General features: G+C 69.1%; 58 protein-coding genes and 2 pseudogenes (1 of these 60 cut by a window edge). 26 read left to right on the top strand and 34 right to left on the bottom strand.

Going from position 1 to position 55,831, the window contains the following annotated elements; genetic code table 11:
- The 8 genes from ACIG0D_RS22345 to ACIG0D_RS22310 form a co-directional block, all read right to left on the bottom strand.
- A protein-coding gene (locus tag ACIG0D_RS22345) for a hypothetical protein (RefSeq protein WP_399803533.1) crosses the window boundary here: on the bottom strand, positions 1-493 show its 5' portion. The gene continues 239 nt to the left of window position 1, outside the view; 493 of the gene's 732 nt are visible here — the first part of the coding sequence; it begins with the start codon at positions 491-493; its stop codon lies off the left edge, out of view.
- A gap of 77 nt (positions 494-570) precedes the next feature.
- Complete coding sequence (locus ACIG0D_RS22340; protein WP_399803530.1) at positions 571-1,404, bottom strand: hypothetical protein; 834 nt, start codon at positions 1,402-1,404, stop codon at positions 571-573.
- A gap of 235 nt (positions 1,405-1,639) precedes the next feature.
- Positions 1,640-1,981 (bottom strand): SDR family NAD(P)-dependent oxidoreductase, encoded by a 342-nt coding sequence (locus ACIG0D_RS22335; protein ID WP_399803527.1) that lies wholly within the window; start codon positions 1,979-1,981, stop codon positions 1,640-1,642.
- A gap of 45 nt (positions 1,982-2,026) precedes the next feature.
- Positions 2,027-3,280 (bottom strand): MFS transporter, encoded by a 1,254-nt coding sequence (locus ACIG0D_RS22330; RefSeq protein ID WP_399803524.1) that lies wholly within the window; start codon positions 3,278-3,280, stop codon positions 2,027-2,029.
- A 35-nt stretch (positions 3,281-3,315) separates the two neighbouring features.
- Positions 3,316-3,663, bottom strand: a complete 348-nt coding sequence (locus ACIG0D_RS22325; RefSeq protein WP_399803520.1) for a cyclophilin-like fold protein — start codon at positions 3,661-3,663, stop codon at positions 3,316-3,318.
- Between the two features lie 220 nt (positions 3,664-3,883).
- Positions 3,884-4,549, bottom strand: a complete 666-nt coding sequence (locus tag ACIG0D_RS22320; RefSeq protein WP_399803518.1) for an SDR family NAD(P)-dependent oxidoreductase — start codon at positions 4,547-4,549, stop codon at positions 3,884-3,886.
- 15 nt (positions 4,550-4,564) lie between these two features.
- Positions 4,565-4,975: a cupin domain-containing protein gene (locus ACIG0D_RS22315; RefSeq protein WP_399803515.1), complete on the bottom strand. Its 411-nt coding sequence runs from the start codon at positions 4,973-4,975 to the stop codon at positions 4,565-4,567.
- 26 nt (positions 4,976-5,001) lie between these two features.
- A complete protein-coding gene (locus ACIG0D_RS22310; RefSeq protein ID WP_399803513.1) occupies positions 5,002-6,018 on the bottom strand; it encodes a zinc-dependent alcohol dehydrogenase family protein in 1,017 nt (338 codons plus the stop codon).
- Positions 6,019-6,250: 232 nt separating this feature from the next.
- Between ACIG0D_RS22310 and ACIG0D_RS22305 the strand changes: the two genes are divergently transcribed.
- Positions 6,251-7,141 (top strand): helix-turn-helix transcriptional regulator, encoded by an 891-nt coding sequence (locus ACIG0D_RS22305; protein ID WP_399803509.1) that lies wholly within the window; start codon positions 6,251-6,253, stop codon positions 7,139-7,141.
- Between the two features lie 130 nt (positions 7,142-7,271).
- On the opposite strand, the gene ACIG0D_RS22300 is transcribed toward ACIG0D_RS22305, so the two are convergent.
- From ACIG0D_RS22300 to ACIG0D_RS22275, 6 genes are all read right to left on the bottom strand, one after another.
- Positions 7,272-8,471, bottom strand: a complete 1,200-nt coding sequence (locus ACIG0D_RS22300) for an XdhC family protein (protein ID WP_399803506.1) — start codon at positions 8,469-8,471, stop codon at positions 7,272-7,274.
- A gap of 150 nt (positions 8,472-8,621) precedes the next feature.
- Positions 8,622-10,817, bottom strand: coding sequence for a xanthine dehydrogenase family protein molybdopterin-binding subunit (locus ACIG0D_RS22295; RefSeq protein ID WP_399803503.1), 2,196 nt, complete (start codon positions 10,815-10,817; stop codon positions 8,622-8,624).
- Entirely contained in the window at positions 10,814-11,794 is a 981-nt protein-coding gene (locus tag ACIG0D_RS22290; protein ID WP_399803500.1) for an FAD binding domain-containing protein, read from the bottom strand. Before ACIG0D_RS22290 ends, ACIG0D_RS22295 begins: the two co-directional genes overlap by 4 nt.
- 12 nt (positions 11,795-11,806) lie before the next feature.
- Positions 11,807-12,457 carry a 2Fe-2S iron-sulfur cluster-binding protein gene (locus tag ACIG0D_RS22285; protein WP_399803496.1) on the bottom strand — a complete coding sequence of 217 codons (651 nt, stop codon included), beginning with the start codon at positions 12,455-12,457 and terminating at the stop codon, positions 11,807-11,809.
- A gap of 631 nt (positions 12,458-13,088) precedes the next feature.
- Complete coding sequence (locus tag ACIG0D_RS22280) at positions 13,089-13,760, bottom strand: lysostaphin resistance A-like protein (protein WP_399803493.1); 672 nt, start codon at positions 13,758-13,760, stop codon at positions 13,089-13,091.
- 1,391 nt (positions 13,761-15,151) lie between these two features.
- Positions 15,152-15,529 (bottom strand): hypothetical protein, encoded by a 378-nt coding sequence (locus ACIG0D_RS22275; RefSeq protein WP_399803490.1) that lies wholly within the window; start codon positions 15,527-15,529, stop codon positions 15,152-15,154.
- A 441-nt stretch (positions 15,530-15,970) separates the two neighbouring features.
- Here ACIG0D_RS22275 and ACIG0D_RS22270 point away from each other — a divergent pair, with 441 nt between their 5' ends.
- Positions 15,971-17,239 carry a SpoIIE family protein phosphatase gene (locus ACIG0D_RS22270; protein WP_399803487.1) on the top strand — a complete coding sequence of 423 codons (1,269 nt, stop codon included), beginning with the start codon at positions 15,971-15,973 and terminating at the stop codon, positions 17,237-17,239.
- A 17-nt stretch (positions 17,240-17,256) separates the two neighbouring features.
- Here the strand turns inward: ACIG0D_RS22270 and ACIG0D_RS22265 are convergent, their stop codons facing one another.
- The gene (locus tag ACIG0D_RS22265; RefSeq protein WP_399803484.1) at positions 17,257-17,466 is read right to left on the bottom strand and encodes a hypothetical protein; all 210 of its coding nucleotides are present in this window, start codon (positions 17,464-17,466) and stop codon (positions 17,257-17,259) included.
- A gap of 202 nt (positions 17,467-17,668) precedes the next feature.
- Here ACIG0D_RS22265 and ACIG0D_RS22260 point away from each other — a divergent pair, with 202 nt between their 5' ends.
- From ACIG0D_RS22260 to ACIG0D_RS22245, 4 genes are all read left to right on the top strand, one after another.
- Positions 17,669-18,370 (top strand): type 1 glutamine amidotransferase domain-containing protein, encoded by a 702-nt coding sequence (locus tag ACIG0D_RS22260; RefSeq protein ID WP_399803481.1) that lies wholly within the window; start codon positions 17,669-17,671, stop codon positions 18,368-18,370.
- A 385-nt stretch (positions 18,371-18,755) separates the two neighbouring features.
- Positions 18,756-18,971, top strand: a complete 216-nt coding sequence (locus ACIG0D_RS22255) for a hypothetical protein (RefSeq protein WP_399803479.1) — start codon at positions 18,756-18,758, stop codon at positions 18,969-18,971.
- 321 nt (positions 18,972-19,292) lie between these two features.
- On the top strand, positions 19,293-19,898 hold the full coding sequence (locus ACIG0D_RS22250) for a hypothetical protein (protein ID WP_399803476.1): 606 nt from the start codon (positions 19,293-19,295) through the stop codon (positions 19,896-19,898).
- A gap of 120 nt (positions 19,899-20,018) precedes the next feature.
- Positions 20,019-20,924, top strand: a complete 906-nt coding sequence (locus ACIG0D_RS22245) for a LysR family transcriptional regulator (protein ID WP_399803474.1) — start codon at positions 20,019-20,021, stop codon at positions 20,922-20,924.
- A gap of 24 nt (positions 20,925-20,948) precedes the next feature.
- Here the strand turns inward: ACIG0D_RS22245 and ACIG0D_RS22240 are convergent, their stop codons facing one another.
- The gene (locus ACIG0D_RS22240) at positions 20,949-21,743 is read right to left on the bottom strand and encodes an SDR family NAD(P)-dependent oxidoreductase (RefSeq protein WP_399803471.1); all 795 of its coding nucleotides are present in this window, start codon (positions 21,741-21,743) and stop codon (positions 20,949-20,951) included.
- 180 nt (positions 21,744-21,923) lie between these two features.
- Between ACIG0D_RS22240 and ACIG0D_RS22235 the strand changes: the two genes are divergently transcribed.
- Positions 21,924-22,508 (top strand): TetR/AcrR family transcriptional regulator, encoded by a 585-nt coding sequence (locus ACIG0D_RS22235; protein ID WP_399803468.1) that lies wholly within the window; start codon positions 21,924-21,926, stop codon positions 22,506-22,508.
- A gap of 205 nt (positions 22,509-22,713) precedes the next feature.
- Here ACIG0D_RS22235 and ACIG0D_RS22230 read toward each other — a convergent pair whose 3' ends face one another.
- The 3 genes from ACIG0D_RS22230 to ACIG0D_RS22220 all read right to left on the bottom strand — a co-directional run bounded on the left by ACIG0D_RS22230 (position 22,714) and on the right by ACIG0D_RS22220 (position 24,424).
- The gene (locus ACIG0D_RS22230) at positions 22,714-22,989 is read right to left on the bottom strand and encodes a helicase associated domain-containing protein (RefSeq protein WP_399803465.1); all 276 of its coding nucleotides are present in this window, start codon (positions 22,987-22,989) and stop codon (positions 22,714-22,716) included.
- A gap of 169 nt (positions 22,990-23,158) precedes the next feature.
- On the bottom strand, positions 23,159-23,335 hold the full coding sequence (locus ACIG0D_RS22225; protein WP_399803462.1) for a hypothetical protein: 177 nt from the start codon (positions 23,333-23,335) through the stop codon (positions 23,159-23,161).
- Between the two features lie 732 nt (positions 23,336-24,067).
- Entirely contained in the window at positions 24,068-24,424 is a 357-nt protein-coding gene (locus tag ACIG0D_RS22220; protein ID WP_399803460.1) for an STAS domain-containing protein, read from the bottom strand.
- A 199-nt stretch (positions 24,425-24,623) separates the two neighbouring features.
- On the opposite strand from ACIG0D_RS22220, the gene ACIG0D_RS22215 reads away from it, so the two are divergent.
- Positions 24,624-25,097 carry an ATP-binding protein gene (locus ACIG0D_RS22215; protein ID WP_399803457.1) on the top strand — a complete coding sequence of 158 codons (474 nt, stop codon included), beginning with the start codon at positions 24,624-24,626 and terminating at the stop codon, positions 25,095-25,097.
- 130 nt (positions 25,098-25,227) lie between these two features.
- Here ACIG0D_RS22215 and ACIG0D_RS22210 read toward each other — a convergent pair whose 3' ends face one another.
- Together ACIG0D_RS22210 and ACIG0D_RS22205 are read right to left on the bottom strand one after the other, a co-directional pair.
- On the bottom strand, positions 25,228-25,392 hold the full coding sequence (locus ACIG0D_RS22210) for a hypothetical protein (protein WP_399803454.1): 165 nt from the start codon (positions 25,390-25,392) through the stop codon (positions 25,228-25,230).
- A 432-nt stretch (positions 25,393-25,824) separates the two neighbouring features.
- Positions 25,825-26,103, bottom strand: a complete 279-nt coding sequence (locus ACIG0D_RS22205; protein ID WP_399803451.1) for a GlsB/YeaQ/YmgE family stress response membrane protein — start codon at positions 26,101-26,103, stop codon at positions 25,825-25,827.
- Positions 26,104-26,531: 428 nt separating this feature from the next.
- Between ACIG0D_RS22205 and ACIG0D_RS22200 the strand changes: the two genes are divergently transcribed.
- Together ACIG0D_RS22200 and ACIG0D_RS22195 are read left to right on the top strand one after the other, a co-directional pair.
- Positions 26,532-26,747, top strand: a complete 216-nt coding sequence (locus tag ACIG0D_RS22200) for a hypothetical protein (protein WP_399803448.1) — start codon at positions 26,532-26,534, stop codon at positions 26,745-26,747.
- A 110-nt stretch (positions 26,748-26,857) separates the two neighbouring features.
- Positions 26,858-27,019 carry a hypothetical protein gene (locus ACIG0D_RS22195; RefSeq protein WP_399803445.1) on the top strand — a complete coding sequence of 54 codons (162 nt, stop codon included), beginning with the start codon at positions 26,858-26,860 and terminating at the stop codon, positions 27,017-27,019.
- A 69-nt stretch (positions 27,020-27,088) separates the two neighbouring features.
- On the opposite strand, the gene ACIG0D_RS22190 is transcribed toward ACIG0D_RS22195, so the two are convergent.
- The 4 genes from ACIG0D_RS22190 to ACIG0D_RS22175 form a co-directional block, all read right to left on the bottom strand.
- A complete protein-coding gene (locus ACIG0D_RS22190; RefSeq protein WP_399803442.1) occupies positions 27,089-27,760 on the bottom strand; it encodes a LysE family translocator in 672 nt (223 codons plus the stop codon).
- Between the two features lie 334 nt (positions 27,761-28,094).
- Positions 28,095-28,778 (bottom strand): DUF6461 domain-containing protein, encoded by a 684-nt coding sequence (locus ACIG0D_RS22185; protein WP_399803440.1) that lies wholly within the window; start codon positions 28,776-28,778, stop codon positions 28,095-28,097.
- Between the two features lie 69 nt (positions 28,779-28,847).
- Complete coding sequence (locus ACIG0D_RS22180) at positions 28,848-30,206, bottom strand: hypothetical protein (protein WP_399803437.1); 1,359 nt, start codon at positions 30,204-30,206, stop codon at positions 28,848-28,850.
- A gap of 88 nt (positions 30,207-30,294) precedes the next feature.
- On the bottom strand, positions 30,295-30,501 hold the full coding sequence (locus ACIG0D_RS22175) for a hypothetical protein (RefSeq protein ID WP_399803434.1): 207 nt from the start codon (positions 30,499-30,501) through the stop codon (positions 30,295-30,297).
- A gap of 770 nt (positions 30,502-31,271) precedes the next feature.
- On the opposite strand from ACIG0D_RS22175, the gene ACIG0D_RS22170 reads away from it, so the two are divergent.
- The 10 genes and pseudogenes from ACIG0D_RS22170 to ACIG0D_RS22125 form a co-directional block, all read left to right on the top strand.
- Positions 31,272-32,336, top strand: coding sequence for a YihY/virulence factor BrkB family protein (locus ACIG0D_RS22170; RefSeq protein ID WP_399803431.1), 1,065 nt, complete (start codon positions 31,272-31,274; stop codon positions 32,334-32,336).
- A gap of 60 nt (positions 32,337-32,396) precedes the next feature.
- On the top strand, positions 32,397-32,945 hold the full coding sequence (locus tag ACIG0D_RS22165) for a phosphatase PAP2 family protein (protein ID WP_399803428.1): 549 nt from the start codon (positions 32,397-32,399) through the stop codon (positions 32,943-32,945).
- 379 nt (positions 32,946-33,324) lie between these two features.
- Positions 33,325-33,711, top strand: coding sequence for a phage holin family protein (locus tag ACIG0D_RS22160; RefSeq protein WP_399804126.1), 387 nt, complete (start codon positions 33,325-33,327; stop codon positions 33,709-33,711).
- Complete coding sequence (locus tag ACIG0D_RS22155) at positions 33,708-34,151, top strand: DUF3618 domain-containing protein (protein WP_399803425.1); 444 nt, start codon at positions 33,708-33,710, stop codon at positions 34,149-34,151. Before ACIG0D_RS22160 ends, ACIG0D_RS22155 begins: the two co-directional genes overlap by 4 nt.
- A gap of 4 nt (positions 34,152-34,155) precedes the next feature.
- On the top strand, positions 34,156-34,422 hold the full coding sequence (locus ACIG0D_RS22150) for a DUF4235 domain-containing protein (protein ID WP_399803422.1): 267 nt from the start codon (positions 34,156-34,158) through the stop codon (positions 34,420-34,422).
- A 78-nt stretch (positions 34,423-34,500) separates the two neighbouring features.
- Positions 34,501-34,752, top strand: a complete 252-nt coding sequence (locus tag ACIG0D_RS22145) for a hypothetical protein (RefSeq protein ID WP_399803419.1) — start codon at positions 34,501-34,503, stop codon at positions 34,750-34,752.
- Positions 34,753-34,945: 193 nt separating this feature from the next.
- Entirely contained in the window at positions 34,946-35,470 is a 525-nt protein-coding gene (locus ACIG0D_RS22140; protein WP_399803416.1) for a hypothetical protein, read from the top strand.
- Entirely contained in the window at positions 35,467-36,243 is a 777-nt protein-coding gene (locus ACIG0D_RS22135) for an RHS repeat-associated core domain-containing protein (RefSeq protein WP_399804123.1), read from the top strand. Before ACIG0D_RS22140 ends, ACIG0D_RS22135 begins: the two co-directional genes overlap by 4 nt.
- Before the next feature lie 56 nt (positions 36,244-36,299).
- Complete coding sequence (locus ACIG0D_RS22130; protein WP_399803413.1) at positions 36,300-36,581, top strand: hypothetical protein; 282 nt, start codon at positions 36,300-36,302, stop codon at positions 36,579-36,581.
- A 41-nt stretch (positions 36,582-36,622) separates the two neighbouring features.
- Positions 36,623-36,778 (top strand): annotated as a pseudogene (locus ACIG0D_RS22125) (ATP-binding protein); the annotation flags it as partial.
- On the opposite strand, the gene ACIG0D_RS22120 reads toward ACIG0D_RS22125, so the two are convergent.
- From ACIG0D_RS22120 to ACIG0D_RS22110, 3 genes are all read right to left on the bottom strand, one after another.
- The gene (locus ACIG0D_RS22120) at positions 36,705-37,376 is read right to left on the bottom strand and encodes a 2'-5' RNA ligase family protein (RefSeq protein WP_399803410.1); all 672 of its coding nucleotides are present in this window, start codon (positions 37,374-37,376) and stop codon (positions 36,705-36,707) included. The pseudogene ACIG0D_RS22125 and the gene ACIG0D_RS22120 overlap by 74 nt on opposite strands.
- A 646-nt stretch (positions 37,377-38,022) precedes the next feature.
- Positions 38,023-38,778, bottom strand: coding sequence for a class I SAM-dependent methyltransferase (locus tag ACIG0D_RS22115; RefSeq protein ID WP_399804120.1), 756 nt, complete (start codon positions 38,776-38,778; stop codon positions 38,023-38,025).
- A gap of 48 nt (positions 38,779-38,826) precedes the next feature.
- Positions 38,827-39,159, bottom strand: a complete 333-nt coding sequence (locus tag ACIG0D_RS22110) for a hypothetical protein (protein ID WP_399803407.1) — start codon at positions 39,157-39,159, stop codon at positions 38,827-38,829.
- A 192-nt stretch (positions 39,160-39,351) separates the two neighbouring features.
- On the opposite strand from ACIG0D_RS22110, the pseudogene ACIG0D_RS22105 reads away from it, so the two are divergent.
- The 3 genes and pseudogenes from ACIG0D_RS22105 to ACIG0D_RS22095 all read left to right on the top strand — a co-directional run.
- Positions 39,352-39,803: pseudogene (locus tag ACIG0D_RS22105) on the top strand (IS5 family transposase); the annotation flags it as partial.
- Between the two features lie 1,250 nt (positions 39,804-41,053).
- The gene (locus ACIG0D_RS22100) at positions 41,054-41,761 is read left to right on the top strand and encodes a hypothetical protein (RefSeq protein ID WP_399803404.1); all 708 of its coding nucleotides are present in this window, start codon (positions 41,054-41,056) and stop codon (positions 41,759-41,761) included.
- An 890-nt stretch (positions 41,762-42,651) separates the two neighbouring features.
- Complete coding sequence (locus tag ACIG0D_RS22095; RefSeq protein WP_399803401.1) at positions 42,652-42,816, top strand: hypothetical protein; 165 nt, start codon at positions 42,652-42,654, stop codon at positions 42,814-42,816.
- On the opposite strand, the gene ACIG0D_RS22090 is transcribed toward ACIG0D_RS22095, so the two are convergent.
- From ACIG0D_RS22090 to ACIG0D_RS22075, 4 genes are all read right to left on the bottom strand, one after another.
- Entirely contained in the window at positions 42,803-43,816 is a 1,014-nt protein-coding gene (locus ACIG0D_RS22090; protein WP_399804117.1) for a PQQ-binding-like beta-propeller repeat protein, read from the bottom strand. The genes ACIG0D_RS22095 and ACIG0D_RS22090 overlap by 14 nt on opposite strands.
- Positions 43,817-45,093: 1,277 nt before the next feature.
- Entirely contained in the window at positions 45,094-46,467 is a 1,374-nt protein-coding gene (locus ACIG0D_RS22085; RefSeq protein ID WP_399803398.1) for a cytochrome P450, read from the bottom strand.
- Between the two features lie 120 nt (positions 46,468-46,587).
- The gene (locus ACIG0D_RS22080) at positions 46,588-47,778 is read right to left on the bottom strand and encodes a DUF6545 domain-containing protein (protein ID WP_399803395.1); all 1,191 of its coding nucleotides are present in this window, start codon (positions 47,776-47,778) and stop codon (positions 46,588-46,590) included.
- A gap of 6 nt (positions 47,779-47,784) precedes the next feature.
- A complete protein-coding gene (locus tag ACIG0D_RS22075; RefSeq protein WP_399803393.1) occupies positions 47,785-48,384 on the bottom strand; it encodes a hypothetical protein in 600 nt (199 codons plus the stop codon).
- A 721-nt stretch (positions 48,385-49,105) separates the two neighbouring features.
- Here ACIG0D_RS22075 and ACIG0D_RS22070 point away from each other — a divergent pair.
- A complete protein-coding gene (locus ACIG0D_RS22070) occupies positions 49,106-50,425 on the top strand; it encodes a hypothetical protein (protein WP_399803390.1) in 1,320 nt (439 codons plus the stop codon).
- Positions 50,426-50,490: 65 nt separating this feature from the next.
- Here ACIG0D_RS22070 and ACIG0D_RS22065 read toward each other — a convergent pair whose 3' ends face one another.
- Complete coding sequence (locus ACIG0D_RS22065; protein ID WP_399803388.1) at positions 50,491-51,771, bottom strand: cytochrome P450; 1,281 nt, start codon at positions 51,769-51,771, stop codon at positions 50,491-50,493.
- 364 nt (positions 51,772-52,135) lie between these two features.
- Between ACIG0D_RS22065 and ACIG0D_RS22060 the strand changes: the two genes are divergently transcribed.
- Positions 52,136-52,953 (top strand): IS5 family transposase gene (locus ACIG0D_RS22060; protein WP_399803386.1). Its coding sequence is split into 2 segments (ribosomal slippage): positions 52,136-52,484 and positions 52,484-52,953, totalling 819 coding nucleotides; the frame shifts between segments, so codons are not numbered across the junction.
- A gap of 375 nt (positions 52,954-53,328) precedes the next feature.
- Here ACIG0D_RS22060 and ACIG0D_RS22055 read toward each other — a convergent pair.
- Positions 53,329-54,069, bottom strand: a complete 741-nt coding sequence (locus ACIG0D_RS22055) for an AraC family transcriptional regulator (RefSeq protein ID WP_399803383.1) — start codon at positions 54,067-54,069, stop codon at positions 53,329-53,331.
- Positions 54,070-54,123: 54 nt separating this feature from the next.
- On the opposite strand from ACIG0D_RS22055, the gene ACIG0D_RS22050 reads away from it, so the two are divergent.
- On the top strand, positions 54,124-55,332 hold the full coding sequence (locus ACIG0D_RS22050; RefSeq protein ID WP_399804114.1) for an MFS transporter: 1,209 nt from the start codon (positions 54,124-54,126) through the stop codon (positions 55,330-55,332).
- Positions 55,333-55,831 lie beyond the last annotated feature (499 nt).

The raw sequence follows: 55,831 nt of genomic DNA, 5'->3' as shown, positions 1-55,831 counted from the left end.
CGCGTGTCCATGGCTGTGCACCGGTGCGGCGTGACGGTGGGCCGAGCCCGTCTGCCGGGCTGGTTGGGCGGGCCGGGAGTTGGCGGGCGGAGGGAGGTGTCGCCGGGGCGCGGTGGTCCTTGCGCTGGTACGGGGCGACGCCGCCCGGTGGCATGAAGCGGGCCACCTCCTCCGGCGACAGGCCGAGCAGCCGGGCGGCGTCGCTCCGGCTCACGCGCAGGTTCTCCGCCAGCTCGCGGACGGCCTCGCTGATGGCGCGCTGTTCAGCGGCGACCGCGGCCGCCCGGCGCTGGCGTGCCTTTCTCACCGAGCCGAGCAGGGCCGCGAAGTCGGTGACGACTATGTCCAGGATGATCGCCTCCAGGGCGGCGCCGATGGCCTCGGCGATGAGGTTTCGGGCCAGCCCCTCCCCTTCGTCCAGCGTGCGGCACTGGCTGTGGAGGTCGAGGCCCGGGACATCGACGGCCCACCATCGGCCGATCTGGTGCAGCACCACTCCATGGCGGCGAGTCACGAACTACGACTCCTCTCCGCTGCGCGAGCGATGTAGCGGCCGCATGCCGAGCCCGGTCAGCCCAGGCACAGCACGAGCAGGCAGACCTCCGACGGCGAGGCTGGCCGGGGAGCCGTACCGGGCTGCGACGTGTCCGCGTCCGTGCCGTCGGCGGTCGGCGGGGCGGCGGACGGCTGTGTCGCGGTACCGCTGCTGTCGTGGGCGGGATCGGTGGGGGAATAGGTGGTGGTTTGCGGTGCCGGTGGCGGCACCTCGACGGGACGAGGAGGAACCGCGGCGGCCGGCCGGTCGTCCGGCGCTGCCGCGAGGGCCGGCCGGGCGAGCGGGGGTTCGGCGGAGGCGGAGGCTGCTTGCGACTGCTGCGGCACCGCGGACGCGTCACGTGTCTCCGCCTCGGCACCGGCACGACGCGACGTCCGGTCGACGGCGGGCGAAGCGGGGGCCGACTGAGCAGGCTCAGGCACCTGCTCTTCCACCACGCCCATGCTTTGCTCGTCCGGCGCGCTGGCTGCCTGGGCCCGGTCGGTGGACTGCCGGTCCAGCATGGTGACGGACAGTCCGCCACCGACGATGGCCACAGCGGTCGCCACGGCCGCCCGGCGCTTGCTCTTCTTCCACCGAGCCAGTTGGCGGCGCCGCGCCGCCCGCCCGGTCCCTGTGGGCTGAACAGCCTTGACCTCGGCGGACGTACGCGCGCTCGTGTCGAGGCCGGGTCCAACGCTGCCGGACAGTTGGCTGTCGGTCTCAGGGACCGTCGCCGAGGTCATGTCCCAGGTCGGCGCGCTGTCGCTGACGGTGGTGGGCGGAGCGATGTCGGGGGCGTAGGCGCCGCACCCTGGACATACCAGGGCTCCGTTGAGATGCCGACGACAAGCGGAGCAGTAGTCCATCTGGGGTCTTCCTGAGTTGCTTGTGCCGTCGGCCCTCCGGGCCACGGCCTGGTCACGTTTGCACACGGGATCGAGCAGCCAACAACGCTAACGACGCTTTCGAAAGGCTGTGTGCAGCCTGTGTGACACTCCTGCGGAGATTCCCTGCGCTCCCCGCTTGCGCCATTTGCGGCTGAGTAGGCCCTCACAGGGCTGTCAAGGCCGGACAACTCGCGAACCGGACCGCTGCCCAGCCCTAGGGGGTGTCTTGGCGATCACGGGTCGAGCCAGATGAGTGTGCTGGCCAGGGTACGCCCGCGTTGTTGAACGCGGCGTCCAGGCGTCCGAATTGCTCGACGGTCCGGTCGACGGCGGTTCGGACGTCTCCTTCGCTGGTGACGTCGCAGGTCAGGGTGAGGGCCTGTCCGCCGTCGGCCTCGATGAGGCGGGCGGTCTCGCGCAGCCCGTCGGCGGACCTGTCGACGAGGGCGACCTGTGCGCCGGCGCGGGCGAAGGCGAGGGCGGTGGTGCGGCCGATGCCGGAGGAGGCGCCGGTGACGAACGCGGCCTTGCCGTGGAAGTCGTAGGTGACGTTCATGTGCGTCCTCCTTCGATAGCCGAGGCGTTCGTGTGCGGGCGGGTGTCAGTGGCGTGTTCGTGCCCGTGAGGGGGTGTTGTCGCGTACACGGGTCGGTGGGGTGCGCTGGGCGACGATCCGCGCCGGGCGTGTGCCGTTGAGTGCGAGCGCGATGAGCGGGAGCAGGGTGAGGGTGGCGGAGACGGCTCCGATGAGGGCGGGTCCGGTCAGGCCGAGGGAGGAGTCCAGGGCTCGGCCTGCGAGGGCGGAGCCGGCGGCGATGCCGGTGTTGTAGGCGGAGGTGGTCAGGGCCGAGGTGAGGGTGGGCGCGTTGCCGGCGAAGCGGACGGCGAGGGAGGTGACGACAGGGTTGACGGTGAACCCGGCCAGCGCCATGACGAAGAGCAGGGTGACGGCCGAGACCGGGCCGGTTGACAGAGGGAGCAGCAGGAGCAGGGCCAGAGCGGTCACGGTGGCGGCGGTCAGGGGGGTGGCCATGGGGTGGCGGTCACCCAGCCGGCCGCCGATGGCCGTACCGCCGAGTGCGCCGAGCCCGAAGACGACCAGGACCAGCGGGACGGCCCCGGCCGGGATGCCGGCGCGGTCGGTCAGCAGCGGGGTGATGTACGTGTAGGTAGCCAGGACACCGCCCATGATCAGGACGGCGGCTGCCAGCGCCAGCCACAGCCGGCCCTGCCGCAGAGCGCGGATCTCGGCCCGTACCGAGATCTCGGCCCGCTGCTCCGTGGCGGGGATGAAGCGGCCGACGAACACGGCGGCGAGTCCTGCGAGGACGGCCAGGGCCCAGAAGGGGCCGCGCCAGCCGGTGTACTGGCCGACGAAGGAGCCGATCGGCACGCCGACGACGTTGGCCAGGGTCAGGCCGCCCATCATGACCCCGACGGCCCGGGTGGCCCGGGCCGGGCCCGCTGCGGCAGTGGCGATGACGAATCCGACGGCCCAGAACGCGCCGGTGGCCAGCGCCGTCATCACCCGGGCGGCCAGGACGACCGTGAAGGAGGAGCTGAGCGCGGCCACGACGTGCCCGAGGGCGAAGACGGCCAGGGCCAGGACGAGGGTGAGGCGCTGGGGCAGGCGCAGGGTGGCCAGGGCCATGGTCGGCCCGCCGACGATCATGCCGAGGGCGAAGGCGGTGATCAGCAGGCCGGCGTGGGAGGCGCCGACGCCGAGGTCGGCGGCGATCTCCGGGAGCAGTCCGGCGATGATGAACTCGGTGGTGCCCATCAGGAACGTGCCGGCGGCGAGCACCCAGACGGCGAAGGGCAGCTTGCCGGGTGCGGGCCTGCTGGTGGAGGGCATGCGGAGACTTCTTCCCGTACGAAGGGTGGGCGAGGTCAGGGGGCGGCCTCGATGGTGATGCGCTCGGCCCCGCCGAGCTGCTCGGCGCTGACGTCGAGGTGGCCGAGGATGAGCAGGTCGGCGGAGGCGGGAGGCCCGTTCTGGTAGAAGAGGGCCAGGTTGCCCCAGGGGGCGTAGTAGGCGATGTCGCCGACCTTGGCCGCGACCGGTTCGGGAGCGCCGGAGGCGTCCAGTTTGCGTGGCAGGTCGGCGACTCGCTCCGTGCCGTGGAAGTCCTTCAGGTCCAGGGTGAGCGGGAGCAGGTCGGCGAAGTCTCGGGCTGGTGGGCTGTCGTTCAGGGTGGCGTCGACGGGACGGCCGTCGAGGGTGACCCGGATGTCCATGGGAGTGCTCCTCTCGGGGACTGACGGAGAGGTGGCTGGCGGGGTGGGGATCGTCGTTTCCTGCTGCCGTGGAGAGGCGGGGGCGGGGGGAGTGGAGGCCGGGGTGGCTTCCTGCGAGGTGCTGGAGCAGGCGGTCACGGCCAGCAGCAGGGCAGTGGCCGGAGCGACGTGGACCAGGGCGCGACGGATTGCGGGGTTCATGAGGGAGATCCCGGGGTCGTCATGCGGGCATGGGCTCGGCGTAGTGCCGGAAGCCGTCGCGCTCGGTGTGGAGGGCGTAGAGGCGCTCGGCCAGCGCTGCCGGGCTGGAGTGCTCGGCGTCCGGGCGGATCGCGCCGGGAATGATCAGCTGGGCGGCGTGGATGTTCTCGGGCGCGAGGGTGTCGTGGAGCATCGCGGCGTAGGCGCTCTCGGCGGCGAACGCGATCGAGGTGCCGGCCACGGCGGGGTTGGGGCGTACGGCGCTGGCGCCGTTGACGAACAGCAGCGTGCCCCGGCCCAGCTCCCGCATTCCGGTCAGGACGGCGTTTACGCAGCTGACCGGGGCCGTGACGGAGAAGGTCAGCGGGTCGTTCAGGTCGGCGGCGTCGGTGTCCAGGACCGGCTTCATGAAGTCGCCGCGGGGCACGGGGCTGAACTGGAGGATCTCGATAGTCCCCAGTGTGTCGGCGGCTTCACGCAGGGCCGTGGTCAGGGAGGCCGGGTCGAGGACATCGGCGGTGAACCCGCGGGCGTCGACGTTGTCCCGCGCGAGCTCGGCCACCAGGTTGTCCTGGTGCTGGATGCTGCGCGAGAGGAGGGCGACACGGTGGCCGGCGGCGCCGAAGCGGCGGGCGGCGGCCAGACCCAGACCCGGGCCGGCGCCGATGAGGGCGAACGTGGTCACGATGGTTCTCCTCGTTCAGGCGGTGGCCGGGGTGACGTGGTACTCCTCGTCGGTGACGGGGTTCAGCCAGTGCACGACGTCGTGGTCGGCGTCGCCCTCGTTGTTGGCCAGGTGGACCATGAGCCGGTTCGGTGCGGCGCCGTGCCAGTGCTCTTCGTCTGCTTCGAACAGGACGCGGTCGCCAGGGCGGATGACCTCTACGGGGCCGCCGCGGCGTTGGCACAGGCCGATGCCTTCGGTGACGAAGACGGTCTGCCCCAGCGGGTGGCGGTGCCAGTGGGTGCGGGCGCCGGGCATGAAGTGCACCAGGGAGGCGGTGACCCGGGAAGGCGCGGGGGCTGCGGCGACGGGATCGATGTAGACGTCGCCGGTGAACCAGTCGGCCGGGCCCTTGACGGTGTCGATGGAACTGCGGGTGATCTGCACGGTTACTCCGTGTCCGGTGGAGCGGGTCAGGGGGTGAGGAGGGTCTTGATGGCGCGGCGCTCGTCCATTGCCTCGTAGCCCTCGGCGACCTGCTCCAGGGGCAGGGTGAGGTCGAAGACCTTGCCCGGGTCGATCCGGCCCGAAAGGACGCGGTCGATGAGGTCCGGGAGGTAGCGGCGCACGGGGGCGGGGCCGCCGCGCAGGCCGACGTGGGAGTAGAACAGCTCCTCGCCGTCGACGGCGACCTCGTGGGGGACACCGACGAAGCCGACGTTGCCGCCGGGCCGGGCGGAGTGCAGTGCCTGCTGCATGGCTTCGGCGGTGCCGACGCATTCCAGCACGCTGTCGGCGCCGATCCCGTTCGTCATCTCCTTGATCCGGGCGACACCCTCCTCGCCACGCTCGGTGACGATGTCGGTGGCGCCGAACTCGAGCGCGAGCTTCTGCCGGGAGTCGTGGCGGGACATGGCGATGATCCGCTCGGCGCCCAGCTCCTTGGCCGCGATCACTCCGGACAGGCCGACGGCGCCGTCGCCGACGACCACAGCCGTTGAGCCGGGCCGTACCTCGGCCGCGTCGGCGGCCCACCAGCCGGTGCCCATGACGTCGGACAGCGCCAGCAGGCCCGGCCAGAGCTGCTCGTCCGGGGTCTCGTCGAGGGCCACGAGGGTGCCCTGGGCGTTGGGGATGCGGACGTACTCGGCCTGGCAGGTGGACATGAACTCGCGGTGCAGGCAGTTCGACTGGAAGCCGTTCTTGCAGTTCGCGCAGGTGTTGTCGGAGGTGGCGAAGGAGCCGACGACGAACTGTCCCGGCCGCAGGCCGGTGACCGCGCTGCCGACCTCTTCCACGAACCCGACGTACTCGTGCCCCATCGGGTGCGGGTCACCGATCGGCTCCGCACCGCGGTAGGGCCACAGGTCCGAGCCGCAGACACAGGTGACGGCCGTCCGGATGACGGCGTCGGTCGGCTTGAGGATCTTCGCGTCGTCCACGGTCTCGAAGCGCACATCACCGGGGGCGTAGATCATTGCTCCGCGCATCAGGAGTTCCTTCGCGTAACGAGGGGCCGGACCGCCTGGGACGGCCCGCGTGCCGGCGTTCCCGGAAGCAGGGACACCATGGGACCGTGACGCTCCCGCCTGGCCGCACGAACGGCTCGGGAAAACGCCACGTCATCCAGGTAACCGGCCTTTCGCGGGCACTGCGAGTCACTGACAAGGGGTGTACCGGCAGTACATCCCTCCGCCGCCGACCAGGCCGTACCGTCGAGGTGTGGACAACCATGAAGAGGTCCGCGAGTTCCTCACCTCGCGGCGATCCAAGATCACCCCCGAGCGGGCCGGACTGCCCGCGGGCACCCGCCGACGCGTCCCGGGTCTGCGCAGGAGCGAGGTGGCGGCCCTCGCCGACGTCAGCGTCGAGTACTACGCCAAGCTGGAGCGCGGCAACCTCGCCGGCGTCTCCCCGGCTGTCCTGGAAGCCGTCGCCCGCGCCCTGCAACTCGACGACGCCGAGCGTGCCCACCTGCTCCATCTGGCCCAGGCCGCTGACGGCTCCGACGCCCTCGCCCGGCCCCGCCGACGGCGCCCCAGAGACCAGTGGAAGCCGCACCGCAGCCTGCAGTGGACCCTGGACGCCGTCACCACCGGCCCCGCCTTCGTCCGCAATGGCCGCATGGACCTTCTCGCCGCCAACCAGCTCGCCCGGGCCTTCTACGCGGACGTCTACGCCAACCCGCACAACCAGGAAAACCTCGCCCGCTTCCAGTTCCTCGACCCCGCCTCGCGCCGCTTCTACCCGGACTGGGACCTGGCCGCGGACATCTCCGTGGCCATCCTGCGCACCGAGGCCGGCCGCAACCCTCACGACAAGGACCTGCACGACCTCGTCGGCGAGGTGTCCACCCGCAGCGATGCCTTCCGCACCCGCTGGGGCGCCCACGACGTCCGCCACCACGGCACGGGCACGAAGCGCTTCCACCACCAGGCCGTCGGCGAGCTCACCCTCGCCTACGAGGGCCTGGAGATGGCCGCCGAACCCGGCCTCAACCTCACCATCTACACCGCGGAACCCGGCTCCCCGTCCGAGGAGGGCCTGCGCCTGCTCGCTTCCTGGGCGGCCACGCGCGAGGCCGCCACCGCCACGGAGGAAACGGCACGCTGACCGGACGCCGCGGCGGCCCGGGGGATTGCCCCCCCAGGCTTTCGGCGCACATCGGGGGGATCACACCGTAGGCATCACCGAGTGCGCCCCCAGCACTTCCCTCGTGCACAGGCCGTATCGGGGCGGGAGGTCAGGGCTGGAGGGTCCTGGTGTACGCGGCACCGCGGCGGCTGCGCGTCTCGGCAGGGAAACGAGGCCCTGGGTGTGGGAACCCGGCGGGCTGAGCGGGCCGGTGGATCGGGCCGGTGGTGCGGGACAGAGGCCGGCCGGTGGCGGAGTTCGTGCAGGCGATGATCTCCGCCGCGATGGACACGGCGGTCTCCTCGGGGGTGCGGGCGCCCAGGTCGAGACCGATGGGAGAGCGCAACCGGGTCAACTGCTCCTCGGTCAGCCCTGCTTCTCTGAGGAGGCGCAGGCGTTCGGTGTGGGTGCGCCGGGATCCCATGGCGCCGATGTAGCCGACGGGGAGGTCGAGTGCCAGGCGCAGGAGGGGGATGTCGAACTTGGCGTCGTGGGTGAGGACGCAGATCGCCGTGCGTTCGTCCACCGCCGTGCGTCGCAGGTAGCGGTGGGGCCAGTCGGCCACGATCTCGTGCGCGTGGGGGAAGCGTGCGGGGGTGGCGAAGACGGGGCGGGCGTCGCAGACGGTGACGTGGTAGCCGAGGAAGCGGCCCGCTTCGCTGAGGGCGGCGGCGAAGTCGATGGCGCCGAAGACGAGCAGGCGGGGCCGGGTGGCCGCGACGTGCACGAGGAAGGTCAGTCGCTCGGGGCAGGTGGCGGCGTCGCCGCCGAGGGTGCTGCGGGCGGTGCGTCCGGCCCGCAGGAGCGCGGCTGCCTGCTCCGCCACGGCACGGCTCGTGTCCGCGTCCAGGTCCGTGCCCGACATGCGGCCGTCACCGTGGAGGGTGACCAGGCCGCCCAGGAGGTTCGCGGGGCCGTCCACGACCTGCGCCACGGCGGCGGTCCGGCCGCCGGCCGCTTCGGAGAGGGCTCTGGTGAGGTGCGGCTGTGCCGTGGGATCGATGCGCTGGACCAAAACGTCGAGTTCCCCGCCGCAGGTCAGTCCGACAGCGAAGGCGTCCTCGTCGGAATAGCCGAACCAGGCCCGCCGTGGAGCCTCCTGGTCGTGGAGGATCTGGCGGCACAGCTCGTACACCTGCCCCTCGACACAGCCGCCGGAGATGCTGCCGACGACCGTGCCGTCCTCGTCCACCGCGACCGACGTTCCGGCCGGCAGGGGTGCGCTGCCGGAGACGCCGATGATCGTGGCCAGGGCGAAGGGGCGTTGCTCGCGGCACCAGCGGTGCAGTGTGTCCGCGATGTTCAGCATGGGCTCTCCCGGGCGCGGGCGGAACGGAGTTGGTCGGGCGGGCCGCCGCCGCTCCCGACGGGGGCGGGTGCGGCGGCGGCCCGGGGTCCGGCGGACAGCGCGGGGTCTGCCGCTGCCGGACGCCGTGCGGTGCACCGGAAGGTGCACGGGTCAGAGCAGTGCTTCGGCGGTGATGGGCAGATCGCGGACGCGGCGGCCGGTGGCGTTGAAGACCGCATTGGCGATCGCCGGCGCCACGCCGACCATGACGACCTCGCCGAGCCCCTTGACGCCGAGCGGGTCGGCCTCCTTGTCCTCGCCCTCCAGGTAGATCCCCCTGAGGTCGGGGACGTCCGCGTTGACGGGGACGAGGTAGTCGGCGAGGCCGGCGTTCGCAATCCGCCCGTCGCGGTGGTCGGTGACCGTGTGCTCCATCAGTGCCTGGCCGATGCCGCCCACCATGCCGCCGATCGCCTGGCTGTCGGCGAGCTTGGGGCTGATGATGCGTCCGGCGTCGTACACGCCCAGGATCCGCCGCACCCGCACCAGGCCCAGTGTGGCGTCGACAGCCACTTCGGCGAAGGTCGCGTTGTAGGCGTGAACGGAGTGACGCTCGGGACTTGCCGGGCCGGCATAGGATCCGTCCGCTTCGAGGCGGGAGCGGTTGTTGCGGGTCAGCAGCCGCTGGTACGTCTCGCCCCGAGCCGGGTTGTTCCTCACGTGCAGCCGGCCGCCGCGGACCACGACCTCGTCGGCGGCCACCCCGTACAGCGGCGAATCCTCGTCCCTCACGGCCAGTTCGATCGCCTGCCTGCGCACCCGGTCGCAGCCGTCGAGGACGGCGGAGCCCACGCTCGCCATCGTCATCGAGCCGCCGTGCGGCCCGGTCTGCGGGTAGAGCGAGTCGCCGAGCCGGAAGGTCACCGCGCGCATGGTCAGCCCGAGCGCGTCGGCGGCGACCTGAGTGTGGGACGTGTAGGTGCCCGGCCCCATGTCGCTGGAGGCGGTCTCCACCACGGCCGTGCCGTCGGCGTCCAGCCGGACCCGGGCCCGGGCAGGCATACGCGCGGTGTGGTAGACCCCCGCGGCCATGCCCATGCCGATCAGCCAGTCACCCTCCCGCCGCGAGCGCGGCCGCGTGGGCCGACGGTCCCAGCCGAACTCGCGGGCGCCCACGGTGTAACGCTCGCTCAGCCGGCGCGTGGACCACGGCAGTCCGGACGACTCGTCCTCGGCCGGCTCGTTGCGCCGGCGCAGCTCGATCGGATCGACACCGAGCTCGTGGGCGAGTTCGTCCAGCGCCGACTCGATCACGTACGACGCCGTCGCCGGGCCAGGGCCGCGCATCCAGATGGGGGTGTTCACGTCCAGCGGTACCGTCCGGTACGCCTGGCGGACGTGGGGCGTGCTGTAGAGCATCCGGCCCGGGTCCATGACGCCCTCGGTGAACGTCTCGTAGGAGGACGTCTCGTGATCCATGGCGTGGTCCATGGCGACCAGTCGGCCGCGCCGGTCGGCGCCGAGGCGCAGACGATACGTATAGGAGGGCCGGAAGCCGACACCGTAGAACATCTGCTTGCGGGTCAGCACCAGCTTGACCGGGCGGCGCGTCTCGCGCGCCGCCAGTGCGGCGACGACCGTGTGCGGCCAGCAGCGCAGCCCGCTGCCGAAGGCACCGCCGACGAACGGCGAGATGACCCGCACAGCGTCCTGGGGCAGGCCGAACACGGTCGCGAGTTCGTCCCGCGTGCCCATTACCCACTGCGTCTTGTCCCACACGGTCAGCCGGTTGCCGTTCCAGCGGGCGATGGTGGCGTGCGGCTCCATCGGGTTGTGATGGTTGCGCGCCAGGTGGTAGCTCAGGTCCAGCCGCACGGCCGCCGACCGCAGCCCGGCCTCGACATCGCCGCGCGCGTAAGCCGTCGGCTCGCCCGGCTCGGCCTCGGCCAGGTCCGTCGAGGGCTGCTCGGCGTCGTAGGCGACCCTGACCAGGCTCGCGCCGTGCTGCGCGGCCTCCAGGGTGGTGCCCACCACGACGGCGACCGGCTGGCCGTGGAAGAGGACCTTCTCGTCCTGGAAGACCCGCAGTCTGCGGCCGGGCGGGTTGTTCGACCCGGCGTTGTCGCGGTACGGCAGCCTCGGCGCGTTGCGGTGGCTGATCACCCGCAGCACGCCGGGGTGGGCTTCGGCGTCGCGGGTGTCGATCGAGGTGATGCGGCCGCGGCCGATGCTCGCGTCGACGATGACGGCGTGCACCGCCCCGTCGACGTCGTGCTCGGCGGCATACAGTGCCTGACCGGTGACCTTCGCCCGGCCGTCCACCCGGGACAGCGGCGCACCCACGGCTGCCTGAGGCTGGGGGCTCATGCGTTCTCTCCTACGATGCGCAGCTGGCGTTCGACGGTCCGGTTCAGCAGCTGGAGCTTGAAGCGGTTGTGCCGCAGCGGGCGGGCTCCGTCCGCCGCCTTCGCGGCGGCGGCTGCCCACAAAGCCTCGGAGGGTCGTTCACCGATGAGGTGCTGCTCGACCGCGGGCAGCTTCCACGGCACGGTGCCCACGCCGCCGGCGGCGACCTTCGCCTCGCGGATCACCCCGCCGCGCACATGCAGTGCGACGGCCGCCGAGGTCAGGGCGAACTCGTAGGACTGCCGGTCGCGCACCTTCAGGTAGCCCGACCTGAGCGGACGCGGATGGGCCGGGATCTCCACCGCGGTGATCAGATCGCCCGGCTGGACGGCGTGCTCACGGTGGGGTGTGGTGCCCGGCCGCCGCAGGAAATCCGCGAAGGGGACGGTGCCCTTCCCGTCCGGGCCCAGCAGGTGCACCCGTGCCTCCAGCGCCGCGAATGCCACGGCGACGTCGGAGGGGTGGGTGGCCACACAGGAGTCGGAGGTGCCGAGGATGGCGTGCGTGCGGTTGAAGCCCTCGCGGGCAGCGCACCCCGAGCCCGGCTCGCGCTTGTTGCACGCGGCCGTCACGTCACGGAAGTAGGTGCACCGGGTGCGCTGCATGATGTTGCCGCCGATGGTGGCCATGTTCCGTAGCTGGGCCGAAGCGCTCAGCTCCAGCGCTTCGGCGATGACCGGATACAGGGTCCGCACCTTGCGGTCGGCGGCGGCCTCGGCCATGGTCACCAGCGCGCCGATGCGCAGGCCCCCGCGCTCGGTGACGCTGACGTCACCGAGCGGCAGGCCGCTGATGTCGACAAGCGCCTCGGGGCGCTCGACGGTCTCCCGCATCAGATCGACCAGCGTGGTCCCCCCGGCGATGTAGCGCCCGCCGCGGCTGCCCGCGGCGAGGGCCTGCCGGGTGTCGGAGACGCGGGTGTAGGAAAAGGGATGCATGGTGGCCGTTCCTTACTTCCGGCCCGCGGTCTGCTCGACCGCGCGCACGATTTTCGTGTAGCAGCCGCAGCGGCAGATGTTGCCGCTCATCCACTCCCGGATCTCCTCCGGCGAGCCGGTGTGGCCCTCCTGGATGCAGCCGACGCCGGACATGATCTGGCCGGGGGTGAAGTAGCCGCACTGGAAGGCGTCCTGGTCGATGAACGCCTGCTGCAGCGCGTGCAGATCCTCACCGTCGGCCAGGCCCTCGATCGTGGTGACCTCGGCCCCTTCCAGACGCACCGCGAGGATGAGGCAGGCGTTCTGCCGGCGCCCGTCGACCAGCACGGTGCATGCCCCGCAGGCGCCGGCGTTGCAGCCCTTCTTCGAGCCTGTCAGACCGAAGTGCTCGCGCAGCAGGTCAAGCAGCGAGGTGCGGTTGTCGATCGTCACGGTGCGACGGGCACCGTTGACCGTCAGGGAGACCCGTGTCGAAGGCGCCGCGTCAGACGCGTCAGCGGCGGACGCTCCGGCAAGCGGTGATCCCCCGAGCACACCGGCCGCGATCACGGCGCCGCCGACCGCCGTACTGGCGGCGATAAACGTGCGCCGGGTGGGCGGCTCGGAGTGCTCGCTGGTGTCGGAGGGAAGCGGAACTACGGAGTCGGGCGATTCAAAGGACATACGTGGACTCTCGTGTCGCGGACGGACCGGCCGCACACGACAGCGCGGCAGGAGCGAATCGTCATCGGCAGAGGAAGCAGGGTCGATCAGGCAGGCTGGGTGCCACGCCGCTCAGCAAACCGGCGCCACGCACGGGCAACCAGTCACTGATGAGGGGTGTACGGCCAGTACACCCTTAAGACCGATGGCCAGGAGTCTCTCCATGGCGGCACAAGTGCCTCTGAGGTGCCATCACGGCTGAAGGACGGCCCCGGGCAGCTTGCCCACCTCCTCCAGCGGCAGCCATGGCGCTTGGCCACGCGATGACGCCAACCCCTCGAGCGCGTCCTCGCCGTCACCCGTTCCCGGTACCCGGCGGGCATTCTGTCGGCGGGCAGCACCTCCCTCGCTCCCGATGATCGGCCCGCACGCCAGCCCGGCCCCGAGGAACGAGTGAGGGCAGTGGCCCGGTCGGGCAGTATGCCGGCGCGGTCCTCCTCGACGATGGCCGACCGATGACGGGCCAGTCTGCCCAGCCGGGCTCCAGCCGGGCTCCAGTTCGGGCGAGCCGTAGCGGCTGACGCCGCCGACGCTCTCTGGGCAGTCGTGGTGCCGAACCTGATCCAGCACTGCGGCTTCAGTCCTCGCCCCTTCATCGTGGTACTGCCCAGGCCATCACATAGCCGAAGCCGTTGACGGCCCAGTGCAGTGCCGCGGGCGCCAGGAGGCTTCCGGACCGGCGCCGCAACTCGCACAGGACGACCCCGGCTGCGGTCGTGGCGACAACGCCGACCGCGACCGACAGCGCCCTGCCTGCCGGTCCCGTGCCGAGGACCGCTGCGGCCGTGTTGACCTGGCTCAGCCCGCGCGAGGGAAGCACATGCCAGAGCCCGAACAACAACGACGACACAGTCGTGGCCCATGCAGTACCACGCCGACGCCGCACCATGGCCCACAGGACACCGCGGAAGGCGACCTCCTCCAGCAGCACGGTGCCGACCGGCACCCGGACCAGCACCCGCCACAGCAGCTGCCCAAGGGTCAGGCCGGCGGCGCGTTCGTCCTCGAACGCCTCCCTGGTGGCCGGCAGAGCAAGCCCGACCAAGAGGACGGCAAGAACTGCGCCCACCAGGACCGATGCCCACCGAAGCCCCCGGTACAGCGCAGCCGTGTCGAGCCCGAGATCGGCGCGGGTGAGACCGTCCCACCGGGCGATCAGCAGCAGCGCGGCAGCCGCGACCACGCAGGTGGGTACATAGGCGCCGGGCGCGAACCAATTGTTGAGCAGATTCGCGCCCACCAGGACGGCGATGACACAGAACATTCGCATGGTGTCACCAGCATCCTTCGATCGAGCCGGGATGACGGGACAACGCGCTGCTTGTGAGGAGTCCTCCGGTCCAGGCGCTCGCGTCGAAGATGCGCCCCGCCCGAGCTGGGTCGCACTGTTCCCCGGCCTGGCCTGACGACCGGGGAACAGCGGGCGGCGGCGCCGTCCGCACCAGAAAGCGCTGGGTAGCGTCTTGTCAATCGGGCTGCGAGCCAGATGAGTGTGCTGGCCAGGGTGATGGCAGCGAGGTAGCGGTCGGGCTGTTTGTCGTAGCGGGTGGCGATGCCGCGCCACTGCTTGAGGCGGTGGAGCGGCGTTCGACGACGTTGCGGCGGTGATGGACGACCCTGTGGAAGCCGCAGGGACGCTCGCGGCGACGACGGTGGCCGTGGGTTGTCGCCCTCGTTGAAGAACGGTCATGGCGGGCAGCCGTGTGCCCCGCACCACACGGTGGATCATCGTGGTCAGCTCAGGCGCTGGGAAGTACAAACGCTGTTCATCGCGCGGCCTCATACCCTTGGGCGTCGGCCGCTTGTCGGGCGGGGCCATGAGTGCACTGGCTTGGGGGCACGGCGGATCATCGCTCGAGGACCTCGCTGCCCTGCAAAGCGGTGACCAACACGGTGGTCGCTTCCAAGAGCGCCGCCCGTTCGCGACCACCGCCGGGGACGGGATCACGGCCCGCCGCCCGCACGAGGCCGACGGTGGGGCATCGCCCATCCCAGAGGGTGGGCCGGTGCCGGCGTTTACTCGATGCGCGGGCCGCTGAAGCCGCCGTCGGGAGGGCCGTCAGGCAAGGTCGTTCCACGTCCACGCCGCGGTCGGCGCGCCGTCCGGTTCTCGGCCAGGGCGGAACCGTTCGGCAGCCTGCGGCGTTTCGGAAGCCAGGAAGAGGCTGAACATCCCGGCGTTGGCGGCCCGCCGGGCGAGCACGTTCGCCGCCTTGCCGTGGCCCGTGTCCAGTAGGCACTGATGGAGGCGGCTGGTCTCCCGCAGATCCGGCAGGGGGGATCTGGTGGGCGGCCCTGTCGGCCAATGACGGGGCCGCTTTCGGGAAGCCTTTCACCTCCAGATCACGCGACAGATCGGTGACTCTCGACGGATGCCGGAGCGAGACATGGTCGGCGATCCGTGAGCAACGCCTCCGCGCCCCCGGCACCTCGGTGTCGTGGAGTTCTCTCAGCAGTTCTGATACGCCTCAGATCTTCACCTGTGCATTGAGGTCGGTCTGGGTGGAGATCCGGCGGGCAAGGGTGGCGGCGGCAGCGGTCTGATGGAGGGATTCTGAGAGTACGCAGCAGAGATCTCGAGGGCCACGGGTCGTTCAGGGGGAGGTGGTGGGCCACCCTCTCGCCGTTCTCCGGCCCCCTTTCCGTGACGCGATGTCAGCGGCCGGAGTTGTCCACGGTGACGCAGGTGGTGCGGCTCAGCACCGCGACCGTCTCGTTGCCGCAGTTGTTGCTGTGGCCCGAGGCGTTACGGGCGAACAGGAGGTTGGACAGGACGCCGCCGCTGGGACCCGCCTGGTCGCCGCCGCCCTTGCCGTTGTCCTCGGCCACACAGGTGCGCTCCTTCAGGAGCGCCAGCTTGCCCGTGCCGCAGAGATTGGCGTGGCCGGACGAGTTCCGGCCCGACAGGTTGGACAGCACACCGCCGGCCCCTGCGTCACCGTCACCGGCATGGGCCGTGGCCAGCCCGGCGGGGACCGCCATCAGCATGCCCACCATCGAAGCAACCACCGCGATACGCCGTGCGCCGTACATCTCTACTGGTTTCCTTCCGCTGGATCTCTTCCGGCCGTGCGGTCCGGTCACCTGACGTAACGACGCAGTGGATCATCGGAACGGGCTTCGTCGAGGTGAATCATCTGTAAGACGGTTGATCGGGTCCTCCGATGGCATTCCGGGCCCGCTGCCGTTGACGGCGGGTGGGCAGCGACGACACGCGAGGGGCCCGACCGGTGGCAGTGCGTGAGGGACAGGAACGACCGCCCAGCCAGAGAACAGCGCGCCGACCACGGCGCCCGGACGGCCGCTCGCCCGCACCCGTACCACCCGGCGGCGGACGGCGAAGAGGCGACATCCGAGGAGCGCCGCCCCGGCCCGGACGGTTACCGTGGAGGGCGTGCTGGACCTTTGCCATGAGCCGGGCTCGGGAAGGGCCACGTCTTCCCAGGCGGTCACCGCCCCGTCCGGAGCCCCGCGATGGTGAGCGGAACCGGCGGCGACGGCGTCGGGCCCGCCCCCGCTCAGCCCCCCGACGACGACTCGCCCTCCGCCGCGCTGCTGGAGGACAGCACCGAGGACCTGTACGAGAACGCGCCCTGCGGTTTCCTGTCCACTGCCCTGGACGGAACGATCGTCAAGGTCAACGCCACCCTGCTGGCCTGGCTCGGTCACCGCCGTGCGGACCTGGTCGGCCGCCGGACCTTCTCCGACCTGCTGACCGTCGGCGGGCGGCTCTATCACGAGACACACTTCGCGCCGCTGCTGCGTATGCAAGGGGAGATCAGCGGCATCGCGCTGGAACTGAAACGGGCCGACGGCAGCCGACTGCCGGTCCTCGTGACGTCGACCGTCAAGACGGACGAGGACGGACAGCCCCGACTGATCCGCACCACCGTCTTCGAAGCCCGCGAGCGCCGCTCCTACGAGGAGGAGCTGCTGCGCGCCCGCCAGGAATCCGAACGCGAACGCGAACGGCTGAAGCAGCTCGCCGCCACCCTGCAGGCGTCCCTGCTGCCGCCGGCCTTGGAGAACGTACCGGGGCTGGACGTGGCCGCCTACTACCACATCGCCTCGGCCGACGAGGTCGGCGGCGACTTCTACGACCTTTTCCCCCTCGCCTCGGGCACCTGGGGCCTCTTCCTCGGCGACGTCTGCGGCAAGGGCGCCGCCGCGGCCGCCGTCACCTCCCTGGCGCGCTACACCCTGCGCGCCGCGGCCGTATACGACCCCGACCCGGCCGCCGTGCTGCGCAACCTCAACACCGTCCTCGTCCACGAATACTCCGGCGCCGACGACCCCCGGTTCTGCACCGTCCTCTTCGGCCTTCTCACCCCCGACGACGAGGAGGGCGGCTTCCGCATCACCCTGGCCGGTGGCGGTCACCCGCCCGCTCTGCTGCTCCGCGCCGACGGAACCGCCGACCACCTGCCCACTCCCGGCGGCCAGCTCATCGGCATCCTCCCCGACGCCACCATCGCCACCACCACCTTCCGCCTGGCACCCGGCGACACCCTGCTCCTCTACACCGACGGCCTCACCGAAGCGCACACCGCCGCGAGCGGCAGCGACCGCTACGGCGACGACGCCCTCCTCGACTTCGTCCGGGGGCTGGCCCCCACCACCGCGCGACGCACTGTCGCGGCCATGCGCGACCTCCTCGCCGCCCTCGGCGCCGGCGTCGACGACGACGCGGCCGTCCTCGCCGTCCACGCGCCTTGGCCCGGCCAGGGGGAACACCGCCCGTAGAAGGCGCCCCGCGCCCCTCAACAGGCGGATTCTTCATGCGTGCCGTCCACCGCCGTGCGGCGCCACTGCGGCCCGGCGCCGTTCAACGACCAAGAGGCGCTGTCCGGGACTGCTGCCGTCCCGGCCACGGCGGACAACAGCCCGCCGGCAAGCGCGGGCAGCGCGCCGTCCGCGTTGTGATGATGGGCGGGCATGCCCACCACCAGGCGTTGCGCCTGGGCACTCAAGGAGCTGGAGGGGTACGCCGCCGACGATGATCCACCGGCGTACCGGCACGTGCCGGCGGTTCATAACAATTCTTATGGCGGTCGGGATGTGTCTGGATGATTGGTGATGGATCCTGGGGTTGTCCACATAGCCGCCGGATATCCGGCGGCACGCGGCTCGCCGCGTGACATTCCGTTCCCCACGACAAGGTCAGGCACATCCATGTCGAAGATCCTTATGGTCATCTCCGCCGCCGCCACCCTGCAGCTGGCTGACGGGTCCACTCACCCCACCGGCTTCTGGGCCGAGGAGGTCGCCGCCTCCCACCGCGTCCTCAAGGCCGCCGGCGTGGAGGTGGACATCGCCACCCCGGGCGGCGTGAAGCCCACCGTCGACGCGCTCAGCCTCAGCGAGCAGGGCGGCGTCTCCGCCGCGGACGCGGAGGAGTTCGAGGCGTACCTCGCCGGCATCGCGAATGAACTCGCCACACCCCTGGCCCTCTCCGACGTCACCATCGGCGACTACGACGCGATCTACATCCCGGGCGGGCACGCCCCGATGGCCGATCTCGCCCGGGACGCCGACCTGGGCCGGCTCCTGAACGAAGCAGACGCCCAGGGCAAGACCGTGGCCGCCCTGTGCCACGGTGTCGCCGGTCTGCTGAGCGCGTCCACGGCTGACGGCAGCTTCACGTTCGCCGGCCGTGACCTGACCTCGTTCACCGACGAGGAGGAGCGCCAGGGCGGCCTCGGCGAGAACACACCGTTCTTCGTCGAGTCCCGGCTGCGCGAGCGGGGAGCGGTCCCGCGCACGGGTGCCGCCTGGAGCAACACGGTCGTCGTCGACGGCAACCTCATCACGGGCCAGAACCCGCAGTCGAGCACGGCCACGGCCGAGGCCGTCCTCAAGGCCCTCTCCGCCTGAACCAGGGCGCTGAGCCCGATCCGACGGCCGGTGGCCACCGCCGCTGCCGGCCGCCGGATCAGTTCCACCAGCACCGCGCACCCAGCGCCAGTCCCGCCGGCAAAAGAGAGAAGCCCGTGACAATTCCTGTCCTCGGCCGGGGCCTTGACCACATCGCCATCCGCGCCTACGACCTGGATGTCTCCGTCGCCTTCTACACCGGGAGGGCTCGGTTTCCGCTTCGTCCGGGAGTGGACTCTCGGCGGCGGCGCGACCCGCGCCGTGTTCCTCGATGCCGGTGACGACCGTCTCATCGAGCTGTTCGACGCCTGGCTCCACCCCGCCCGGTGGGGCGTCGCAGCCGCTTGATCCCGCGCGCCGGCCCACCGACGCCGAGCGTGGCCGTGTGGCCGCGCTGGTCCACTTCGCCATCCGTACGGACGATGCCCCCGCCCTCTTCGAGCGTGCGCTGGCCGCGGGCGCCCGCCCGTTCGCCGGACCGATGAAGATCACGACCGACGCCCCGTACCCGATGAGCTTCCAGGCCGCTTTCGTCTACGGTGCCAACGACGAGGTGATCGAGTTCATCGACCGGGAGACCGGCGAGGGCAGTCGGCGATGAACGGCGGAGAGCGGGAGCGGCCCGTCCTGGCCGTGGTCACCTCCACCGGGGCGGCGCTGCGTTTCTTCGACGGCCTGACCTACGACCCGCTGGGCGACCTTCCCGTCCTGCCCAGCCGTACGAGATCGCCGTCGACGCGGGGGCCGGCGTCCTGTATGTCTCGCACACCCACCGCTGCGGGGTCTACACCGACCCGGGCGAGAAGGCCCACGAGATCTCCGTCGTCGACCCTCACGAGCGCAAGGTCGTGGGGGTGGTGTCGCTCGCACCGGAGGTGGCGCCGCACGGCCTCGCCCCCGACAGGACCGCGGACTGCTGTACGTGACCGTCGAAGCCGGGGCCGCCGGCGGCGGAGCGATCGCGGTGATCGGCACCGCCACCCGTAAGCAGGTCGACCGGATCGAGGTCGGTGCCCGGGGCCCTCACTGGTTCGCCATCACGCCGGACGGCGCAAAAGGCTACGCGACCAACAAGGCCGACCCGTTCATCTCCGTGATCGACCTCGCCGAACGGACCCTGGCCGGGCGGATCCCCGCACCGTACGGGATGGAGGAGGTCACGGTCTCGCCTGACGGCCACCGCGCCTACGCGGCTGGCATGGCACTGCACCGCCACGACGCACACGCCTCCACCCCGGCCACGCTGCTCGTCATCGACACCGCCAGCGACCGTGTCGTCACACACGCACCCCTGGCCGCTCCCGGATGCCCGGTGCACGTCGCCGCGGACGGCCGTGTCCTGATCGGCCTCGCACCCACCGGCCCCGGGGGAGAGCCCGAGGCCGGGCAGCTGACGGTCCTGTCCGCCGACGGGCTCGCCCCGCTGGTCACCGCGCCTCTCGTGGCGTCCCCGCTGCTGACCTTCCTGATCATGCCCTGCCTCAGCAGGCTCTTCCGGAACTGGCTCTATCCGGACGCCCACCGCTGACGACATCAACCCACACCAGCCCACACCCACCACGGGCAGCGTGAGGCCGTCCCTACACTGAGCTGCCGCACCTCGCACACCGGTGGCGGGCGCCCCGGGCAACGAAAGAAGGAAGAACGCGTGCCGAGCCTGGACCTGCTGGCCACATTCCTGGAGATCTACCGGGCAGGCTCCCTCTCCGCAGCCGCGCAGAGGCTGGGCGTGACCCAGCCCGCCGTCACCGGCCAGCTCGCCCGCCTGGAGGACCAGATCGGGGAGCCGCTCTTCATCCGCTCCCGCAAGGGTGTCACCCCCACACCGCGCGCCGCGGCCCTCGCGGCCCGCGTGAGCCTGCACCTGGACGGCCTCCGTGACGCCCTGGGCTCCACGGAGACCGAGCCGGCACTGCGCGGAACGGTACGCATCGGTGGCGCGGCCGAGATCATGACCCTCCGGGTACTGCCCGCGCTCGCCCCGCTCACCGGCCGCGGACTGCACCTGCGTGCGGCGTTCGGCCTGGCCCAGGATCTCCTCACCGAACTGGCCGCAGACCGGCTCGACCTGGTCGTCTCCGCCATCCGGCCCCCACACCAGGAGCTCTTCGCCGTCCCCCTGGTCGACGAGGAGTTCCTCCTCGTCGGCCCGCCGTCCATGGCCCGCACCGTGGACGACGACCGGCTGCGCACCGCCCCGGCCGACGCCCTGGCCGCACTGCCGCTGGTCACCTACGGAGAAGAGTTGCCGATCCTGCGCCGTTACTGGCGCAGCGAGTTCGGTCACCGCCCCGCCAACCCCGTCGCGCTCGTCGCCCCCGACCTGCGCGCGGTCCTGGCGGCCGTCGAAGCGGGCGCCGGGATCTCCGCGCTACCGCGCTACGTGGCCGAACCCGCCCTGGCCGCAGGCCGCATCACCCAGCTCCACCGCCCCGAGGCGCCTCCGCTCAACACCATCTACCTCGCGGTACGCCGCGGCGCGCCGGCCAACCCGGCCCTCACCGTCGTGCGCGAGCGGCTCACTGACGCGGCAGCTGGTTGGGGAGGGCTCTGAGCTGGCGGCGGCGCTGGACTCGCGTCACGGCGTGAGCGAGGTGAGGGTGCCTCCTTCGACCTTCAGGGCCGCGCCCGTGGTCGCCGAGGCGCGGACGGAGCTGGTGAACAGGATCAGATCGGCGACCTCGGACGGCTGGATAAGGCGCTGGATCAGCGACGTCGGCCGGAACCGGGCGATGAACTCGCGCTGCGCGGCGTCGAACGTCTCCGCCTCGGGGATGAGGGCGGTGATGTACTCCTCGATGCCTTCCGTGTGCGTGGGGCCGGGAAGTACGGAGTTGACGGTGACGCCGGTGCCGGCGGCGGCCTTGGCCAGGCCGCTGGCAACTGCCAGCAGGGCCGTCTTGGTCATGCCGTAGTGGACCATGTCGAGCGGTGTGTCGATGGCCGTCTCGCTCGAGACGAACACGATGCGGCCGAACCCGCGCTCCATCATCCCGGGCATGTACTGGCGCGCGAGCCGGACACCGCTGAGGACGTTGACCTCGAAGAAGCGACGCCACTCCTCGTCCTGGATCTCCAGGACCGGGGTGGAAGCGAAGATGCCGGTGTTGTTGACCAGGACGTCAACCTCCGGTACCGCCTCCTGAAGCGTCTGAGCGCCCTCGGCGGTGGAGACGTCGGCGGCGACGGTGACGATGTCCGCACCCGGCACCCGGGCGCGGATGCCGTCGGCGGCCGCCTGGAGCCGGGCCTCGTCGCGCCCGTTGAGAACGGTGCGGGCCCCCGCCCGGGCGAAGGCCTCCGCGGTGGCCAGGCCGATGCCCAGCGTCGAGCCGGTGACCAGGGCGGTACGGCCGGTGAAGTCGATCTGCATGAGTCTTCCCTTGGTAGTGCGGCGCCCCGAACCGGCAGCGCCCGGTGACCCGACCGATGAGACGGATCGTTCTCTCTGAGAATGAGACGGAACGTTCTCTCTGTCAAGCTGTTGCTGAAAAGAACGATCCGTCTCATAATGGGGTCGGAAGACTTGCGCGCACCGAACAGGAGGCCCCAGGTGCGACGATCGGCCGAGGAGACGCGACGGCACATCCTGGACGTGGCCGGCGACCTGTTCTACTCCCGCGGCGTCCGCGCCGTCGGCATGGACCTGGTGATCGGCACGGCAGGCGTGGCCAACGCCACCCTCTACCGCCAGTTCGCCAACAAGGACGAACTCGTCACCGCCTACCTGATCAACCGCAACGCGCACTGGTGGGAACGGCTCCGCGAGGCGGCGGCAGCGGCGCCGGACCCCCGTGCCCGCATCAAGGCCCTGTTCGACCTCACCCGTCAGGACATGGCCACGCCCGGCTACCGAGGCTGCGCCACACTCAATATCACCAGCGAGTTCCCCGACAGGGACCATCCCGCCCACGCCGCAGCCGTCGCGCACAAAGCCGAGGTGCAGACCTGGCTCAGCGAACAGCTCCGCGAAGCAGGCGACGCGGACCCCGACGACACCGCCGGCAAGCTCCTGGTCATCCTCGACGGCGCCCAAGTCCTCGCGGCAGCCATGGCGACCGACGCCCCCGGTGACCACATGATCCAGCTGGCGGAACAGCTCCTCGACGCGCGGCTGCCCGCACCTCGTGACCGATGACGGCGGTCATCACCCCGGTCGGCGGTGCAGAAGGCGAGACGGCGGGTACCACGCCGCCATCCACCTGCTCTCCCCATGAGCCTGAACGTCGGCTCCCTGCGTCACAAAGGTGCCCCGTCGCAGATCCGCGGCACTTCCTCAGCCAGGAACCGGCAGCGCCGCGTCAAGGACTCATAGGGCAGGAGTCACGACTGCGCGCCCGTGCCTAGTCGCTCCGCGGGGCTGCCAGCCGACTCGACTGACAGCCCAGACACCTCAGCGATCGCCATGTCCATCGCATCCCGATGGTGGAGAGCTGTTCGATCCGCTCCGGTGTCAGTGTCGCGGCTCTGCTGCGCTGGTTGCTGACCCATGCTCCGAGCTTGATCCCCCTCTCTCTTCTTGGTCCTCGCCGCTGCCGCCGCTCCCGTCGCCGCTGCCGATGGTGACGCGTTCGACGTGTTTCCTCGGTACCCGAAGGTGCCCTTCGCGTTCGTAGCACTCCTTGGCGGCGGTGTAGTTGAGGGCCTGGGGGGCATCCTTGACCCCGTCCTGGGCAGCTTGGGTGGCGGCGGCCTGTCCAACCCGGGCAACTCGCGGGGCACACCGGCCTCTGGCCCTCCCGTATCACCTCGGTCAGCCTGTCCGCGGTCCGACAGGGAGCCGCCCGGTCAGCGCCGGCGGCCGAAGGCCGACCACCCCGCGCCCAGACCCGCGAGGTGAAGGGCCAGCAGGGTGAGGCCGAGCAGCATGAGGTTGGTGGGGCTGAAGAGGTCGTTGGTCCCGATGTCCACCGCGCCGATGATGAAGGCGATGAAGAACAGGACTGCGGAGATGATCGCCAGCATGGTCGTCCCTCCCCGGGGAGGAGCACTGTGTTCTGCTGTCCGAATGCCCAGGATGCGCCGTCCCATACGATGACGAGACGGCGCGCCGCTGACCGAGCCGCTCGGGCGTCGGACGCCATCCATCACAGACGAAAAACTCCAACCCGCCGCGCCGGCCTCGGTCACTCCTGGCCGGCTGTGTTCTCTGCTGCCCGACCCTTCAGCCGCCTGACTCGCCGCAGGCCCGCGCACCTGGCGGCGCGCACCGCCTCCCACCCGCGTACGGCATGCCGCCACCAAGCTCCCGCCGGGCGCCGACGCTCCCAGCCGCGGCCCCAGCTCCTTCCGGGCCTGCCCGTGACTGCCGGCCTTACCTTGAAACTGCCGGACCCCTGGCCGGCGTCTTCCCTGGAAGAGGCACCCAGCCCCGCCTAACCCGGGCCCCTGCGTTCGGCACGCTCCCCCGTCCGGGCGGGGGCGCCTCTCTTCGGTGAGACAGCAGCCGGCCCCCGCACCCGACCGTCAGCCCTTCGTCGAGTCGCCGCCGCGTCGATACGCGCCTGCACCGCCGACCAGCGCGCCCCGGGGCCGTCCCAGATGACACAACTGTGCGTACCTCCACCGGCTTGGCCGACGCCCTGAACGTGCCGCTGACGGCACCACCATCCTCGGCTGACAAGGCCGGTTACCCCTGGGTGTCTCACCGCAGCGCAGCGGGCAGGGCAGAGGCCGGCGCGGGTGAAGCTTGGGGGTTCAGGCGGCGGAGGTGGGCGCCAGGGCGTCTTGGAGGGTGGGGTGGAGCGGGAGGAGAGCGTCGAGACCGACGATGCGCAGCAGCTCGAGGACGCGCGTGGGGGCGGCGGCCAGACGCAGTGCACCGCCGCGGGCGCGGACGGCGTTGTTGGCCGCGACCAGGACGTTGATGCCGCTGGAGTCCATGAAGGTGACGTCGTGGAAGTCGATGACCGCGTGGGGGGCGGAGTCGGCCGGCAGGGTCAGGGCCTGGTGGAAGGCACCGGCTGTGGTGTGGTCGATGGCGCCGGCCAGGGTGATGACGTGCACGCCCTCGGCGGTGGTGCACTGGGAGACGGACAGGCGGGCCTGGCTCATAGGCGTCTCCGTCCTGTCGTCGGTGCCACCTTCACTGCTGCGAGGCCGCTGCTCCACGCAAGCGTATGCCGCCTGCCGGTGTCAACCGGGCGCCTCAGTCTGAAAGCACCTGGATCGGGGCAGCCGGGAAGTGACCGTGCGATGCTTCCCGGACACGCGGTGAAGTTCGTGTGACGATCATGTGAGACAGGGCGGGCGCATGGAGCAGGCCACGGGGGACGAGGGACGGAAAACACAGGACGTGCTGTCGGCGTCGGCCGCCTATGACGGCGACCCTTCGTGCATCGGGGCCGCCCGACATCTGGCCACCGGCTTCCTCACCGAGGTGCAGGCCGTGCACGGTCTGCCGGTGTCCGAGCGGGCGATGGGCATGACGCAGTTGGTGGTGAGCGAACTGGTCACCAACGCGGTCAAGTACGCACCCGGCCCCGTCATGCTCGACCTGCAGATCATCCAGGGCGCGGTACGGGTCTCCGTATGGGACAGCGACCCGCTACTGCCGGACATCGCCGCCACCGACCCGAAGCGCATCGGCCGCCACGGACTGGAGATCACCCTCGCCGTCAGCCAGGCCTACGAAGTACGCCGGGAGCCGGTCGGTAAACGTGTCACCGCCGTGATCGCGCTGGCCGACGACCCCGGCGCAGACATCGCCGGCCGCACCACCCCCTGACGTGCGCTGGAACCCCCGCCTTGCGGCAGCTTGCTCGAGCCGGAGTGGGGTGTCGGTGGCTAGCTCATCGCATCGGCAGGCCTCGGCGGCCTGCCCGGATGGTGGTGCAGCGTCCCGTCTGGGTTCGCGCTCAGGTCGACCAGCAGGTGCAGACGTAGCCCCGGCACCGGCCGGGGCGGTTGAGGCGGCGCGACCACAGGCCGTTGGCGGTGATCCGGGTCAGCTGTGGGTCCACCGCGTAGACCGAGGCCTGGCCGGCGCGGTGGAGGCGCTCGTTGACCCAGACTGCCTTCACCCGCGGCCGGCGCGACGCACCGGTACGAGACCTGCAGTCCCGCTACGGCGGCTTGCAGAGCGCGGTAATCCGCCTGAGGCCGTCCAGCTGACCAAAGCGCCTGCAGGCACTGCGGTCATCCGCAGCCCCGGAATCCCGCTGTCCGCGTCGCCCAGCACCTGAAAGCCGGCCTGGGCCAGGCAGGAGCCCACCCGGGAAACGAGTTCAGCCGGAGCGCATGACACGCCAGTCGCTGCCCACGAGAAGCACGATCATGCCACCGGGCAGCACAGGCATCCGGTCGGACGGGCGGGCAGGACGTGGTGGACGCGGTCGATGGCAACCGGCAGGTGGGCTACCGGGTGGCCCGGTCGTACATGCTGACGGCTCCCGTCCTGCGTACAGGGAAGGGAGCCGTCCAGGTGTGGCCGGAGGTGTTATGCCTTCAGCGGGTCATGCGTGTCGGTGCGAGTGCCGGTTGCCGGTGACGAGGCGGTAGAGGGCGAGCAGGATGACGGAGCCGGCGATCGCGGCGATCCAGGTGGAGAGCTCGAAGAACCCGTCGATGGAGTCGACGCCGAAGATGACCTTGCCGAGCCAGCCGCCGAGCAGACCGCCGGCGATGCCGATGAGCATGGTGATGATGATGCCGCCGGGGTCCTTGCCCGGCATCAGGGCCTTGGCGATGACGCCGGCGAGCAGGCCGATGATGATCCACGCGATGATGCCCATGGTGCCTCCGCTTCATATAAAGGCTGTGTCAGCTCATCGTCTGCACCATTCGCGCCCGAACAAACGTCTGGCCGTGCCGGTTCCTGTCCGTGAGGAGCGGGCCAAGAGGGGAGAGCCGCGGTCAGAGAGCGGGAATTCCCTGCTCTGCAGGCCCCGGCCCTGGCCGCGTGCGAGCGTGGAAACCACGTGCGTGCGGGAGCCGGCGGCCACCTCGCCGACGTTCCACGGTCCGGACGCCTTTGGCCCAGTCAGTTACCGGCAGTGCGGTTGAAGCTGGTGATGTTGAGCTTGATGCGCCAGTGCCGCGGTCGGTTCGCCGGTGACCAGCCGGGGGGCGGCGGGGGAGAGGTCGGACGCTGCTGCGCGCGGTCGGCGCCTCCCGCCGCCAGGTCACCCGCTCGGTGCTGATCGACGCGCCCAGTGCCAGCGTGCCGCCAGCGGCCGGAGGCGTCGCGGGCGACGTCGACGCCGACTTCCACCACCAGCTCGGGTTCCACCAGCGTGACGTCCAGCGTCTGGCTGTTGCCCACCCGGCGGAGAAGGCCAGCCCGTCCATGGAGGCCCGCGCCGAGCCCGGCGCGGGCCTCCCGGCGACCGCCGTACCGGCTGACCGGGCGAGCGTGGTGGTGCGGCCGACGTACTGAAGGCGCCCTTCGTCGTCGTACCGGCTGGGTGGCCCCCCGCCACGACCTCCGGAAAGGCCGGCGCCATCTCAGAACCGCGCCTCGAACGCAGCACCAACCGGCCTGCGTCGATGGAGACCAGCGCCCGCGACATCGACGAGCGCGCAGGTCTGGGCTTGATCTTCGACTTGGGGCTAGGTCTCCAGCTCAACGGAGACTTCACCATCAGCCACTGGAGCCTGCTCGCCGGCGATCTCGACCGCGTCCAGAGCCTGCAACCGACTCGCCGCTGACACCAGAGCGTGTACGACCACATCGACCGCTACGGCGAGACGTCGGCATCGGCGGCGCGAAAAGCTGTCTCAGGCGGCGGCGACACCGATGCCGATGGCGATGAACAGCCAGCCGGTCGTCAGCTCCCAGCGGTGGCGGATCTTCGGGCGGGCGAGGAAGGCACGAAGCCGTGCGGCGACGGCGACGAGGGCGAACCAGTAGACCACGCCGATGAGGACGTCGAGGATGCCGAGGAAGAAGACTTGCCGCGCCGTCGAGCCGCCGCCGTGGACGAACTGCGGCAGGATGCTGAGGAAGAACAGCGCCGCCTTGGGATTGAGCACATTGGTGAGGAAGCCCTGGGTGAAACCGGACCGCCACCGGGCGCGGGACGGCTCGTCCGTGGCCGAGGTCCGCGGAGCGGTAAGCCCCACCGGGCCGTCTGCCCCCGCTGTCTCGGCGCGGCGCTCACGGGCGGCGCGCCGGGCTGCCAGGACCGCCCGGATTCCGAGGTAGACCAGGTAGGCCGCGCCGAGCAGCTTGATGGCGTCGTAGACCACGGGGGAGCGGGCAGCGATCAGCGACAGCCCTGTAGCTGCGGCGAGCATGTGCACGCACAGCCCGGTCTGGGCGCCCAGCGCCGCGGCCCGTCCCCTGGCGGGGTGCTCGGCCGCGGAGCGCACCACCACCAGGAAGTCGGGGCCGGGAACCAAGTAGGCCACCAGAACGACACCGAGGAAACCCGCCAAGTCGGCCGACATCCGCTTTTCTCCTTCGCTCGCCCCGTGGCCCGTCGTGCGCCGCAGCACCGCCCGGCACAGCCGCGCAGCGTCCGGCGAGGGACTCCCCAGATATCCTCGAACGGTGTGCAGGAGACGGGAAGTGACAACCAGTTGGACCGGTGGGGTTGGACCCGCCCCCACCATCCGCTCCTCGACAGCACCGACCCTGCGATCGTAGGCGGGAGGGGACAACCAAGCAGGGGGAGCGCGCGAAACGCCACGGACGCTGTCTGCCGAGCGTCACTCTCGCCGCGCCGATCGTCTGGTGACACTTGGCGGACGCGCTTCCGCTCGCATGACTTCTGAGCGGAGGTCACCAGGAAGAAGGAGGCGAGGTCCGCGTAACCACGGCGGGTAGCTGCCCGTGCTCGATCTCCTGCCGCGGCAGTGACAGCCCGAAGTGTTCACCGATGACCTCCAGCACCCGGCGCTTCTCATCGACCGCGGACAGCTCCTGGTCCTCACCGAGCAAGTCCTCGATGAAGCCCTCCGGTGGGATGACTCCGGCCGCTTCCAGCGCCGGGCGCAGCAGGGCAGGCCGGGTCCCAGCGGGGTGATAGCCGGAGCCCAGTTCGAAGTGCAGCTGTACCTCACCGTCGGCGAGGTACCTGAAGAAGGAGGGCGGATCATCGGGCCGTGGGTCGAAGATCAGAACTTCGGCGCCGCGGGACACGGCCGGGTCGAGGGACCAGCCTTCGCTGCCCCCGGATTCGACGATGAACGACCAGTTGCCGCTGTGGCCGACGCGGCCGACGCAGTAGATGTGCGTGAGGTCGACCATGCTGGACGCTTCCTGGATGGTGAGGGCAGGCCTGACTTCGACAGGTTGATGGTCGGCCAGGCGCTCGGCCAGCTGGTGAGGGCTGAGGCCGCGGGCGCAGGTGATGTACAGGTCGGTCGGGTTCAGGTGGGCGCTGTGCCAGGCATCGGCGATCCATGCAAGATTGTCGGGCACTGCCGTGTTCTCCTTCCGCGCATGATGGGACTGGTGGGGCACAGCACTGTGTTGCTGTGCCCCACCAGTGGTCAGTAACTCGTCACGGCTTGGGGACCGTGCAGGTAACGGTCACCTTGGACGCGTCGCAGTGTGCGAACTGGGGGAAGTCCACCCAGTACGGTCCTGGTCCGGCATGCGGTACTTGTTCTGGTCGCGGCGGGGTGCGTGGTCGAAGAACCGGTTGTCGGTGTCGATACTGATTTCCCGTACGCCCGGGTAGGGGCGGGGGAGAGGGTCGTTGGTGGCGGCGATGACCTGGCAGGCGTAGCCGTCGGGGGAGGCGTCGTTGGCGATGTCGATGAGGGTGTCGATCAGACGTAGCCCGGTGGCATGGTCCAGGCCCTGTGCTCCGAGGCCGGCCAGGGGGGAGTCGATGATCATCAGCGGGGGCACGCGGACGGCGGGGTCGACGCGGCCGAGGTCGCGCAGGGCCAGGAGCAGCGCGACGTTGGTGGCCACCTTCGGGCTGCCGGCGACCGAGCTCTCGGCGAAGGTCTTGTCGGCGGTGTGGCGCTCCTTGACGCGGGTGGTGAAGTCGCTGGGGTCGATGAAGGCTGTCTCGACGTCGGGGTTGATCTGCTGCAGCCGGGCGAGGAAGAACTCCGACCAGTGTGCGGTGACTTCTTTGCGGCGCACGTCGTGGGCGGTGACCGCGGCGTCCCGGGCGGCCTGCGCCGCTTCCATCCGCTCTTTGGCCGTCTGGATGGCCTTCTCCTGGGCGCTGATGTAGTCGGCCGAATCCAGGCGTTCCTGGAGCTGGGCGACGTCGCGGCTGAGGCCGTGGGCCTCTTTCTCAGCCTGCTGCGCGGCCTTGTGGGCGGGCTGGAGCTGGCCTTCGTCGTAGGCGTCGCGGGCGGCGAGAGCGTCAGCGGCTGCGGCGTCGGCCTTTGCTGCCTCCGCAGCGGCGGCGAGGGCGGCTTCCTCCAGGGTGCGCAGCCTGAGCCGCAGCCGCTCCACCTTCGCACGGGCCGCGGCGATCTGCTGCTCACGCTGGTCTGCCGCGCCCTCGTCCAGCCCGACACGGGTTGCCCCGCGCACGGCGGCGGGCAGGCCGAGCAGGTCCTGGACGAAGGCCCCGGCTGTCGTCTCGCCGGGCTTCGTGCTCGTCACCGGCAGCAGGTGCTCGATCTCGTCCTGATCGTCGAGGTTCTTCGAAGACACCCGGGCCCGCGGGTTGGATCCACTGCGGGTGGCCTGCCGGCGGGTGCCCGCGATGCGGAAGACCAGCCGGACGTACGCGCAGCTGCGGACCTCCGGCATGACCGTTGCCGTCAGCAGACCCAACGGGTAGAGCAGCGCCTCGAGCGCGGTGGACTTTCCTGCCTTGGAGTGGCCCACGAGGAAGGTCACCAGGCCCCTGAAATGGCGGGCGTACCAGACGTCGCCGCGCTGGAACTCAAGCCGCTCGATCACAAACGACGGGCCCACGGGGCCTCCTTCGCATCCGGTATGCAGATCCACACCGGAAACGACCACCGGCCGTACGGGTGACGGGCTCAGCAGAGGCCCGGACCACCTACGAGCGGCGCAGGCTGCCCGGGTCCGGCTGGGTGACCTCCGGGCCGCCGTCGGCATTGAGCACCGGACGACGGCCTGGGTAAGCACGCCTTGCCGTGGCCAGGTCCCTCTCGTCGAAGTCGCCGACGAAGATGAGCACGCCGTGGAGGAGCTCCACCTTCTGTGTGGCGGTGGACCACCGGTACAGCAACGCTTGAGTGGTCATGGGCTCCGCTGCCGGCGGCAGGTCCGGCCCAGGCATACGCGGCCTCCTCTCAGTCTGTGAGCGAACGCGCCGCCACGCCGTTCCGCAGTCGGCGCAGCTTGTAGGCGCGCGTTCGACGTAGGGGCGGCGGCATCAGGCTGGAGGCGACGCGCCGTGCACCGTTGGGCTGTGGCGCCATGCGTTCAGCGTCGGTCGCCCGCTTCCATGGGGCACGGGCCGGGGCTGCGGCTGCGTACCACCGGGGCCAACCGCGAGGTCGAGGTGTCACGGACGGGTGCGAAGGAATTCGGGGCCACGGCTGTTCTGCCCGAGCCAGGTGGCGGCGTCCTTGTCGATGCACTAGATCAGGCGGAGAACCTCGGCGTGCGCTTCGGCGAGAGTCAGCCGACGGGTCCGGCCTTGACGGTCGGTCTGGCCAGGTAGAGGAACTCCGTCGATCAGCGTGTCGTGGTGGGCGGCGCGGGCAGCCTGGCCGCTGCGGGAGGTGCCCTCGGTGCCGTTGCTGACCACGCGGCCAGTGCGGGGCTTACCTGGCGATCGAAGCAAGAGCAGCTGCAGGGGCCTCGTCACCCCCGCCCTCGTCACCTGCGGGTGATTCAGGGCGGCAGGGAGTGGCCCGTTACCCGGTCACCGGCCGCTAGTCGATCACGTCACGCGGCCTCATCAGCGCCGCGAAGTCGGTTCGGCTCGGTGTGGTTGCTTGTTCCTGGTGCTGGGCTGCGGGCGGCAGCGATGGGCTTGAGGCTGCCGTGCGGGGTTACCCACCGGGCATGGCGAGGTTGCATCTTCCAGGGTGGAAAGACCATCGGGACAGTGATAAGGATCCGGCTTTCCGGGTGCCGGCGCCGGAGGAGGCCGGGCCGGATCGGGAGGTGGAGCGGGCGGCGCCGGACGGGCCGACGAAGCTGCCGAAGCCGGCGTGGGGCGCGGTGCTCAAGGGGAGCCTGCGCGAGTTCAAGGACGACGAGCTGACCGACCGTGCCGCGGCGCTGACGTACTACGGGGTGCTGTCGTTGTTCCCGGCCCTGCTGGTTCTGGTCTCTTTGCTGGGCCTGACCGGCAAGTCGGCCACGGAGAAGGTTCTGGACAACCTCAAGCAGCTCACCCCCGGCTCGGCCCGCGACATCATGACGCGGGCGGTGGAACAGTTGCAGGGCAACGCCGGCACCGGGTCGGTCATGGCGATCGTCGGTCTTGCGCTGGCGGTGTGGTCGGCGTCCGGTTATGTCGCGGCGTTCATCCGCACCTCCAACGCCGTCTACGACATGCCGGAAGGGCGGCCGGTGTGGAAGGTGCTGCCGGTCCGGCTCGCGGTGACGGTGATGCTGATGGTGCTCGCCGTGGTCAGCGCGCTGATCGTGGTCTTCACCGGCGGTATCGCGCGGCAGGCCGGGCAGGCCCTCGGCATCGGGGACAGTGCGCTGACGTTGTGGTCGATCGCGAAGTGGCCGGTGCTGGTGCTCCTGGTCACGACGATGATCGCGATCCTGTACTGGGCGTGCCCGAACGCCAAGGTGAAGGGCTTCCGCTGGGTCACGCCGGGCAGTTTCCTGGCGCTGGTGGTCTGGATGGCCGCCTCCGCCGGCTTCGCGTTCTACGTCGCCAACTTCGCCTCGTACAACAAGACCTACGGCACGATGGCCGGCGTCATCGTGTTCCTGGTGTGGCTGTGGATCAGCAACCTGGCGATCCTGCTGGGTCTGGAGTTCGACGCGGAGAGCGTGCGGCAGCGGGCCATCGCCGGCGGGCACCCGCCCGAGGCCGAGCCCTACACCCAGCCCCGTGACACCAGGAAGTGGGACGAGGAAGACGTGCGCCGCCTGGACCAGCCCTGACCCGCCTGCACGGACGGCTGATCATGGTGTGGGCGTGCCGGTTCGGGATACCTATGGCTCATGAGAGTGCTGGCAGGGCTGCGCGATGCTGACCGGGTGCTGACCCGGCAGGCCGCCTCCCGCATCCCGCCCACGGTCGGCAAGGTGCTGTCGGCGGTGGAAGAGGCCGCGGAGAGCACGAAACTGTGGTGCGGCGCGGCCGTGGTGATGGCCGCGGCCGGCGGGTGGCGCGGCCGGACGGCGGCCGCCGCGGGAGCAGCGGCCATGGCGCTGGCGCAGCTGGTCTCCAACGGGCTGGGCAAGCAGCTCGCCGACCGGCCCCGCCCGCCCAAGGAGTGGTTCCCCCACGACGAGGTCGACGACCGGCCCGAGTCGTCGTCGTTCCCTTCCGGGCACACCGCCGCCGCTGTCGCCTTCACCACGGCCGCCGCGCGGATCTGGCCGGCCGCCGGGGCGGTGTGTGCCCTGCCGGCCGCCATGGTCGCCGTGGAGCGCGTGCAGTCCGACGCCCACTACCCCAGCGACGTCGCCGCAGGCACGGTGATCGGCCTGACCAGCGCCGAACTCGTCCGCCGCACACCACAGCTCGTCCTGCGCCGGCGCAGCTGACGCGCCAAAGCCCTCTTTCCAGACCCCTGAGCGTCTCATGCACTGCGGCACCACCGGGTCATCGTCCCTGAGGGGGAACCGCAGCGCCCCGCCGGGCAGCTGCCCGGCATACGGGAGCGGGCCCGCACGGCCGTCCCCTTCACACCATGCGGCCCCTGCGTGCGGTTCGGCCGACTACGACGGACGGAAAAGGGCGAGTAGGCCCTTATCGGCCTTGAGTTAACCCTCGACGGATAGCCGTCCTGAACTGCCGTGTTCCGGGTACCCGCGTGCTCACCGGGCGGGCGCGCTGCGGCGCCCGGAAGACCTGGAGGCATGTGTACGACGGGAGGTGATCACCGTGTCGAGCATCCAGCCGCCTGGTTCCGGTCAGCAGGCCATGGGGTCGGAGCCGGTGGGAGAGCTGGTGCAGCGCGCGTCGCAGCAGCTGACCGAGCTGGTGCGACGCGAGCTGCGCCTGGCGCAGGCGGAGCTGAAGGAGAAGGGCAAACGGTACGGCAAGGGGGGCGGGCTGTTCGGCGGCGCCGGCCTTGTCGGTTTCCTGATGCTTCAGGCGCTGGTGGCCACCGTCATTGCCGCGCTGGCGGTGGTGCTGCCGGTATGGGCCGCGGCCCTCATCGTCACCGCCGTCCTGGGTGTGATCGCCGCGGTGATGGCACTGACCGGGAAGAGGCAGGTCGCCCAGGCCGCGCCACCGACACCCGAGCTGACAGTTGAGAACGTGAAGGCCGATGTGGCCGAGATCAAGGAGAGTGCCAAGCGATGACCCAGCCGCACGACGAGCCGATCGCCGAGAGCCCGGACGAACTGCGCGAGCAGGTCGAGCAGACCCGCCGCGAGCTCGGCGAGACGGTGGAGGGGCTCGCGGGCAAGACCGATGTCAAGGCGCGTGCCCAGGAGAAGGCCGCCGAGGTCAAGGAGCAGGCTGCGCTGAAGGCCGGGGAGCTGAAGTCCAAGGCCGCCGCGGCCGCGTCCCGGGTGCAGGACAAGCTGCCCGACCCGGTCAAGGACAAGGCCTCCCAGGCCGCCGAGCAGGCCCGCGCGAAGGCAGCCCAGGCCGGCCAGCTCATCCAGGACAAGGCACCTGAGCCGGTGCGGGCCAGGACGGCCCAAGGGGCCCAGATGGCTCGGGACAACCGCGGCCTGCTGCTGACGGCAGTGGGCGCCGGTGTCGTGCTGTGGCTGCTGTGCCGCCGCAAGGGGTGAGACGGTGAAGGGATCGAAGATCGCCTACAAGCCTGCCGGTCTCGCCCTGGGAGCGGTCAGCGGCATGCTCGCGGGCGCGCTGTTCAAGCAGGCATGGAAGATGATCGGCCACGACGAGGACGCCCCCGACGCCACCGACGAGGACCGCGCCTGGGGCGAAGCGCTGCTCGCCGCGACGGTGCAGGGCGCGATCTTCGCGGGGGTCAAGGCCGCCGTCGACCGTGCCGGCGCCGCCGCCACCCGCCGCCTGACCGGCACCTGGCCCGGCTGACACCCGCCCAGGCAGGAGGCCGGAAAAGCGACGGCCGGTCTCCTGCCCGGCCCGCGACCGAGCACGAGGGACACCACCATGTCCGATCAGCACGCGGCCGCCGTCCTGACGGCCGCCGCAGCCATCGCCCTGGTCCTCATCACCCGCACCGCCGTCCTGCACAGCAGCCGCAAACGCACCACCGGCACAGCACGCCCACGCCGTCGCTGGACACGACACCCCGCCGAGGCCGCACCGCCGGACGATGCCGCCTCTGCCGTGCGAGAAGCCGAACAGCACGTCCACCGCTGCTGGCAGCACCTTCGAACGCACACCGACCCGCCCGAGTGACCCAGCCCGGACCACTGCACGGGCACGCCCCACCACCCGCACCGCACCCCCCAAGGGCAGGCACCCGTCGGCCCCGAGCTGCCGGACCGGGACACCGTGGCCCGGCCCACCCGGTCCCACAACACCACCAGTCCACCGCCTCGAGCGGGGCACACATAACGGCGTCCGGCGGCACTGCGCCCTGGTCCGGTCGGTGGACCCGGCGGGGCACACCCGGCGCTTCACCCACGACCGGTTCCACCGCCTGCTGTCCGAGACCGACGCCGTCGGCCGCACGACGTCCCGCCGGTACGACGCCATGGGGAACGTGACGGAGATCGTCCGTCCGGACGGCCGGCGCACGACGCTCTCCTACGATGCCCGCGGACTGCTCACGCGTGTATTGCGCCCGGACGGCAGCACGCTCCGCCAGGAGTTCGACGAGCGCGGGAACCTGACCTCGGTGGCCGATTCAGCCGGCGGCCGGACGTTCTTCACGTACGACGAGCGCGGCCATGTGTCCACGATGCGCGACCAGTACGGCCGGGTGACCACCATCCGCTGCGACGCGGCCGGTCTGCCCGCCGAGGTACGCGATCACGCGGGCAACGTCATGCGGTACCGCAGCAGCGCATCGCCGAGAACGGGGTCGACGTACTGGAACAGGTGGACTTCACCTGGGACGGCACCTCGTTGTGCGAGCAGGCGACCAGCTGGGCGGACTCAGCTGACTCGGTGACCCTGACGTGGCACCTCAACGGGGTCGAAGCGGTTGCGCAGAGCGAGCGCCGGACCATGGCCACGGCCTCGCAGGAAGAGATAGACGCCCGCTTCTTCGCGATCGTGTCCGATCTCTCGGGTGCTCCGTGCGAGCTGATCGACGAGTCCGGCGACATCGCCTGGCGCGCCCGGGCCACCAACTGGGGAAAACTGTCCTGGTCGGTGCGGAGCCACGCTTACACTCCGCTGCGTTTTCCGGGACAGTGCTTCGACCCCGAGACAGGCCTCCATTACAACTACCTCAGGTACTACGACCCCGAAATCGGCCACTACATCAGCCTGGACCCCCTCGGCCTGGCTCCGGCGGCCAACCCTGTCGGCTACGTGGACCGCCCTTCCGTCTCCTGCGATCCCCTGGGACTCGCCCCCCAGAAGTCACCGATCCCGCCCAAGCCGTACGAGACACCCAATCTTTCCCACTTGGCACCGCATTTCAACCCGGAGGGAGGGATGAGTAACTGCACCTACGTGGCCGAGGCGTTCGACCGGTACCTTGCCGGTGAGGGCATCAGAGCTGTCCCCGGTGACATTCCGCTCCAATCCCTCAATCGACTGGAGAGCGTGTATGGACGACAGTTCACGGAAACCGGATTCTGGGACATGGTCGATCACATCCGGAATTCCGGCGACGGGGCCCGAGGTCTGGTGGCTGCGCGACCTGAAGCAGGCGCGGCAGGCCATGTGTTCAACATGGTGAACCACCAGGGCCGTGTGCTTTTCGCTGATGCGTAGACAGGGTTCGTCGATCCTATGCTTTATAAGATATTCAAGCTGATGAGGACCAACTGATGTACACGATGGAGCAGGCGGAGCTGCTGGCGGCGGAGGCTCTGCGCCAGAAGTTCGGAGAGTGGAGCGATCAGGTCGCACTTTTCGGAAACGGAGAATTCGCAACGAAAAAGGGGGACTTTTTCTATTTCGGTTTCCAGTCCGTGAAGTATATCGAAACCCGGGACGAGAAGTACTTCAACTACGGACCCAACTGCATTTCGGTGCACAGTGAGACCGGCGAGTGCCGATTCCTCGACATTCATGAGGTTCTGGCCTTGGATCCCTTCAAGACGGACTGATCCAAGTCGATGAGGACGAACTGATGTACACGGGTGGGCAGGCGGAGCGGGGCTGGACCAAGATGTTCACCGACCCCCGCCTCCGCGCGGCCATCGTCGACCGCCTCACCTTCAACGGAACCATCATCGAGACCGGCACCGACTCCTACCGACTCGCCGGCACCCGAGCCCGCGCCGAGCACGCTCACGCCAGCTGACTGGCCCCACGCTGGTCCACTGCCCTAGGGCAGCGGGCCAGCCAAGCCTCATGACCTGCGTCCCTCCGAGTGTGAACGACGCCCGTTCTTGCCACTTCACGCCGTCGTGCACCATGAGTTCAACCGACGAGACATGAGACGTGGACGGGAGCCTGCCGGTGAGGTCGGCCTCGATCTCCTCCAGGGCGGCGTCTTCCGGTCCTTGAGCGATGGTCAGGTGCGGCACGATCTCGGCAAACCGGCCGCCATACGGAGGAGCCTCAGGCCAGCGATCAGCGATCGCCTCCGTGAGCTGCCGCAGCTGTGTGTCAGGCTCGGGGACGAGATAGAGCACTTCCGGGAGCCGCCCACATCTCTCGAACCGCAGGTCGAATGCCTGGTGGCTCCCCAACACCTCCGCGAGAGCGGAATAGACGACCGCGTCTATTCCGCTCTCGTCGAGGAACGGGAAGAGCACGGTGATGTGGGCTGGAACCCCGGCCTGGGCTGAGGGGGCGAGCCGTTCACGCCACCCGCGGACGGCCGGCTCTGCCTCCGGGATCCGGACGATGAGCCCCGTCTGGCCCGCCTGAAACGTACTGGTGCTGTCATTTGCCATGACACCGCATGGTGTCACCTCTGCCGCAGACAGCACGGCTCCTTTTCCGCGGAACGATCGATCTGCGAAGCAGGTCTACGAGCGGGACGCCCACGACGGTGCCGCTGCCGCTATTTCTCGTGAACATCCAGAGTGCCGGTGATCACTGAACGCCACCGGAACCCACGAACAAACGCTGTCGGTTGAAGTGAAGGAAGCCAAAACACGAAACCCCGGGCGCTGCCATGACTGCACGGAGCCTCATGCGTCCGGCTCAACGTCCGCCAGCGGCTGCTTGCGCCCACGCACTGCTACAGCTTTGCAACACTCGGCGCAACGGCTGCCTGCTGCCCGTATCAACATCTTCATGGCCGCCACACCGCCCCGTCGTTCCGGCCGCGCCGCTCGTCTGCAGGGCGTCACCCGCCGTCGTACCCGTACCATGCCTCGTCGCCCTGCCGCTCCGATCGGGTCCCGCCCAGCGGGTCGGCGCCACCGCGTTAACCCTGGGCGCGCTACGCGGGCCGCCGTGTCCGCTCGCCGTAATGCACGCAGCATGACTCCTCGTCCGAGGCGTAGCGTTGACCGCCTGAACCCGCACCGATGAGAGGGCGCAAGCGTCCTGCGAGCAACCGCGCGGTCCTGCCAGGGACTGAGAGCCCGGTGTCTATACCTTGCTCGCGACCACCATGTAGTTCTCGGCCTCAAGATCGAACGTGCTCACTTCCGTCCGGAGTCCGACCCGGTGCAGCTCGACTTCGAGTTCCTCGTACCGGTAGGGCCAGCAGGACAGCAGTTCCGAGCGGACAAGAACCAGCCCAGTCGCATCAACTTGGGCGATCGCAATCTCGATGTGGTGCTCATCCTCCCAATGCGGCGCAATCTCCCAGCGGTAGACCACGACGGCATCGCGACCGTTTCGTCGGACGAGTCGGTCCCTGATGTCCAGCCGGGAACCTCTGGCCCTCACGAGTTCCCAAGTGCGGGATGTGAGCACCAAGCGCCCGCCAGGGCGCAGAAGCCGTGACATCGACTCCAGAGCAGCACCCCTGCCTGTCGCGCCCGCGGCATGGTGAAGCGAGTTGCCAACGCAGAACACCATGTCGAACGTGTCGTCCTCGAAATGATCGGGCAACTCTTCCCAGTTCGCCCGCACGGCCCGGACGGAGGCCCCGAACTCCTCAGACAGCTCTGCAGTCCGGCGAACCATCGCTTCGCTGGCGTCAGTTGCGACAACCTGCATGCCACGACCGGCGAGGCCAACCGCCAACTGTCCGGTTCCGCACGAACAGTCGAGGACGTGAGCGTTCGACGGCAGGAGACCGAGGACGTCATCGAAGGACGCAGCGAACTCGGCGGGAGGCAACTTTGCATCCGAGATGAGCCATTCGTACACCTCGGCAAGCACGTCATATTCCGTCACAACCACTACCTCCGTCACACAGCAGACTCACGGCGGGACGTCAGTCCATCAGAGGAGCAAGCCGGGCACCAATGGTTTTCCCAAGGACAACCCGTCCGCCCATGCCGCGGATAGCGCGAGCTGATCCGCTCGGTCATTCGCCGTGTTCGGCGCTTCGGAACTATCAATACGTCCGAACTTGGTACGCAGCGTGTCCAGTACGCGGATGAGGATGTCCGTCTTGCCGGTGTTGTTGAAGACCTCGCCGGCAGCTTGGCCCTCGAAGTGGCTGTTCAGTCCGATGAGAAGAAGATTCCGGATCTCCTCCTCTCCCATCTTGGCGCTCGTGCCCGGAGCCCGCTCCAGCGCGTTTCGCTGGTTTCGCAGCACTTCGATGCACACCTATCTCGCGCGTTCACTCGAATATCGCGAGCGGGTCCCCCCTGATGAGCCCTGGTGTTGCTGAAACTCGCCGACATTTCTGCAGCCGAACAGCATCAAGCGTTCCCCGAACTCACCATCACGCGTTGCCGCTTCCAACCGACACAATCAGTCCCGGGACAGCACACCTAGGCCGTTTCTTTCAATCATCTGATCGTTGGTCGGGGTGTGTCGTTGACTGACGCCCAGTGGGCCCGTATCGAGCCGTTGCTGCCGGATCGGACCCCTCGGCGGGGTGGGCGGTGGCGTGATCACCGGCAGGTGATCGACGCGATCGCGTTCAAGTACCGCACCGGCACGCCGTGGATGGACCTGCCCGAGCACTTCGGTTCGTGGAAGGGCGCCCACAACCGGCTGCGGAAGTGGGCCGCCGACGGCACCTGGGAGAAGGTCTTCACCGCCCTGCTCGCCCAGGCCGACGCCGAAGGAGACCTGGACTGGATCGTCGCGGTCGACTCCACCATCGTGTGTGCGCACCAGCACGCCGCCGGGGCCCGCCAAAAGGGGCCCCGCCCGGCGAGCCCGAGCACCATGCCCTCGGACGCTCCCGCGGTGGACTGACCACGAAGATCCACCTCGTCGCAGACGGCCACTGTCGACCGCTGGCGCGTAGCCGGACGAGAGCCATGTGCGGCCATCGCATGCCATACCGGCCGTTGCATGCCCAGGCGACAACCTTTCGCCGATGCGCGTCAGGTTTTTTCGCCCAGTCCAGCAGTTGTCTGTGGGCATCCCGCGCGAGTTCTTCCGTCTCCGCGGCTTGGGCGATCAGTGCGGTGACGATACGGAGGTATTGCTCGTCGGAAGAGGTGGTGGCCCAGATGTCGAGGAGGGTGAAGAAGGGAGATTCGACCTCTGTGATGGACAGCTCCAGCAGACGGGATCCGATCTGCTCCGTCCATGCTCTGGCGACGCCGTCGGGGGCGGTAATGCGAGCGAGCCACTCCGTGGTTGCGTCTCGTTCGTCGGCCCAGTGGTGCCAGTCCATGCGGATGGCGGAGCGGGCGAGGCCCGGGCGGCTGTGGAATGCAGCTGTGTCGCTGGAAGTGATGTCGACACCGACGTCCCCCAGCCGACGCCGAGGGCTGCGGCCTTCTCGGTACCGGCGTGCGACCGCCTCATCGCGGCCGCCGAACTCGGTTGCTGCCTTGATGCATACTTCGACAGGGGCGTCCTCGAGGTAGGCGGCGGCGAGCAGCATCACTCGGTCCTGGCCGCGGGTGCCTGTGCTGGTGAGCGTCTGCTCCAGGAAGTTGGTCCATAACAGGACCTCTTCCCGGATGCGGCGAAGCTCGCTGATTCCCTGCTCGTGCTCCGGTGAAGAGGGTGTGTCTCTGCGTTCGACCGCTTTGGCCAGCCGTTCAGGATCGATGCCGCGCAGGCGTTCGGCGATCGCGACAGCATCATCCGGGCTGACACTGCGGGTGATGAGATCAGACAGGACGCCGGCGGTTCGGTCGGGGGCTGCTTGGCGCAACAGGCCGCGTGTCACAGTGCGCTGGGCGTCCTGCTGCAGCCACCCGGCCTGCGCGTGGCTGCCCCAGTGCGCAAGATGGTTCCGGGCGACCTGGATGGCGTCGGGGCGTAAGCATGGAACTGGGCCGACTGGAATCGCTGAGTGATGCGCAGCCGCTGGTTGTGGCCCATGCACGCTGGCCAAGGCGCAGGACCGCGATCTTCGCCTGCTGAAGATCCTGAAGCAGGGTGGGTCGAAGTGTCAATAATCATTAACTAACCTGGCGCTGGCGGTGTCCGTACCCATACGATTTCTTCAGCCGCCCAAGGCCAGAGGCAACCGCCAGGTAGCCTCATGGAGCCCCTCCAGTCCCGCCGGCCAGCCACGGAGAGCCCCCAGGTGAACAAACCCGCCGACGAGACGGCACAGGGAGAAGCGTCCAGCTCCCATGAGTCCCCCCCTCAGGACGAGCTCGCGGCACTCCTTGAAGAACTCCGAGCCATCGAACAGAAGATGCCGCCTGCGGTGCGCGGCATGTTCGAAGACCTCCTCAACCCCGAGAAGCTCAGTCACGCTTCGGGTGTCGAGCCGCCGGAACGGGTCAGGGCCCTACTCAGCGGTGCCATCGCCGAGGACGGACCGCAGGAATCAGCGGAGACCCGACGGCTCAATCGCCTTGTCTTCCTGCGCAACACCCGGTTGAAGCACCCCACAAGTCCGCGGCCCAGCCGCCGCGTCCCCCGGCCGTACTTCTTCAGCGAGATCGCTCGAGGCGTCCAAGCGCGGGGCGGCAACCTCAGCAAGCAGACCGTGCACTACATCTTCAACGAAGGTCGGCAGCCGAGCCCGGAGAATCTCGCACACATGGAGCGATTCTTCGGCGTACTCCCAGGCTTCTGCTCGTACACCGACAGGGAAGCTCTTGCCGTGTGCCTTCGCCCCATCGTTCAGCAGCTGAGCTATCTGCTCAGGGCAGCTGAAGCGGCGGCACGCGGCATCACCAAGATCGCAGCACGTACTTCCGAGGATCTGAGCCCGGGGACTGACGCGATGACTGCGATTCTCACCGCCATTCTGTCCAGTGAGGCCCCGGAAGAGCCTTCCTAGCGTTCACAGCACTGCCCCTCTCAACCGGCGAAGCTATTGGCTGCGGCCAAGACCTGCTCAGGGTCGTGGGCCACCCGCCGGGGGATGTCCGGGGATCGCCTGCTGAGGTGAGGATTCAGTACGTGAGAGGGACAGGCGATGGTCGAAGGTCTGCCACCGCACGCGTGGTGGCAGACCTCCGCCTGCTCACGGCGGCCGTGCTAGGGGGAGAGCAAGGCCGCGATGAGCGTCTGTGTTTGCCGAGGAATCAGTTCTTCGAGGACGGTCTGAAGGCGCAGTCGGCGCGACGCTGACGAGCCCGCGCATCGACGGCTCGGAGCTGCCGCCGGGCGGTGGACAAAGCCCGGGAGAGCTCAGCAATCACCTCCTGTGCCCGCGCCCGCTCCGCCATTGCGCCATTGGTGCCCGCGCGCCAACGGCCGTCAGTTCCACACCTGTTGGCAATTGCCGTAAACTGGGCGAACAACTCGCTCATCCGGCGCCCAATCTCGGCATGGTCCTTGGCTGAGAAGTCCTCATCCTCCAGCTGCCAGCTACTCACCGGAGCCCCCCTGCCGACTGGAAGACTCTCGGGACGGGCCTCGCTGGCGGCCGCACCGCCCAGGGAGCGACCAGTCGTGGGCGGCCACTGTTGACTCCGGCGCCCCAGCCGAGATCGAACGCAAGGTGTCCGTGTCGGTCTGCGGCAATCGCCCGGCGGGCCCTCACGACCCACCGGGCACGGCTCAGCTGAACTCCTAAAGGCATGTCTGCTCCTCCAACACCGCAGGTGCCTCGTCCGAGGAACGCCCGGAGCTGAGACAATCAGCCGCCTACGACCATGGACTGGGCTGTTGCGCAGCCCAGAAGAAGAGCCCGCGCACACGTGCGATCAACGGTCGGCTCCGATCTTGCTGCAACTCGACCAGAGTGTCAATCGTTGTGAACGATCTGGGCTCGCGAAGGTGTATCTGGCGCATCGCTTCTTCCACGTCTACGCCGCGCTGGCCGTCGCCGCCGGCGAAACTTCGCCGTCCGTCGGCGACCTCAGCGGTCGCCGGATCACCGATTGCTGAACACCAGCGACATCGGCTCGGGGTCGTCCTCACCGGGCAGGTAGCCGCTATTGAGGTGCAGATACAACCGACCATCCTCGTAGATCACGGATTCCTGGCCCCTGGGGGTGACCAGGCCCTTGAGTGTGCTGTTGAGCCACATGTCTCCGGGAAGGCGCAGCAGGACCTCGGTGTCCTGTGCGCCGGGGCCCAGGCGTAGTACGCGCGCGGGTCTGCTGCCCGAGGGGTCCTCGACCACGACGACCGCGTCACCATCGGCGCGGACCGGCCGCCACATCCTCAGCTTCGGAGCTTTGAAGTCGTGGAGGCGCTTGCCCGTGCGCAGGTCGAAAGCGGTGACGGAGTTGGCCGTCGAGAAGGCGTGGGGGTCACTGGGAAGGTAGGCGGTTTCGCCGGTGACGACGACGTTCGTGCAGGCGCCGGTGTCGCCGCAGCCGGCGATGTAGTCGTCCCCGATGTCGATGATCGACTGAGTCCTACCTTCGTCGGAGACGGTCAGGATCTGGTCCGCGTCCAGGGCGTCCGAGCTGTGCAGCAGACCGATCACGAGCGGACTGCCAGAGATCAGCCAGGCTCCCTCCGTCTTCGGCACCTGATACATCCAGCGGGCCTTCCCCGTCTCAGGGTTGCGTTCCCCAACGCGGAACCGCATCCCAGCGGCAGTCTTACAGTAAGCCAGGGTCAGCAACTTCCGGCCCCCCAGGTGTTCCTCCTGGGCGCAGCCCTTGGTGGGCGCGTCCCACAGCAGGGCGCCGGTGGACGGCGCATACGCGGTGGATCCGCCGGGCCAGCCCGCCGCCACGGCGGTGTCACTGATGGCGACGGTCAGCCCGAGACCGCGCTGGACGCTGTCGGCCAGGGGCTTCTCCCACACCCTGGTGCCCTTGACGACGTCGATCACCGCCAACCGCGTGCAGGTGCTGTTCTCGCTGCGCTTGGCGTTGTGAAACACGACGGCGACCAGGCCGCCGCGGGTCACGTCACGCGACGCGGCGCACAGCGGACCGGACAGCTCGATCCTCCAGGCACGCTTGCCGGACTCGACGTCGTACCCCGGCGACCGACTCCTTCTCGCCCGTGGCGTAGTAACCGGACGTCAGCCAGGCGCCGGGGGTCCGGAAGGACTCGTCACCGATCTCAGGCGCGGGTATCCGGAAGTGCTCCTCGGCCTCGATGCTGACGGGCTTCGCAGAAGAGGGCGTGGGCGAAGCCGTCCTCGCGCCGTCGGCCCCCCGCGTGTCGTCCGTGTCCGAGTCGCGCAGTACGGCGAACACCCCGGCGCCCAGCACCAGCAGGGCCGCGAGGAGGGAACCAGCGACGAGGGCGACTCGACGCTTCCCACCACCGCCAACCGGCACGGTTGGCGGGGCGTACCTGGGCGGCTGAGGGTGACCGTGAGGCGCGTACCCCCTTGGCTGATGCGCGTGCGGAGCCTGACCCGGCAAGAGAGGGGGCTCTCCATAGGGTCCTGGCCGTGGAACAGGTCTGGGCTGCTGCGGCGGCTGGTCGTGTGCCGGAAGCGGCTCGGGCGCCTGCGACATCGGGATGCTCTCCTTCGCGTGGACGGGTCGGTCGGGCGCGCACGGCCAGGTCGGCCGTGCCTCCGTTCCCGCCATGATCTCGCCGCCCGCGAACGGGCCACTCAGGAGGGTTGACGCCCACACCGGTCGGAGAACAGCCCGTACAACCGAAGGAGTCATCCAGACGGTTCGGCTGCTGCACCATGCCGCGCAGTCCGGGCCATCGGCGCTGAGGCGTCCTCGATGGTGGGGTCGCGGGCAGTGCCCTCGACCAGGCGGTCCCGCAGGTCGCCCCCGCGACGGCTCGTGAACCGGGCCGCAGCGCATTGTCGACACCGACACACCGGTCCACTGCACGGCGGCCGGCCGTTCCGCGTCTGGCGCGCGGTCGGGGAGCGGCGGGTCGCGGGCGATCACTGGCCGCCGTGCCGGGCGGCCCAGCGCACGGCGGCCGGTTGGGGAAAGATGGATTCTTGGAAGACGGTTTCATGGGGCCTTGACCTGCCGGAGCGGGCCTGTTGGCCTGAGGGCCGGCAGGTCAAGGACTCTCGATCTACTGGGACTTACCGCCCAGCTTCAGCCGCGTCTTGAATCGCTCATACGCTCTGCCGAGTGCAGTGCATCGTGCGACCCATGGAGGCACGCCGAGAGGGAACATATGTCTAATCAGTGTGATCAGGAACCGCCGCTCCGTATCGGAGTGGCGAGATACTGAGCGCCTCCGCAATGGCTTGAGCCAGCCTGTCGCAGAGCTGCGCTAGCGCATCGACGGGCTTCTTCCGCCGGGTGCTGGGGCCTGGCGCGACTGCACCGTCATCTTGAGCGTTTGGGGCCGAACGGTGGCGCGCGCTACCGGCCGAACCTGCTCTCGGAGGTCGAGCCGTGCCCGGCGGACGATCGTTGCCAAGGCAGTGACCAATTCAGTGAGAGCGAACCGGTCGCCGATGCATTTGTGTTTACCCGCGCCAAATGGAAGGAACGCGCTCGAGGGGGGTTGCTGATCACTGTCAAGCCAACGGTCGGGGTCGAAGGCCAGAGGGTTGGGGAAGAGTGCAGCGTCTCGGTGGAGAGCGTGCTGGCAGTACGCCAACTCGGTTCCCGCCGGCAGGGTCCACGGCCCGAGTTGCGTTGCGGTGATGGTCCGGCGGGTGACGAGCCACCCGGTGTGGTGCAGCCGCAGCACCTCGTCAAGAACACGCCGCAGGTAGGGCAACTGTGGAATGTCTTTGAAGGTGATCGGCCTTTCGCCGAGGACGTCGTCGAGCTCTGCCAGGACTCGGGCTTCGATGTCGGGGTTGCGCGCGAGTTCGTACAGCGACCAAGACAGGACCGAGGCGGTGGTTTCCGTGCCTGCTACAGCAAGGGTCAAGATCTCGGAGCAGATTTCGTGCTTGGTCAACGGACGGCCATTGTCATCCTTCGCGCGCAGGAGCATGGACAGCATGTCGCCAGTGCCGTGCCCTGAGGCCTGCAGTTGGTCGACGGCTTTGTGGATGGTGGCCCGCACGGCGTCCCGGGCCTGGTTGAAGCGGCGGTTGAAGGGCAGCGGCAGCTTCTCGGCCCAGTCAGGCAGCATGATGCGGGCGCCGACTCCGTTCATGACGACCGACAGGTCGCGACGCAGCCGGCGGAAGGTCGTCTCGTCCAGGCTGCCGGAGAACACTGTCTTGGCGAGCATGTCGAGGGAGAGCTTGACCATAGCCTCGCGTACGTCGAGGACGTGGCCGGGCTTCCAACTGTCGACGGCCGCGTTCACCTCATCGCGCATGATGTCGACGTATCTAGCGATCTCACTGCGGGCGAAGGCGGGCTGGAGCTGACGTCGCTTTCGGACGTGGTTTTGGCCAGCTGCGGTGACGACTGAGTCGCCAAGTAGTTGGCCCATCTTCTCGAAGAAGCGACCCTTGTCGAGGCTGGGGCCGAGGTCAACCAGCATCGTGCGGATCAACTCGGGGTCCTGGACGATGATCGTACGGGTGCCTGGTTGGAGGGTGATCTCGACCAGAGGGCCGTAATTCTCACGGAGTGAGGCGATAAAGCCGAGGTTGTCGCGCATGAGCTGTATCGCGTGACCCAGCAGGGGCAACGATCCCGCCGCCCTGGGTATGGGGGGAGGCGCTACGAGCGTCACAAGGGTTCCTTTCGAGCCGATCACTGGGCGCCCATATGGCTTCCCTGCTGTTCCCCGTGCGCAATCCAGCGTGGGCAGTGGCCTGCGCCACGAAAGCCCCACATCAGGAAGGGGGCCTGGTCACGGCAGAGGGGTGAGAGTCTCGAGGGCTTCTTCCACCAGCGGGTGGCGCAGGTGGGCCGCGATACGAACTTGGCGTGCCCGCTCAAGGATGGGCGGGGTACCGTCCGCCGGTGTCGCCGAGGAGGATTCCGGGGTGGGCAATCCCAGACGGAGGGCGGCGTCGCAGCGTTGCCGTGCGTGCCGGATCGTCGCGGCCGCCTGAAGGGAAGGCAGATCAAGGCTCTGTGCGTCGGGTCGAGCAGTGACCAGCTCTTTCACGACGTGCGCGGGTACTGGGCTCATCCACGGGCGAAGGCTGTAGGTACCGTCCAGAATCTCCGCAAGGAGGTCCGACAGGGCGTAGCGGTTCCACCAGGTCGTTCGCGGCGGTAGGGCGCTGCCTGTGACGATCTGCCAAAGAGGAGTCAGAGCGGCGTGGTCGGCTCGCTCAGATCCGCGTGCCGCGAGCGCCGGCTTGGCGAGGCCATAACTGGCGAGCAGGGCACTGGTACTACTCGCCACGGACCCGAGCGCGGCCAAGAAGTCGAGGCCGTGGTGGCCCTGAGAGGCGAAAAGGACAGCCACAGCGGTAAAGGCGACGTAAACCAAGTCGAGCGCAACAGCGAGGGCGAACAGGCGCAGGCTTTCTTCCAGTTCGGGCCGGCCAGGAAGGGCGATCACTCCGTCGGGGCCGCGGCACTGGCGGACGGTGGCGAGGATTCCGATGGTCAGTGCGCTGAGGTAGACCAGCTGCATGGCGCAGGCTGCCGGCACATCGGCGTAGGCGGTGGCGAACGAAAGTGGGCGGGCGGGACCGGAGAGGTCGGCCGCCCAGAACAGCCCGGCCATGGCAGCGATCGCCAAACCGTACATCGGCGTCCAAACGATGGCCGAGCGCCGTAGGGCGTCTGGGCTGCGTCGGCGAGGGTGCCACAGCACGGTGAGGGCGTGGGCATGGCCAACGCATACCAGGATGGTCACGTTGACTATGAGGGAAGGGAGGCTTGGGACATGCGTGAATGAGCCGACGAAGCGGTAGACCGCGGGCGCGGAAAGCAGGTAGACGACCGATGCACACAGCAGCACGGAGGCGGTGAGGCGCAGGGCGGTGTCGCGGTCAGTGCGTGCGACAACGGCCTTCGCCATGCCGACAGCGAAACATACCGCGAAAATGAGCAGGTTGATTCCGGTGAGAGTGTTCTCGAGCATCGATCTTCAGATGCCGGTACGCCGGTGATCGAATGAGGAGGCGAGTGACCCGGTGCCGTCTGGGTCGTCCCCGAGGGGAACCATTTGCAACATCTGCCGCGCAAAGACCTCTGCGGGGTCATGTCGGTGACTGCGCTCGCCACGCAATTTGACCTGCTGGCTATCAGCGAGGACAGCCTTCACCAGTTCGGGAGGAAGCGCGTCCAGGACGTCAACGAGGTTGTCCAGTTCAAGGACGGAATGCTCGCCAAACGCGGACCGTTTTGTCTTCGACGGCCACAGTCTGCACCGTTGAAGCGGCCGTACCACGCATTGACGCCACGCGCGGATGCCGATTGAGGGCGTCTCGAGGTCCTCAATGAGGTGCCACAGTTCGTGGAGGGTGATGAGCACACGGTGCAGTGGTTCGGCTCTCGAGTTCACTATGATCGTGTCGGCCTCTTCCCCGAAGGCACACAGGCCGGTGGTTGCTCTGGGGAGCGGCTTGCAGACAAGCTGAACCTTCTGGCCGCGCAAGGCCTCAACCCGGGCCACCATCGCATCCAAGCCCAGGTCGGGGCGCAGCCCCAGCTTCTTCGCGGTTCGGACGACCTTGCCGCGCGTCATCCTGAGCGTGATCTCGTCACGGATTGCCAGCAACCACCCGGCCGCGGTGGATGTGGGCTCCGGGCACACAGGGGAGGAATGAGATATGAGCACTCACAGCACCCCCAACCGGTCACTTATTTGCGAGAGTGGGACATGCTGGGCACGAGCGGATCTGGTCGGATGCGCTGATGTTTGGGCGGCCTCATTCGTCATCGGCTGAAGACGCCCCCATTCCCCGTGTGGCAGCCCGTACTCAGTGGTCTACGCAGGGAGATTACCAGCGTCCGGACGGACGATCCTCGGTCGTGCCGTTTTCCTTGCAGCATCCGGTGCACTGGGGCGGGCACGGACGTGCAGCGTCGGCGCAGCCCGTGCAGGCGGCCACGTGTCTGAGCCTGGGTAGCGGGTGTGCCCGCACGGTGTCCGAACAAGCCGTAGGGGGACCAGGACCGTGGTCGGAGTTCTTGCGCCAGGCTGGGAGCCGGCTCGGTTGTTGAGGAGTTCACGTTTGTTGACCGACCGGCCATGGTGCACTTGGATTTGAGCTTGGTGGAGGCCAGCACTAGCAGAGTGAAGTGTTGCCTCTCTCTTTCCCTGCCAGGCCCGCTCGGTTGCGGCCGTGCGGCCAGCCTGGCCGCGACGACCAGGAAACGGTGCAATGACCAATCCGCCCCACGCCCGCCTCAGCCACGGAGCGGCCACCCCACCTGCGTCTGGGTGCCCGGCTCACTCGGAGCCCGTGCGGCTGAGCAGCGAAGCTGTGCAGGGGTCGCTTGCCGACCTGTACGAGCCGTGGCGCAAGGAACACGGGCCTGTCGTACCAGTTGAACTGGACGGGGGTGTGCCTGCCTTCCTCGTCATCGGCCACCGGACACTGCGGGAAGTCTGCTCCCAGGAGAGCCTCTACAGCCCCGACTCCCGCAACTGGGCCGAGTTGCAAGCAGGACGGGTACCAAGCGACTGGCCGCTGCTGCCGCAGGTGGCCTACCAGGAAGGCTCTACCCGTTTCCTGAGCGGCTCGGAGCATCAGCGACTGCGTGGCGTCCTCACCTCCGGGCTCGCCCAGGTCGAAACCGCGTCGGTTCGCCGCTACACGGAATGGGCAGCTGATCGGCTGATCAGCCGGTTCGCACCGAAGAGGCAAGCAGAGATCGTGGCCGACTATGCCGCTCCGTTGCCACTGTTGGTAATGCTGCGCCTGCTCGGCCTGCCGCACGAGACCGGCGAGCAACTGCTGCCGGCAATCTTCCGGCTCCTGGAGGGCGGCCCGGAAGCGCATCGCGCGAATGAAGAAATATCGGACATCATCGGCCGTCTTGTAGTCGCTCGACGTGCCAAGCCTGAACGGGACCTCGTCTCATGGTTGCTTCACGGTCCGGTCGACGGCGGTCCCCCACTAAGCGCCCTTGAAGTGGGCAACCTCGCCTGGCTGACGGTCATGGCCGGTGCTGGCGGAACCACAGGCTGGATCGGCAACGCCTTGGAACGCCTCGTGTGCGACGAGAAGGTGCACACGCTCTTCCGCGCAGGCACGGTGACGGTTGCCGAGATCATGAACGAGACCCACTGGTCGAATCCTGCCGTACAGAACGTCATGGGGCGCTATCCCCTGCAGGACGGCCAGCTGGGCAATTACCACGTCCCGAAGGGCGCACTGCTGGTGTTGGGCCTGGCCGGCGCGAACGCGGACCCCGAGGTACACGTCGACAGCGACGGGCACACCTTTACCAACGAGTCTCACCTCGCGTTCGGTTCCGGCCCGCACGAGTGCCCGACTGCAGCTCAACGCCTTGCAAAAGTAGTCGGACAGACGGCGGTCGAGCGCTTCCTGGCACGATGCCGCACGCCTCGCCTGCAGGACGACGGCGCTGTGCAGCATGGCGGATCGGTAATCATGCGGCAGCTGACGAAGCTCGAGGTCGTCTTCACCGCCGACAATCAGGCTGCGGTACGTCAGGCCACGTCTGGCTCCGATGCGTTGGGAGAGTCGTCGCGCAGCTCCCACTACCTCTTCCCGCCGAGGATGCTGACACAGCTGACCTCGCATATGTCCGACTAAGTCAGGACGTGGGCTCAACCGCAGAGCGGTTGGGCCCAGCACGCCGAGCCCTGCGCGAGACGCTGCTAGCGCGGGGCGAGGTAGACCGGCACCCGCGCGGGGGCGTTGCTCGACAGCGACGTGATCCGCTCGACTGCACCGAGCGGTTCGGCTGCGGTGACTGCGAACCGCTCGAACAGCCGCCGCAGGGCAATCTTGGATTCCAGACGAGCCAGGGGGGCACCGAGGCAGTGGTGAGGGCCGTGACCGAAGGCACGGTGCTGATGTGCGTTGACCCGGTCTGCCAGGAAGGCGTCGGGGTCGGCGAAGACGTGGCCATCGCGACCGATCGCGGCAGTGTAGATCAGGACCGGTTCGCCTGCGCGGATAGTCACGCCATCGATCGTGGTGTCGCGGATGGCGTAGAGGAACATCGTGGTGGCCGCTGGCGCGTCGAGACGCAGGGCCTCCTCCACAACACCGCCCCATGCCCGATCGCCGTCGTGACCGCTCAGTACGCGGGCGAGTTGCTCGGGGTTCTCCACGAGCCGATGGATTGCGTTCGATAGGAGGTTCTGGGTGGTCTCATGCCCGGCGATCAGCATCAGGAACAAGGTCCCGGCGAGTTCGTCCGCAGACATGCCGCCGTTGTCGAACTCTGTGATGAGAGCAGTGGTGAGGTCGTCACTGGGCTGGGCACGCTTGGCGGCGATCAGTTGGGCCATGGTGCTGAAGATGGACGTCTGGGCACCGAGCCGCTCGCCGGGCGGCGTGGTGCTGCTCAACAGCAAACTGGTGTCGGTGGCCAGCTGCCGCCGCATATCCGGCTCGTCGACACCGTACAGCTCGCAGATCACCGTCACGGGCAGCTGGAAGGCAAAGGTGCTGCGCAGGTCTACCGATGCGTCGGGCGCAACGGCGGCGAGCGTGTCGAGCAGCTCCCGCACGATCTCCTCCACGCGCGGACGCAATGCCTCAACTCGACGTGGAGTGAAAGCCCGCTGAATCGGAAGACGCAGCCGTGTGTGGTCAGCGCCATCCATGATCAGCATTGTCGGAGTTGTGATGATCTGCAGGAGCGGCCACGTCTCGGGGACGAGACCGGCCTGGTAGGCCCGCCAGTGCTGCGGGTTCTTCCGCATATCCGGGTGCGTCAGCAACGCGTCGGCGACCTCACGCCTCGTCACTGCCCAAGCGGGTATCCGGTCTGGCAGTTCGACGGGAACCAATGGGCCAATCGCTTGGAGCGCTCGTCCCTCCGCAGGAAAGTCCTGGCCGAGCGGATCGAGCCGGTAAAGGGGGCGGGCGAGGGTGAACTGGTGAGGAGCGGGGGTGTCGTCGGTGAGCCGTGGCTCGCTGACGGCCATGAGGTGCCTCCGGAGACAGGTGAGACAGGGTAGTTCGGGCCGTTTGCGAACCAACTCGCTTGGTACACGAACGGTTCGCGTAGGACGGGTATGGAGCGTACGCGCTTTCCCCGGCTTGATCCTGAGGCACCGGAACTCAAAGTGTCAACGATTGTTAACGGTGGTGAGCTGTGACGCCGGGGGACGAGCGGTGACTCCGACGCCCAGGCGAGCGAGCGCGGACAGGACGTGAGTCGGCCGCGCTCTGCTTCACCAACTCAACGGCGACACCACCTGATGTCGAGCGCCACGTAACCGGGCTCGCCGTCACTCTCACCGGCGGCTAAGACCGTGTCCTACGTGGTGAGGCGTCGTTGAGCTCGGCATGGGGCGGGGTACGTGGAGTTGGATTGTTCCGGACGGGCTGTGGGAGATCGCGAAGCCGTTGATCCCTCCGTCGAGGGTGCGGCCGCAGGGCGGGGGAACGCAGGACACGCCTGATGAGACGCTGTTCGCCGCGATCATCTACGTGCTGGTCAGCGGCTGCGCCTGGCGAGCTCTGCCGCCGTGCTTCGGCATATCGAAGTCGACCGCCCGCCGCCGGTTCCTCATCTGGTCCAGAGCCGGTGTCTGGGGCCGGCTGCACGAGGCCGTGCTGCACCAACTCGACGACGCCGGCCTCATCGACGTCACCCGCGTAGTCCTCGACACCGCCCACGTCCGGGCCAAAAAAGGGGCGAACACACAGGTCCGAGCCCCGTGGACCGGGGCAAGCCGGGTTCCAAGATGCACGTCCTGTCGGACGCCAACGGACTGCCCCTCCTCGTCGGCGTCTCGGCAGGTAACACCCACGACAGCGAAGGACTGAAGCCCATGGTGGAGGGTCACCAAACGAGACACGACCCGCACCGCAGCCGGTACTTCAAGCCCCAGCGCTTGCATGCGGACAAAGCCTACGACCGGGCTGACCTGCGCAGGTGGCTCCGCGGCAAGCGCATCGGAGTCCGCATCGCCCGCAAAGGCATCGAGTCCAGCGAACGATTAGGGCGGCGCCGTTGGGTCATCGAGCGCACCATGTCGTGGCTGTCCGGCTACCGCAGACTCAGCCCTCGCTACGAGCGCGATCCCCGCAACTACCTGGCCTTTCTCGGCCTCGCAGCAGCCCTCTGCTGCTACAAACGACTCATCCGCCTCACCACGTAGGACACGGTCTTAAGGGACGCAGGGGCCAGCCCCCGACGCGCTTTTGAAGGAATCCGCCGTATGCACGCCCAAGCCGACAGTCCCGTGGCCGCCGCTGCTGCCGCCGCTCGGGACTTCGCCGAAGGCGTGCGGCGAGCAAACAGGACCGAGGGCTTGGCTGTAGACCGTCAGCTATAGGACCCGGCGGCCCGCTAGCGCGACCGCCACACTGTCAGCCGAAAGAGGCCGGAGGAGAAGCCAGCCGAAAGAGGCCGGAGGAGAAGCGACGCGGGGTCGCGCGGCTGTGGGCGACTGCTGCAGGTCCGATCCGCTCAGCCCGTGGTCAATTGTGCCGGATTCTCGCCCAGTGATACTCGGGCCGGATCGCTGGACCGGTCACCGGGAGTGCGTGCCAGGGGTATGACCGAACGCGCGGCGGAACACGTCGATGAAGGCGCTGGTGGATGACCATCCGCACTGGTTCGCGACCTTGGTCACCGGCACCTTCTCGGCCAGCAGGATCAGGGCGTGGTGGAGTCGTAGTTGGGTGCGCCACTGAGGGAACGTCATGCCGAGGTCGGTCCTGAACAGGCGGGAGAGTGTGCGGTCGCTGGCCCCGACCTCTCGGCCGAGTTCGGCGAGTGTGCGGTTGTCCGAGGGGTCGGACTGCAGGAGGTCGCAGACCGTCCGGAGCAGGGGACTGCTCGGTGTGGGCAGGTGCAGCGGCTGCTGTACCGAGGTCTGCAGCTGGTCCAGGAGCACCGCGCGCAGCCGCGTCCGCTCCGGGCTGTCGTCGTCCTCGGTGCGGGTGAAGGCGATGATGAGCTCACGCAGCAGCGGGCTCACCGCGAGCACGGTGGGGGTGTCCAGGCGCAGAGGGTTCTCCCACGCGGGGAGGCCTACCAGGTGCAGTTCGAGGTCACCGTGGGCCTGGTGGGCGTGGACGGTGCCGGCCGGGACCCAGATGGCGCGGGTCGCGGGGGCGACCCAGGAGCCGGCGCTGGTGGTGACGGACAGTACGCCCCGGCCCGCGTAGACGATCTGGTGGTCGTCGTGCCGGTGCGCGTCTATCCCTGCACCGGCCGCCAGTCGCTGGGTGCGCGTGGGGGCCACGGGCGTGTGGCGGACTTCCATCATTATCTGGCAGTTTATCGGAAGCGCGACACGGTGGGTGCCGTCCACGATGACAGCGTGCGTAGGAATCTCTCGATCACTCTTTTATCTGTCGGGCATGGCTGCATCGACGTCTATCAGGGCGCCGTCGCCTCCCTCGTGCCCTTCTTCGTCATCGAGCGCGCCTACAGCTACGCCGCCGTCTCGGGCATCGTTCTCGCCGCCTCCGTGGTGTCGTCGGTGGCCCAGCCGTTCTTCGGCATGCTGACCGACCGTCGGGCGATGCCTTGGCTGTTGCCGGTCAGCACGCTGGTCGCAGGGGTGGGCATCGCGCTCAGCGGGGTGAGTGACTCCTACACGGTGACGCTGACGGTCGTCGCGGTGTCCGGGGTCGGCGTGGCCGCGTACCATCCGGAGTCCGCGCGGGTGGCCAGGGTTGCCAGCGGCGGCAGCCACAGCGCGATGGGATGGTTCTCGCTGGGTGGCAACCTCGGCTTCGCGCTGGCCCCGGTCACGGTCGCCGTCGTGGTCTCGGTCGGAGGACTGCTCCTGACACCGCTGCTCATGCTGCCGGCCGTGGTCGGCGCCGCGCTGTGCCTGCCCGTGCTGCGCGTGCTGGAGACCCGGCTGTACGACGCGGCCAAGGCGCCCGTGACCGGCAAGGATGACAGGGCGTCGTTCGTCCGCCTCTCGCTGGCCGTGGTCTGCCGCTCCACCGCCTTCATCGGTCTGAGCACGTTCGTCTCGCTGTACGCCACCGAGCGCATGGACGGCAGCAAGGCCGCGGGCACGGCGGCTCTGTTCCTGCTGTACCTGGGTGGCGCGGTGGACAGCGTGCTGGGTGGTGCGCTGGCGAACCGATGGGACCGGGTGCGGGTCTCGCGCTGGTCGTACCTGCTGACGGCCGGATCGATCGCCGGTCTGCTCTTCGTTCCCGGCCCTGCCCTCTACCTGTTCGTCATCCTCACCTCGGCCGGTCTGTACATCCCGTTCTCGCTCCAGGTCACGCTGGGCCAGGACTACCTGCCCTCGCGGATCGGCACCGCCAGTGGAATCACGCTCGGTCTGACCGTGAGTATCGGCGGCCTGATCAGCCCGGTCATCGGCACCATAGCCGACAGGACTTCGCTGCAGACCGCCTTGGCCCCACTGATCCTGATGCCCGTCCTGGCCTGGCTGCTGTTCAAGACCCTGCCCGAACCCGCCGCGCCGGTGTCCGAGAACACGGCACCGAAGGGAGAAGACGCCCATGCCGAACCCTCTCCCGGCCAGCCCGATCTTCGCTGAGCAGTCGGCACACCCACTGCGGCCGGCTAAGCGGACAGACGGTCCGACGCTCCGCTCCGCCCGCGAGGGGTGTCCGCTGCTCGCCTGGGGCTGTACGGCTACCGCGGACACACCGACCTGGAAGCTGTTGTCCGCCCACTCAACGTCGGGCGGCGAGGTGGAGTATTGCAAGTGCAGCTGCGACGCCATCGTGGTGCTCTCCCGCGGCGAGGTGGCTGCGCTCATTGCTCCGGATGGTGACAGGACCGGCGGGTGTGGTGGAAGCGAGTCAATGCCGTGAACGGCGCGATAATCCTCTGTTTCGGCGCGACGCCAGTAGCTGGCGTTGGTCACGTCTCGCCGTGTGCCGGGTCTCGTCCGTCCGCGGACAGACGGGGACGGGGTCGGGGAGCGGCCGGCGGCACCGGCCTGACGGGCACGCCAGGGCGCCACGACGAAGCCGTCCTGAAGACGGGCAAGAGCATCCTCCGACATAGCGGCCTGCGCTGACCAGGTCACG

The organism is Streptomyces sp. NPDC052773 (assembly GCF_044547145.1).
Taxonomy (GTDB): domain Bacteria; phylum Actinomycetota; class Actinomycetes; order Streptomycetales; family Streptomycetaceae; genus Streptomyces.
This window is presented reverse-complemented; position numbering and strand designations above follow the sequence as displayed.

Coding starts and splice junctions, on each gene's coding strand:
- ACIG0D_RS22120 (WP_399803410.1), bottom strand. CDS start 37,376: ATGGCAAATGACAGCACCAGTACGTTTCAGGCGGGCCAGACGGGGCTC.
- ACIG0D_RS22145 (WP_399803419.1), top strand. CDS start 34,501: ATGTCCGATCAGCACGCGGCCGCCGTCCTGACGGCCGCCGCAGCCATC.
- ACIG0D_RS22280 (WP_399803493.1), bottom strand. CDS start 13,760: ATGTTCTGTGTCATCGCCGTCCTGGTGGGCGCGAATCTGCTCAACAAT.
- ACIG0D_RS22240 (WP_399803471.1), bottom strand. CDS start 21,743: ATGCAGATCGACTTCACCGGCCGTACCGCCCTGGTCACCGGCTCGACG.
- ACIG0D_RS22330 (WP_399803524.1), bottom strand. CDS start 3,280: ATGCCCTCCACCAGCAGGCCCGCACCCGGCAAGCTGCCCTTCGCCGTC.
- ACIG0D_RS22155 (WP_399803425.1), top strand. CDS start 33,708: ATGACCCAGCCGCACGACGAGCCGATCGCCGAGAGCCCGGACGAACTG.
- ACIG0D_RS22340 (WP_399803530.1), bottom strand. CDS start 1,404: ATGGACTACTGCTCCGCTTGTCGTCGGCATCTCAACGGAGCCCTGGTA.
- ACIG0D_RS22335 (WP_399803527.1), bottom strand. CDS start 1,981: ATGAACGTCACCTACGACTTCCACGGCAAGGCCGCGTTCGTCACCGGC.
- ACIG0D_RS22170 (WP_399803431.1), top strand. CDS start 31,272: ATGGCGAGGTTGCATCTTCCAGGGTGGAAAGACCATCGGGACAGTGAT.
- ACIG0D_RS22130 (WP_399803413.1), top strand. CDS start 36,300: ATGTACACGATGGAGCAGGCGGAGCTGCTGGCGGCGGAGGCTCTGCGC.
- ACIG0D_RS22275 (WP_399803490.1), bottom strand. CDS start 15,529: ATGTACGGCGCACGGCGTATCGCGGTGGTTGCTTCGATGGTGGGCATG.
- ACIG0D_RS22165 (WP_399803428.1), top strand. CDS start 32,397: ATGAGAGTGCTGGCAGGGCTGCGCGATGCTGACCGGGTGCTGACCCGG.
- ACIG0D_RS22215 (WP_399803457.1), top strand. CDS start 24,624: ATGGAGCAGGCCACGGGGGACGAGGGACGGAAAACACAGGACGTGCTG.
- ACIG0D_RS22285 (WP_399803496.1), bottom strand. CDS start 12,457: ATGTCCTTTGAATCGCCCGACTCCGTAGTTCCGCTTCCCTCCGACACC.
- ACIG0D_RS22270 (WP_399803487.1), top strand. CDS start 15,971: ATGGTGAGCGGAACCGGCGGCGACGGCGTCGGGCCCGCCCCCGCTCAG.
- ACIG0D_RS22195 (WP_399803445.1), top strand. CDS start 26,858: ATGGAGACCAGCGCCCGCGACATCGACGAGCGCGCAGGTCTGGGCTTG.
- ACIG0D_RS22190 (WP_399803442.1), bottom strand. CDS start 27,760: ATGTCGGCCGACTTGGCGGGTTTCCTCGGTGTCGTTCTGGTGGCCTAC.
- ACIG0D_RS22300 (WP_399803506.1), bottom strand. CDS start 8,471: ATGCTGAACATCGCGGACACACTGCACCGCTGGTGCCGCGAGCAACGC.
- ACIG0D_RS22325 (WP_399803520.1), bottom strand. CDS start 3,663: ATGGACATCCGGGTCACCCTCGACGGCCGTCCCGTCGACGCCACCCTG.
- ACIG0D_RS22295 (WP_399803503.1), bottom strand. CDS start 10,817: ATGAGCCCCCAGCCTCAGGCAGCCGTGGGTGCGCCGCTGTCCCGGGTG.
- ACIG0D_RS22220 (WP_399803460.1), bottom strand. CDS start 24,424: ATGAGCCAGGCCCGCCTGTCCGTCTCCCAGTGCACCACCGCCGAGGGC.
- ACIG0D_RS22160 (WP_399804126.1), top strand. CDS start 33,325: ATGGGGTCGGAGCCGGTGGGAGAGCTGGTGCAGCGCGCGTCGCAGCAG.
- ACIG0D_RS22310 (WP_399803513.1), bottom strand. CDS start 6,018: ATGCGCGGAGCAATGATCTACGCCCCCGGTGATGTGCGCTTCGAGACC.
- ACIG0D_RS22290 (WP_399803500.1), bottom strand. CDS start 11,794: ATGCATCCCTTTTCCTACACCCGCGTCTCCGACACCCGGCAGGCCCTC.
- ACIG0D_RS22055 (WP_399803383.1), bottom strand. CDS start 54,069: ATGATGGAAGTCCGCCACACGCCCGTGGCCCCCACGCGCACCCAGCGA.
- ACIG0D_RS22065 (WP_399803388.1), bottom strand. CDS start 51,771: ATGGCCGTCAGCGAGCCACGGCTCACCGACGACACCCCCGCTCCTCAC.
- ACIG0D_RS22225 (WP_399803462.1), bottom strand. CDS start 23,335: ATGCTGGCGATCATCTCCGCAGTCCTGTTCTTCATCGCCTTCATCATC.
- ACIG0D_RS22205 (WP_399803451.1), bottom strand. CDS start 26,103: ATGGGCATCATCGCGTGGATCATCATCGGCCTGCTCGCCGGCGTCATC.
- ACIG0D_RS22175 (WP_399803434.1), bottom strand. CDS start 30,501: ATGACCACTCAAGCGTTGCTGTACCGGTGGTCCACCGCCACACAGAAG.
- ACIG0D_RS22075 (WP_399803393.1), bottom strand. CDS start 48,384: ATGACGCGCGGCAAGGTCGTCCGAACCGCGAAGAAGCTGGGGCTGCGC.
- ACIG0D_RS22260 (WP_399803481.1), top strand. CDS start 17,669: ATGTCGAAGATCCTTATGGTCATCTCCGCCGCCGCCACCCTGCAGCTG.
- ACIG0D_RS22080 (WP_399803395.1), bottom strand. CDS start 47,778: ATGCTCGAGAACACTCTCACCGGAATCAACCTGCTCATTTTCGCGGTA.